The sequence below is a fragment of the Sinobacterium norvegicum genome, from assembly GCF_923077115.1.
Lineage (GTDB): Bacteria > Pseudomonadota > Gammaproteobacteria > Pseudomonadales > Sinobacteriaceae > Sinobacterium > Sinobacterium norvegicum.
On the sequence record NZ_CAKLPX010000004.1, the window covers coordinates 1 to 57,671 of the forward strand.

52 protein-coding genes (1 of these 52 running past the window's edge) are annotated in these 57,671 nt (G+C 50.7%); 22 read left to right on the forward strand and 30 right to left on the reverse strand.

Annotated features, from left to right (window positions below):
- Positions 1 to 148: 148 nt before the first annotated feature.
- Positions 149 to 1,456 carry a tyrosine--tRNA ligase gene (gene tyrS, locus L9P87_RS14540; RefSeq protein WP_237445484.1) on the reverse strand — a complete coding sequence of 436 codons (1,308 nt, stop codon included), beginning with the start codon at positions 1,454 to 1,456 and terminating at the stop codon, positions 149 to 151.
- Positions 1,457 to 1,688: 232 nt separating this feature from the next.
- On the opposite strand from tyrS, the gene L9P87_RS14545 reads away from it, so the two are divergent.
- Both L9P87_RS14545 and L9P87_RS14550 read left to right on the forward strand, forming a co-directional pair.
- A complete protein-coding gene (locus L9P87_RS14545; protein ID WP_237445485.1) occupies positions 1,689 to 3,095 on the forward strand; it encodes a peptidoglycan DD-metalloendopeptidase family protein in 1,407 nt (468 codons plus the stop codon).
- Complete coding sequence (locus L9P87_RS14550) at positions 3,073 to 4,206, forward strand: anhydro-N-acetylmuramic acid kinase (protein ID WP_237445486.1); 1,134 nt, start codon at positions 3,073 to 3,075, stop codon at positions 4,204 to 4,206. Before L9P87_RS14545 ends, L9P87_RS14550 begins: the two co-directional genes overlap by 23 nt.
- Here L9P87_RS14550 and L9P87_RS14555 read toward each other — a convergent pair whose 3' ends face one another.
- From L9P87_RS14555 to argC, 5 genes are all read right to left on the reverse strand, one after another.
- Positions 4,207 to 4,653: a hypothetical protein gene (locus L9P87_RS14555; RefSeq protein WP_237445487.1), complete on the reverse strand. Its 447-nt coding sequence runs from the start codon at positions 4,651 to 4,653 to the stop codon at positions 4,207 to 4,209. It lies immediately after the preceding gene.
- An 18-nt stretch (positions 4,654 to 4,671) separates the two neighbouring features.
- Entirely contained in the window at positions 4,672 to 5,028 is a 357-nt protein-coding gene (erpA, locus tag L9P87_RS14560) for an iron-sulfur cluster insertion protein ErpA (protein WP_237445488.1), read from the reverse strand.
- A gap of 129 nt (positions 5,029 to 5,157) precedes the next feature.
- A complete protein-coding gene (locus L9P87_RS14565) occupies positions 5,158 to 5,565 on the reverse strand; it encodes a bactofilin family protein (protein ID WP_237445489.1) in 408 nt (135 codons plus the stop codon).
- The gene (locus L9P87_RS14570) at positions 5,565 to 6,296 is read right to left on the reverse strand and encodes a DUF6776 family protein (RefSeq protein WP_237445490.1); all 732 of its coding nucleotides are present in this window, start codon (positions 6,294 to 6,296) and stop codon (positions 5,565 to 5,567) included. The genes L9P87_RS14565 and L9P87_RS14570 overlap by 1 nt, the downstream gene beginning before the upstream one ends.
- Complete coding sequence (argC, locus tag L9P87_RS14575) at positions 6,297 to 7,328, reverse strand: N-acetyl-gamma-glutamyl-phosphate reductase (RefSeq protein WP_237445491.1); 1,032 nt, start codon at positions 7,326 to 7,328, stop codon at positions 6,297 to 6,299.
- Between the two features lie 140 nt (positions 7,329 to 7,468).
- Between argC and L9P87_RS14580 the strand changes: the two genes are divergently transcribed.
- From L9P87_RS14580 to L9P87_RS14600, 5 genes are all read left to right on the forward strand, one after another.
- Positions 7,469 to 9,193 (forward strand): chloride channel protein, encoded by a 1,725-nt coding sequence (locus L9P87_RS14580; protein WP_237445492.1) that lies wholly within the window; start codon positions 7,469 to 7,471, stop codon positions 9,191 to 9,193.
- Entirely contained in the window at positions 9,194 to 9,613 is a 420-nt protein-coding gene (gene hemJ, locus L9P87_RS14585; protein ID WP_237445493.1) for a protoporphyrinogen oxidase HemJ, read from the forward strand.
- A gap of 135 nt (positions 9,614 to 9,748) precedes the next feature.
- On the forward strand, positions 9,749 to 10,537 hold the full coding sequence (gene thiD, locus L9P87_RS14590) for a bifunctional hydroxymethylpyrimidine kinase/phosphomethylpyrimidine kinase (protein ID WP_237445494.1): 789 nt from the start codon (positions 9,749 to 9,751) through the stop codon (positions 10,535 to 10,537).
- 172 nt (positions 10,538 to 10,709) lie between these two features.
- Positions 10,710 to 11,990, forward strand: a complete 1,281-nt coding sequence (gene hemL, locus L9P87_RS14595; protein ID WP_237445495.1) for a glutamate-1-semialdehyde 2,1-aminomutase — start codon at positions 10,710 to 10,712, stop codon at positions 11,988 to 11,990.
- 64 nt (positions 11,991 to 12,054) lie between these two features.
- Positions 12,055 to 12,714, forward strand: a complete 660-nt coding sequence (locus L9P87_RS14600; RefSeq protein WP_237445496.1) for a TIGR04219 family outer membrane beta-barrel protein — start codon at positions 12,055 to 12,057, stop codon at positions 12,712 to 12,714.
- Between the two features lie 63 nt (positions 12,715 to 12,777).
- On the opposite strand, the gene L9P87_RS14605 is transcribed toward L9P87_RS14600, so the two are convergent.
- The 4 genes from L9P87_RS14605 to mrcB form a co-directional block, all read right to left on the reverse strand.
- Positions 12,778 to 13,860 carry a PLP-dependent cysteine synthase family protein gene (locus L9P87_RS14605; protein WP_237445497.1) on the reverse strand — a complete coding sequence of 361 codons (1,083 nt, stop codon included), beginning with the start codon at positions 13,858 to 13,860 and terminating at the stop codon, positions 12,778 to 12,780.
- A gap of 48 nt (positions 13,861 to 13,908) precedes the next feature.
- Positions 13,909 to 14,493, reverse strand: coding sequence for an NUDIX hydrolase (locus tag L9P87_RS14610; protein WP_237445498.1), 585 nt, complete (start codon positions 14,491 to 14,493; stop codon positions 13,909 to 13,911).
- A gap of 88 nt (positions 14,494 to 14,581) precedes the next feature.
- Entirely contained in the window at positions 14,582 to 15,019 is a 438-nt protein-coding gene (locus tag L9P87_RS14615; protein WP_237445499.1) for a tetratricopeptide repeat protein, read from the reverse strand.
- 79 nt (positions 15,020 to 15,098) lie between these two features.
- Positions 15,099 to 17,459 carry a penicillin-binding protein 1B gene (gene mrcB / locus L9P87_RS14620; protein WP_237445500.1) on the reverse strand — a complete coding sequence of 787 codons (2,361 nt, stop codon included), beginning with the start codon at positions 17,457 to 17,459 and terminating at the stop codon, positions 15,099 to 15,101.
- Between the two features lie 186 nt (positions 17,460 to 17,645).
- Between mrcB and L9P87_RS14625 the strand changes: the two genes are divergently transcribed.
- From L9P87_RS14625 to L9P87_RS14635, 3 genes are all read left to right on the forward strand, one after another.
- The gene (locus tag L9P87_RS14625) at positions 17,646 to 18,629 is read left to right on the forward strand and encodes an adenosine kinase (protein WP_237445501.1); all 984 of its coding nucleotides are present in this window, start codon (positions 17,646 to 17,648) and stop codon (positions 18,627 to 18,629) included.
- An 80-nt stretch (positions 18,630 to 18,709) separates the two neighbouring features.
- A complete protein-coding gene (locus tag L9P87_RS14630) occupies positions 18,710 to 19,531 on the forward strand; it encodes a putative RNA methyltransferase (RefSeq protein WP_237445502.1) in 822 nt (273 codons plus the stop codon).
- A 277-nt stretch (positions 19,532 to 19,808) separates the two neighbouring features.
- The gene (locus L9P87_RS14635) at positions 19,809 to 20,042 is read left to right on the forward strand and encodes a hypothetical protein (protein WP_237445503.1); all 234 of its coding nucleotides are present in this window, start codon (positions 19,809 to 19,811) and stop codon (positions 20,040 to 20,042) included.
- A gap of 1 nt (position 20,043) precedes the next feature.
- Here the strand turns inward: L9P87_RS14635 and L9P87_RS14640 are convergent, their stop codons facing one another.
- The gene (locus tag L9P87_RS14640; protein ID WP_237445504.1) at positions 20,044 to 20,991 is read right to left on the reverse strand and encodes a hydrogen peroxide-inducible genes activator; all 948 of its coding nucleotides are present in this window, start codon (positions 20,989 to 20,991) and stop codon (positions 20,044 to 20,046) included.
- Positions 20,992 to 21,134: 143 nt separating this feature from the next.
- On the opposite strand from L9P87_RS14640, the gene L9P87_RS14645 reads away from it, so the two are divergent.
- Positions 21,135 to 21,746, forward strand: coding sequence for a carbonic anhydrase (locus L9P87_RS14645; RefSeq protein ID WP_237445505.1), 612 nt, complete (start codon positions 21,135 to 21,137; stop codon positions 21,744 to 21,746).
- Between the two features lie 82 nt (positions 21,747 to 21,828).
- Here L9P87_RS14645 and parE read toward each other — a convergent pair whose 3' ends face one another.
- The 4 genes from parE to L9P87_RS14665 form a co-directional block, all read right to left on the reverse strand.
- Positions 21,829 to 23,715, reverse strand: coding sequence for a DNA topoisomerase IV subunit B (gene parE / locus L9P87_RS14650; protein ID WP_237445506.1), 1,887 nt, complete (start codon positions 23,713 to 23,715; stop codon positions 21,829 to 21,831).
- A gap of 83 nt (positions 23,716 to 23,798) precedes the next feature.
- Positions 23,799 to 24,380, reverse strand: coding sequence for a YqiA/YcfP family alpha/beta fold hydrolase (locus tag L9P87_RS14655; protein ID WP_237445507.1), 582 nt, complete (start codon positions 24,378 to 24,380; stop codon positions 23,799 to 23,801).
- Positions 24,381 to 24,397: 17 nt separating this feature from the next.
- Positions 24,398 to 25,186: a 3',5'-cyclic-AMP phosphodiesterase gene (cpdA, locus tag L9P87_RS14660; RefSeq protein WP_237445508.1), complete on the reverse strand. Its 789-nt coding sequence runs from the start codon at positions 25,184 to 25,186 to the stop codon at positions 24,398 to 24,400.
- A gap of 93 nt (positions 25,187 to 25,279) precedes the next feature.
- Positions 25,280 to 25,768, reverse strand: coding sequence for a DUF1249 domain-containing protein (locus tag L9P87_RS14665; protein ID WP_237445509.1), 489 nt, complete (start codon positions 25,766 to 25,768; stop codon positions 25,280 to 25,282).
- 157 nt (positions 25,769 to 25,925) lie between these two features.
- On the opposite strand from L9P87_RS14665, the gene L9P87_RS14670 reads away from it, so the two are divergent.
- Positions 25,926 to 27,296, forward strand: a complete 1,371-nt coding sequence (locus L9P87_RS14670) for a TolC family outer membrane protein (protein WP_237445510.1) — start codon at positions 25,926 to 25,928, stop codon at positions 27,294 to 27,296.
- Between the two features lie 68 nt (positions 27,297 to 27,364).
- On the opposite strand, the gene waaA is transcribed toward L9P87_RS14670, so the two are convergent.
- Positions 27,365 to 28,699, reverse strand: a complete 1,335-nt coding sequence (waaA, locus tag L9P87_RS14675) for a lipid IV(A) 3-deoxy-D-manno-octulosonic acid transferase (RefSeq protein ID WP_290368518.1) — start codon at positions 28,697 to 28,699, stop codon at positions 27,365 to 27,367.
- 49 nt (positions 28,700 to 28,748) lie between these two features.
- Here waaA and L9P87_RS14680 point away from each other — a divergent pair, with 49 nt between their 5' ends.
- Genes L9P87_RS14680 through L9P87_RS14690 form a run of 3 tightly spaced genes read left to right on the forward strand, consistent with a single transcriptional unit; the run spans position 28,749 to position 31,682 of the window.
- Positions 28,749 to 29,969, forward strand: a complete 1,221-nt coding sequence (locus tag L9P87_RS14680; protein ID WP_237445512.1) for an FAD-dependent oxidoreductase — start codon at positions 28,749 to 28,751, stop codon at positions 29,967 to 29,969.
- Complete coding sequence (locus L9P87_RS14685; protein WP_237445513.1) at positions 29,959 to 30,801, forward strand: aldo/keto reductase; 843 nt, start codon at positions 29,959 to 29,961, stop codon at positions 30,799 to 30,801. Before L9P87_RS14680 ends, L9P87_RS14685 begins: the two co-directional genes overlap by 11 nt.
- Positions 30,798 to 31,682, forward strand: coding sequence for a glycosyltransferase family 2 protein (locus tag L9P87_RS14690; RefSeq protein ID WP_237445514.1), 885 nt, complete (start codon positions 30,798 to 30,800; stop codon positions 31,680 to 31,682). Before L9P87_RS14685 ends, L9P87_RS14690 begins: the two co-directional genes overlap by 4 nt.
- 35 nt (positions 31,683 to 31,717) lie before the next feature.
- Here the strand turns inward: L9P87_RS14690 and L9P87_RS14695 are convergent, their stop codons facing one another.
- The 3 genes from L9P87_RS14695 to hldE form a co-directional block, all read right to left on the reverse strand.
- Complete coding sequence (locus tag L9P87_RS14695) at positions 31,718 to 32,830, reverse strand: polysaccharide pyruvyl transferase family protein (protein ID WP_237445515.1); 1,113 nt, start codon at positions 32,828 to 32,830, stop codon at positions 31,718 to 31,720.
- Positions 32,831 to 32,835: 5 nt separating this feature from the next.
- Complete coding sequence (locus L9P87_RS14700; RefSeq protein ID WP_237445516.1) at positions 32,836 to 33,828, reverse strand: nitroreductase family protein; 993 nt, start codon at positions 33,826 to 33,828, stop codon at positions 32,836 to 32,838.
- Between the two features lie 136 nt (positions 33,829 to 33,964).
- Positions 33,965 to 35,392, reverse strand: coding sequence for a bifunctional D-glycero-beta-D-manno-heptose-7-phosphate kinase/D-glycero-beta-D-manno-heptose 1-phosphate adenylyltransferase HldE (gene hldE, locus L9P87_RS14705; protein ID WP_237445517.1), 1,428 nt, complete (start codon positions 35,390 to 35,392; stop codon positions 33,965 to 33,967).
- Positions 35,393 to 35,583: 191 nt separating this feature from the next.
- Between hldE and L9P87_RS14710 the strand changes: the two genes are divergently transcribed.
- A complete protein-coding gene (locus L9P87_RS14710; RefSeq protein ID WP_237445518.1) occupies positions 35,584 to 36,201 on the forward strand; it encodes a class I SAM-dependent methyltransferase in 618 nt (205 codons plus the stop codon).
- Here L9P87_RS14710 and L9P87_RS14715 read toward each other — a convergent pair.
- Genes L9P87_RS14715 through L9P87_RS14725 form a run of 3 tightly spaced genes read right to left on the reverse strand, consistent with a single transcriptional unit; the run spans position 36,178 to position 39,254 of the window.
- Complete coding sequence (locus L9P87_RS14715) at positions 36,178 to 37,248, reverse strand: prenyltransferase/squalene oxidase repeat-containing protein (RefSeq protein WP_237445519.1); 1,071 nt, start codon at positions 37,246 to 37,248, stop codon at positions 36,178 to 36,180. The two genes, L9P87_RS14710 and L9P87_RS14715, sit on opposite strands and share 24 nt — an antisense overlap.
- Position 37,249: 1 nt before the next feature.
- Positions 37,250 to 37,960: a class I SAM-dependent methyltransferase gene (locus L9P87_RS14720; protein WP_237445520.1), complete on the reverse strand. Its 711-nt coding sequence runs from the start codon at positions 37,958 to 37,960 to the stop codon at positions 37,250 to 37,252.
- Entirely contained in the window at positions 37,947 to 39,254 is a 1,308-nt protein-coding gene (locus tag L9P87_RS14725; RefSeq protein ID WP_237445521.1) for a glycosyltransferase family 4 protein, read from the reverse strand. Before L9P87_RS14725 ends, L9P87_RS14720 begins: the two co-directional genes overlap by 14 nt.
- 231 nt (positions 39,255 to 39,485) lie before the next feature.
- Here L9P87_RS14725 and L9P87_RS14730 point away from each other — a divergent pair, with 231 nt between their 5' ends.
- Complete coding sequence (locus tag L9P87_RS14730; RefSeq protein ID WP_237445522.1) at positions 39,486 to 40,922, forward strand: hypothetical protein; 1,437 nt, start codon at positions 39,486 to 39,488, stop codon at positions 40,920 to 40,922.
- Between the two features lie 5 nt (positions 40,923 to 40,927).
- Here the strand turns inward: L9P87_RS14730 and rfaP are convergent, their stop codons facing one another.
- The 8 genes from rfaP to tfpB form a co-directional block, all read right to left on the reverse strand.
- Complete coding sequence (rfaP, locus tag L9P87_RS14735) at positions 40,928 to 41,716, reverse strand: lipopolysaccharide core heptose(I) kinase RfaP (protein WP_237445523.1); 789 nt, start codon at positions 41,714 to 41,716, stop codon at positions 40,928 to 40,930.
- Positions 41,713 to 42,819, reverse strand: a complete 1,107-nt coding sequence (locus tag L9P87_RS14740) for a glycosyltransferase family 4 protein (RefSeq protein ID WP_237445524.1) — start codon at positions 42,817 to 42,819, stop codon at positions 41,713 to 41,715. Before L9P87_RS14740 ends, rfaP begins: the two co-directional genes overlap by 4 nt.
- Positions 42,820 to 42,825: 6 nt before the next feature.
- The gene (locus L9P87_RS14745) at positions 42,826 to 43,536 is read right to left on the reverse strand and encodes a lipopolysaccharide kinase InaA family protein (protein ID WP_237445525.1); all 711 of its coding nucleotides are present in this window, start codon (positions 43,534 to 43,536) and stop codon (positions 42,826 to 42,828) included.
- Positions 43,537 to 43,571: 35 nt separating this feature from the next.
- Positions 43,572 to 44,573, reverse strand: a complete 1,002-nt coding sequence (gene waaC / locus L9P87_RS14750) for a lipopolysaccharide heptosyltransferase I (RefSeq protein WP_237445526.1) — start codon at positions 44,571 to 44,573, stop codon at positions 43,572 to 43,574.
- A gap of 3 nt (positions 44,574 to 44,576) precedes the next feature.
- Complete coding sequence (waaF, locus tag L9P87_RS14755) at positions 44,577 to 45,623, reverse strand: lipopolysaccharide heptosyltransferase II (RefSeq protein ID WP_237445527.1); 1,047 nt, start codon at positions 45,621 to 45,623, stop codon at positions 44,577 to 44,579.
- Positions 45,624 to 45,701: 78 nt separating this feature from the next.
- Positions 45,702 to 46,631, reverse strand: a complete 930-nt coding sequence (locus L9P87_RS14760) for a branched-chain amino acid transaminase (RefSeq protein ID WP_237445528.1) — start codon at positions 46,629 to 46,631, stop codon at positions 45,702 to 45,704.
- A 128-nt stretch (positions 46,632 to 46,759) separates the two neighbouring features.
- A complete protein-coding gene (gene glnE / locus L9P87_RS14765) occupies positions 46,760 to 49,678 on the reverse strand; it encodes a bifunctional [glutamate--ammonia ligase]-adenylyl-L-tyrosine phosphorylase/[glutamate--ammonia-ligase] adenylyltransferase (protein ID WP_237445529.1) in 2,919 nt (972 codons plus the stop codon).
- A 62-nt stretch (positions 49,679 to 49,740) separates the two neighbouring features.
- Positions 49,741 to 51,525 (reverse strand): type IV pilus assembly ATPase TfpB, encoded by a 1,785-nt coding sequence (gene tfpB, locus L9P87_RS14770; RefSeq protein WP_237445530.1) that lies wholly within the window; start codon positions 51,523 to 51,525, stop codon positions 49,741 to 49,743.
- Between the two features lie 218 nt (positions 51,526 to 51,743).
- Between tfpB and L9P87_RS14775 the strand changes: the two genes are divergently transcribed.
- From L9P87_RS14775 to L9P87_RS14795, 5 genes are all read left to right on the forward strand, one after another.
- Positions 51,744 to 52,421 (forward strand): TIGR00153 family protein, encoded by a 678-nt coding sequence (locus tag L9P87_RS14775; RefSeq protein ID WP_237445531.1) that lies wholly within the window; start codon positions 51,744 to 51,746, stop codon positions 52,419 to 52,421.
- An 18-nt stretch (positions 52,422 to 52,439) separates the two neighbouring features.
- Positions 52,440 to 53,714 (forward strand): inorganic phosphate transporter, encoded by a 1,275-nt coding sequence (locus L9P87_RS14780; protein ID WP_237445532.1) that lies wholly within the window; start codon positions 52,440 to 52,442, stop codon positions 53,712 to 53,714.
- Positions 53,715 to 53,850: 136 nt separating this feature from the next.
- Positions 53,851 to 55,152: an amino-acid N-acetyltransferase gene (gene argA, locus L9P87_RS14785; protein WP_237445533.1), complete on the forward strand. Its 1,302-nt coding sequence runs from the start codon at positions 53,851 to 53,853 to the stop codon at positions 55,150 to 55,152.
- Positions 55,153 to 55,253: 101 nt separating this feature from the next.
- Positions 55,254 to 57,098 carry a dihydroxy-acid dehydratase gene (gene ilvD, locus L9P87_RS14790; protein WP_237445534.1) on the forward strand — a complete coding sequence of 615 codons (1,845 nt, stop codon included), beginning with the start codon at positions 55,254 to 55,256 and terminating at the stop codon, positions 57,096 to 57,098.
- Positions 57,099 to 57,184: 86 nt separating this feature from the next.
- Positions 57,185 to 57,671, forward strand: the 5' portion of a protein-coding gene (locus L9P87_RS14795; protein ID WP_237445535.1) for an acyltransferase family protein. Its footprint extends 1,445 nt past the window's final position; the window shows 487 of its 1,932 coding nt (coding positions 1-487); the start codon lies at positions 57,185 to 57,187; its stop codon lies off the right edge, out of view.

Below are 57,671 nucleotides of genomic sequence, written 5' to 3' on the forward strand. Positions count from 1 at the left end.
CAAGCTAAAAAGCCGTCGCAGATAGGGGATTACCCGTAGCCCACACCCTACAAGCCTCGATACAGACCCAAACCAAACACCGGCCGCCAAATCTCAGACATAAAAAAACCGGCTGACGCCGGTTTTTTTATGTCTTAAAACAGAGGTATTAAGCAACTTCCATCAGATGGTATTTCTTTTTACCCAGCTTAACGATGTAGAACCGACCAAAGAGAGCTGCAGACTCGGCAAAACATTCATCCGCCTTCATATTATCTTCAGCACCCTTGGCGACTCCGTTAACCAAGACGGCATTGCGACCGAGAGCATCCTTCACCTCTCGCCCCGCCTTAGCCATGCCACAATCAGTCAGCAGTGTTGTCAGTGGCTTATCCGCTAATCCGCTACGCACTAAATCACTGGATGGCAGACCGTCGAGTTTCAATTGCTCAAGATCCTCTTCTGACAACGTTGCTATATCGCCACTGAACATGGCCTCGGTAATACGCTGGGCCGCAACCAAACCCTCCTCACCGTGCACCAGCTTTGTCACCTCTGAGGCTAAAATTGACTGCCCCTGAGGCCGGCCATCTGCCGCCATATCTGCCGCCTCAATTTCTGTCACGCGCTCTGGTGTTAAGAAGGTGAAATACGACAGGAACTTGTATACATCTGCGTCGGCAGTATTTAACCAGAACTGATAGAAGGCATATTGCGATGTTTTTTTCGCATCTAACCAAATGGTGCCGCTTTCGGTTTTGCCAAATTTAGTGCCATCTGATTTCGTCACCAACGGCAATGTCACACCGTAGGCCTGGTTACCATTCATCCGACGGGTCAACTCCGTACCGCCGGTGATGTTACCCCACTGGTCGCTGCCGCCAATTTGGATGGTGCAACCATGTCGCTTATTAAGCTCGGCGAAGTCATATGACTGCAACAGCATATAGCTGAATTCCGTATAGGAAATACCGGCATCGTCTCGATCGATACGCTGTTTGACCGACTCCTTTTTAATCATCTGATTGACCGAGAAATACTTACCCACATCCCGGAGGAACTCCAGCACGTTCATGTCGCCAACCCAATCGAGGTTGTTTACCACTACCGCACTGTTGTCTCCGCAGTCAAAGTCTACGAATCGCGACACTTGGGCACGCAGCTTGTTGACCCAGTCAGCTACTACATCACCAGTATTGAGCTTGCGCTCCTGCGCCTTAAACGATGGATCACCAATCAAACCGGTTGCACCACCTACTAATAGCAACGGTTTATGTCCAGCCATCTGAAAACGCTTCATTGCAAGCAATGGTACCAATGACCCGATATGAAGACTGTCAGCAGTGGGATCAAAGCCGCAATAAACGGTCTGAGACTGCTCGTTTAAATGCTGATGCAACTCTTCTTGAGCCGTTGTCTGAGCAATTAAGCCTCGCGCTTCGAGGTCAACGAGTAAAGGGGACTGAGCTTCTGACATAAAGGTAATTTCTCTCGCATTATTTCTACGAACTCTTGACCTCTATCCCTTGCCCTGAGTAATTGATCAAGGCAGAATTAAAGGTTATGTATCTTTCGCACAAAGATTGATCATGATTATTAACCGGCACAATACAATATACGTTGCCAATTACAAGTGTTATTCACCGCCACTTCATTTCATCTTGGCGACTGGATTCTACTCGATATAGCTGTATGAGATTGACCACATTATGACGAACATACAACGGGGCGCGACCCGCACCCCCAACCCGCCTATTCACACACCTAGAAGCAAAAAGCCCTACCTTCTTTTCGGCTGCCTGCTTGCGCTAGGTATCGGCGTTACAACAATTTTAACCAATTTTGAACAGAGCCAACCTGGGCGTTCACAGATTACGTTGGACCTCAACAAAACCCCAGACAGTAATATCGCCGAACCTGCAGCAGCACGCCAAGACAGCGACAGCCATGCCTTACCGAAGCCCGCCGCTATTGCTGCCGAGCAATGGACTGACGTCACTGTCGCCAGCGGGGATAATTTATCACTGATATTTTCCCGCGCCGGTCTCAGCGCGACAGAAGTTCATCGCTTTGTCACCGGTAATGACGACGCTAAACTATTGCGCAATATTTACCCTGGCGAGATTCTATCCTTTCAAATTGATAATGAAAAAAAGCTCCAGAAACTCAAGTACCAAAAAAACAAGCTTGAGACTGTACAATTCTTTAATGTCGACAACAGCTTTACCAGCGATACGATTACTCGAACACCTGACGTCATTGTGAAGCAAGCCCACGCGACCATCAATAACAGCCTGTTTCTAGCAGGGATTGACGCGGGTCTATCGCAAAATACTATTATGGAATTGGCCAATGTGTTTGGCGGCGTAATGGACTTTGCCCTAGATCCCCGCAAAGGCGATAGCTTCACCGTGCTATATGAGCAACTGTATCTCGATGGCGAACCATTTTCCACCGGAAAAATCCTTGCCGCTCAATACACTAATGTCGGTGAAGTGTTCCAGGCTTATTATTTCAAGGACAGCAAGGGAGACACGGGCTACTTTAACGAGAAAGGCGTTAGTATGCGCAAAGCCTTTCTGCGATCCCCAGTTGACTTCACACGAATTAGTTCCAATTTCAACCCCAACAGACTACACCCGGTGTTCAAGACTAAACGCCCCCACCGCGGCATCGATTATGCCGCCGCCACTGGCACCCCCGTCTACGCGTCAGGAGCCGGGCGCGTAACAGCCTCAGGGTACACTAAAGCCAATGGTAATTATGTGGTCATCCAACACGGCGAAGCTTATGTCACCAAATACCTTCACCTCAATAAGCGTAACGTCAAAAAGGGTCAACGGGTTAAACAGAAGCAGATTATTGGCACTGTCGGCTCGACAGGCTATGCCACCGGCCCTCACCTGCATTATGAATTTCTTGTCAACGGCGTGCACCGCAACCCTCGCACAATTGTGAACAAACTGCCAAAGGCTAAATCTATCGCCAAAGGCGAGATGGAGAACTTCACCTTACAAACCGCTCAGATTGTTCGTCAACTCGACATGATTGCAGCCCAATATCATGGCGACACCTTTGCGGATCGCAGTCTCGATGAGAACAACACCGGTGGCTGACCTCTATATTGGCCTGATGTCTGGCACCAGCCTCGATTGCATCGATGCTGTTATCATCCAAATTGATCAGGGCTGCATCAAATTGCTTAACAGCATTAGCCACCCTCTGGACGCCCCATTACGCAGGAATATTGAGCAGTTGATGCAACCCGGCGACAATGAGATTGAGTTGATGGGCAGGGTCGATAGAAGCTTTTCCTATTGCCAGGCTGCCGCCATTAAAAAGCTACTGATCGAAAGCGAGATTGATTCCAGCGATATCTGCGCCATAGGCAGTCATGGGCAAACTATTCGGCATCGCCCCAACAGCCAAACAACACTCCGCCAGCATGCATTCACCTTGCAAATCGGCTGCCCCAGCACCTTGGCCTTCGAAACCGGCATTACCACTGTGGCAGACTTTCGTCGCAAAGATATTGCTGCCGGTGGCCAGGGCGCACCACTGGCACCGATGTTTCACCGCAGAATGCTCGGAACAAACGGTGACGGCGCCGCCATCTGCAACATTGGCGGCATCAGCAACCCTACCATCATTACAGATAAGACGATTCTTGGCTTCGATAGCGGACCCGGGAATACGCTGATGGACGCGTGGATTGAACAGTGCCTTGGACACCGTTATGACCAAAACGGCGATTGGGCCAATACCGGCATAGTCATTGATCAACTACTGAAGCAAATGCTGGCTGAGGATTACTTCCAGCAGTCCGCCCCCAAGAGCACCGGCCGCGAATTGTTCAACCGGCCCTGGCTGCAATCGCAGCTTGATCTGTGCGCCAAAAACTACCGACCAGAAGACGTTCAGCGAACCCTGCTCGAGCTGACCGCCCAGTCGATAAGCGACTCATTAAAACCGTATAAAAAGAAAATCAAAAGCCTCTATCTTTGCGGCGGCGGCGCGCATAACACACTGTTAAAACAGAGGCTTACAGAAATAAACCCGATTTTTCATGTCGCCACAACGGCAGAGCTGGGTATTGACCCCGATTGGGTTGAGGCCTGCGCCTTCGGCTGGTTGGCCCATCAGACTATCAACCACAGAACAGCTAATGCTTGTAGCATAACTGGGGCCAGCAGAGAAACAATACTCGGCGGAATTTACTACAGTTGATCAGAAGAAACGGTAGGGCTGCTGTTTAAACTCAGAGACTGCTCTCGGGCCATTTTCAACCGTGCCGACAAATGGTACCAGTTGCTCAGGCATCAAGCCCTGGCTGCCCAACCATGTTTTACACACTCTAATCTGCACGATATTGAGCGCGGTTAGCTTCGCTGCCAAGTCAACCAACATATGATGTTGCTGGTAATTATTCTGCAGAAAGGCTCGCCCTTCTTCGCCATGAAGAATAAAGGTTATGGGTGCTGCGGCGTCATCGGCTAACTGACCTTGGCTGTATAATACATCAGCTCGCTGCAGTAACTGAGACAATTCAACCGCAGTATGAAGGCGTATATCAGCAAGATAAGGCGGTGGCGTTTGCGCTTGCACGACGACAGCGTTAAAGCTCAGCAATAGAGCCAATACCAATGGATTATGCCGGCAAAGCCATCGAGACATCCTGTCGGCAAACACAATTTACACCGAGAAAGAAGAGCCGCAACCACAGGTTGCCGAGGCATTGGGATTGGTAACAATAAACTTAGAACCTTCCAGGCCCTCGGTATAATCCACTTGCGAGCCTGCAAGGTATTGAAAACTCAGCGCATCGATAAGCATCGATATACCGTCTTTACTGACACAGGTATCGTCTTCGGCCTGGAGCTCATCAAAGGTAAAGCCATACTGGAAGCCAGAGCAGCCGCCACCGGTGACAAAAACACGGAGTTTTAGATCAGTATTGCCCTCGTCTTCAACCAGTGCTTTCACCTTACCGGCTGCAGCATCACTGATTAGCATCGCGTCGGACATTTCAAATTGCTCTACGGTGGACATCGAAAAACCTCATTAAATCGCAAACATATCCGGCAATAACTGCCAGACAGGTTAATTATCCACTAACCCGAGTAAAACAGTCAACTATATTCACTGCCAAGCAACGAATACAGCTGTCGCGAACAAGAGTTACTCTCCCTTTGCTTCTTCCAAATGCTCTATAGCTTTAATTTCTACTGCGCCTGAGTGCAGCAAATTACCGTTAACCTGGGCTCCCTTGGCCATTTCTATCACATTATAATGAACAGAACCGTCGATAATCGCCTGACTGGCAAGCTCGAGATGTTGGTTACTGTAGAGGTTGCCTATGACCTTACCGTTCACTATAGCGGATGGCACGTTGAGATCACCGGTCACCACCCCCTGTTCTAATATTCGAACCGAGGCACCAGAATCTGGGTCGGCGGTGATGTTACCTTTAATCGTACCCTCTATTTCAAGTGTACCTTCAAAATGAATATCACCTTGCAACGATGTGCCCCTGGCGATCAGCGTGGTGGCATTTGCAAAGTTTGTCTTTTTCTTATTTCCGAACATTAAGTGCTCTCTTTAATTTCCCAAGCATAAGTCATATCGATTGTTTTAGAGGCACGCCCAATCGACCTTGCTGTTAAGTGTAATTCTTTCGGCTCAAAGCCTTCAGGCAGCGTCAACTCACCGACAATGTTCTGAAAATACTTAAAGCGAAGTTTAATGTCTGTACTGTCGACAGTATCGCTCACCTCTTTAAGCTCGAGCTCTACAACACGGCCATTTTGCGAGCCAACGATCTTCAACTGCAAGACGCCATTCAATAAACTGTGACGCATCACTCGTTGCACAAAGACAATATTGTAATGGAAGCTCAGTGGATCTTCAGTGCCCACTACCTCGAGATCATAAACGGAGAGGCCGTTGTCATCACCGGGATCAATCGCGCTGCGGTAAAACTGTAGGTCTTGCTGCAGCATATCGATAGTCTGGCGATAGCTGTTTAAGTCTTCTCTGATCGACTGCTGAGCCAACTGCAACACATTATTATCGGCCCGCGCATTGGCCAACAACTGCTGACTATCGCTCAGCTCTTTTGTCGTGTTCTGAAATTCACTGCGCAATGCCACCAGAGAGGCTGTGGTCTCATCCTTGGTATCAAAGCCAATGTTGTAGCCAGCCCAGTAACTAGCGCCCACTATCAGACCGAGCAACACAACAATACCGATCACCAACAGAATCAACTGCTGGCGCTGGTAGTGAATGACCAGTGGTATATCTTGCGATAGCTTCGACATTTAAGGTGCTACTGCAATGTTGTTAAGGCCTGTTTTCTCATCAAAGCCAAACATAATGTTGAGGCATTGCACAGCTTGGCCAGAAGCTCCCTTGCAGAGGTTATCAATTGCCGACAGGACAACCGCTGTGTTACCGCCCTGAGGCTGATGAACAGCAATGCTACAGGTATTGGTACCCTTGACAGACCGTGTCTGCGGATGACTGCCGGCAGGCAGCACATCGACAAAGGGCTCGTCGCGGTAGCGCTCTTCAAACAACCCTTGTAAATCAACATTCTCTACCGTTAACTCGCTATATAGTGTGGCATGTATACCGCGCGTCATAGGGAGTAGATGGGGCACAAATGTCAGGCCAACCGGCTCTCCCGCCGCCTCTGTTAGCCCCTGTTTTATTTCGGGCAAATGGCGATGGCCGGGGGCGGCGTAGGCCTTAAAGCTATCGCTGGTTTCGGCGAATAAATTCGCCACGCTGGCGCCGCGGCCGGCGCCGCTAACACCGGAGGCAGCGTTGGCAATCAACCGACTTGGATCAACCAAGCCCTGCTCTAACAGCGGAATCAAACCCAATTGGACAGAAGTAGGGTAACAGCCGGCGCAGGCAACCAAACGAGCACTCTTGATAGCCTCACGATTCACCTCAGGTAAGCCATAAACCGCCTCCGCGACCAGTTCAGGGCAGCCATGTGGCTGGTTATACCACTGTTCCCACAACTCGATATCCTTGATCCGAAAATCGGCCGACAAGTCAATCACCCGCGTATCAAAGGCAAGGAGTTCAGCCATCATTGCCTGAGCAACACCGTGGGGTGTGGCGAAGAAGACCACGTCGCACTCTGCTAACTGCTGTGCATCAGGGGTAGTAAATTCAATGCCATAGTGACCGCGCAAGCTGGGATAGAGTTCATCGACACGAACACCTTTTTCGGCGCGCGACGTAATAACAGCGACCTCAACCTCAGGGTGCGCCGCCAATAAACGCAGCAATTCAACACCGGTGTAGCCCGTCCCACCCACGATTCCAACCCTAATCACGACATTATCTCCTCTGCCAAATTTTGCAGACAGTTAAAACATTTAAATAGTATTCTTGCGATGTAGTTCGATAAGTAACCTAACTGCGGGTATCCTATCGAATTCACCATAATAATTCACCGTTTATAGTGGCCAATTACGTGTTCAAACTGCCCGCCGTCAATTTATCATCGATTCTACCTGCTCGATCAACCCATCGACTGCTGGCCAACGAACGGGCGCTGATCCCCTATGCCGTACTCGGCATTATCACCGGCCTTGCCACCGGCCTCATCATCGTACTTTTTCGTTCCGCTATTGAATGGTCCTCGGCACTTTGGTTACTCGACAGCAGCAATGTCGACTTCTCTGAATTCACTAATTTTAGACTGTTTTTAATTCCTGCCATCGGCGCTCTAATCATCGGGCTGATGATGCACCGACTACCAACAGAACACCGCGCCTCTGGGCTGAGCTATATTGTTGCCCGGCTGCATAACTACAACTGCCATATCCCGTTGAAAAACACCCTGACCCAGTTCTTTCTCGGTAGCCTGGCCTTGATCACCGGGCAGTCAGGTGGCCGCGAAGGCCCTGCGGTCCATCTTGGCGCTGCCAGCGGTGTTGGGGTCGGTCGCAGCCTTAACCTACCAGACAATAGCCTGCGAATTCTGATTGGTTGCGGCACCGCCGCAGCCATCGCGGCGTCGTTCAACACTCCGATAGCTGGTGTCATCTTTGCGATGGAGGTCGTCATCATGGATTACACCATCGCCGGCTTTAGTCCGGTCATTCTCTCAGCTGTTGCCGGTACCGTTGTCAGCCGTTTCTTCTTTGGTGCAGAGCAGTTCATTGAAACCCCTGACATCTCGGTTATCAATCTCTTTGAGCTGAGTTGGATCATCCTACTTGGCCTCACGATCGCAACAGCTAGCAGCTTATTTCTGCTGATTCAAAAATATACGGCAACATTGAATTATTTGCCCATTTGGCTGCGCTTTTTCGTTGCCGGCTGTTTCACCGGCGGTTGTGCCTTGTTGGTGCCAGAAATTCTCGGCATCAGCTACGACAGCCTAAATAATGCTATCAACGGCCATCTTGTCTGGCAGAGCTTAGTAATGATTGCACTATTCAAACTCGCCACCGCTGCCGTCACCACCGCCGTTGGCATGCCGGTCGGCATCATCGGCCCCAGCCTGGTCATCGGCGGCTGTATCGGCAGTCTGTTTGGGTTGGCTGTTGAGGCCTTGTACCCTGGCGAACATGCCATCGAACTCTATGCCATTCTTGGCATGGGCGCGATGATGGCTGCCTTATTAAATGCCCCCCTCGCGGCATTGATGGCACTATTAGAATTGACCTTTAACGCCCACATTTTATTCCCGGCAATGCTGGTTATTGTTATCGCCAACATTTGCCACCGAGAGATATTTAAACAGCCATCGGCACCCTACAATGCACTCAATCAGCACGGGGTGGTTTTACGCCGCGACCCGATCAGTAAATCGCTGGCCAGAGTCGGCGTCAGCGCCTATATGTCGGAATCTATTATTGTGCTCGATAAAAGCATATCCTGCGCCAGGTTTAATCAGGTGATAACCGATTACCAATACATCATCTTCGATGACAGCCATGTGCTATCAACCGCCGCCCTTCAGCCGGTTGTCGCCGACAACGGCCTCTGCATCAATCTCGACCGTTTACACCAGCGACAAAAGGCCTCTCAGCTCGATGACCGTGCCAGCTTACTCAGAGCGCGTGATGGCATGACTCAAAGCACTACCAATGCCACAGTCATTATCAGCGAAGGTCTTGCCATTGGCGTGTTAACACTGGCACATATCGAAACTTTTCTTCTCACCCCTCCATCACAGGATTACCGCTAAATGTTATGGGTCAAAGCCTTTCATATCTTCTTCATGGTCGCTTGGTTTGCCGGTATTTTTTACCTGCCACGGCTGTTCGTTAACCACGCGATGGTAGAAGCACAGGACACCAAGAACCAACTCAAATTAATGGAGCGAAAGCTGTATCGTTTCATCACTCCGTTCATGATTCTCACTATTGTCTTCGGCTTGTGGTTGCTTAGTTTCAACCTCGATTATTATCTACACTCGACATGGATGCACGCCAAGCTGACACTGATTGTGCTTTTAGTGATTTATCATTTTTGGTGCGGCAGGATTGTGCAACAGTTTGCTGAGGAGCAAAACCAGCGCAGCCATGTGTTCTTTAGGGTCTTTAATGAACTGCCGGTATTTATTTTATTGGGGGCAATTATTCTCGTCGTTGTCAGACCGTTTTAGCCAAAAAGTTGACACATTGACTAGTTCTTCAATCGCACCTATAACTAATAAGGCCAGCAACATTGCTGGCCTTATTAGTTTTGCAATATGATTACCGCTCGAATCAGGGCGTGCCGCTTGGACAAGGAACGCCCCATGCCATCACTGGACACCCAAACACCTGTCGTTGTGAGCTTCTCTCAATTAGACCCCTCGGGTGCAGATGGCCTGCAGGCTGACATCGAGACCCTGGCCAGCCTCGGCGTTCATTGCTGTCCGATCAATACCTCAGCATCTATCCAGGACAGCAAGGCACTGCAACATAATGAGGCCGCCGAGACCACTGTTATTATTGAGCAGGCCCGCGCCATACTCGAAGACATGCCGGTTAAGGCGTTTAAAATAGGCTGGTGTGGCAGCATTAAAAATATGGAGGCCATCCATACCATTCTCATCGACTACCCCGAGATTCCGGTGATTCTCGACCCCGGCTTAAATATCGCCAAGCTGGCCGGCGGCGATAAGTTTATTACCGCTATTCGTGCCCTGCTCTTACCCTTGGCTGACATTATTGTGCTCAATAGTTCAGAGGCAAGACAACTTGCCCCGGATGCCGATGGGTTAAAGGCCTGCGCCTGTGAAATTCTCACCTTCGGTGGAGAGCATGTATTGATCACCGATGGAAAAAATCAAAAAGACACTGTGACCGGGCATCTTTTCAACATTCACGGCCTGCTCAAAGAGTATCCCCAGGAGCGTATCAATCAAGATTTCCACGGTGCTGGCAGCACTTTGTCCGCCAGTATCTCTGCCTATATCAGCCATGACTTCTCTCTGTTTGAAACATTGCAACAGGCGCATAAATATACCCGTGAGTGCCTGACTCACGGCCGCCGTATTGGTATGGGCAAATGGCAGCCCAACCGACTTTATTGGGCGGAGTAGGCCTGCGCTGACAGTCATTTTCAAGACGCAGAACTAAAACGTGATAACAATGCTATTTTGACCCTAGCGTTTTTGCCCGGTTATAGCGATAATCCTACCTCTATCAACCGCCTGTACGATGCAATACTACCGCCGGTTTATCACTATTTTGCCTATTGATCCGAGAGCTTCCATGTCTAAATCAGAGCAACTATTTCAGCGCGCCCAGCAACATATCCCTGGCGGCGTCAATTCACCGGTTCGCGCTTTTAAGGCCGTTGGCGGCAGCCCAGTTTTCTTTGAACGGGCGGAAGGTGCTTTTCTTTTCGACTCTGACGGCAAGCGCTATATCGATTACGTGCAATCTTGGGGGCCGATGATTGCCGGCCACTCGAACGCCGAAGTACTCAAGGCCGTGGTCGACACCGCACAGTCTGGCCTCAGTTTCGGTGCCCCCACTGAACTTGAAATCGACATGGCCGAACGACTCTGTAACCTGATGCCCGGCATGGATATGGTGCGCATGGTCAACTCTGGCACCGAGGCGACAATGAGCGCCATCCGATTGGCCCGGGGCTATACTGGTCGCGATAAAATCGTCAAGTTCGAAGGCTGCTACCACGGCCACTCAGACTCACTGCTGGTCAAAGCCGGGTCTGGCGCGCTGACCATGGGCGTCCCCAGCTCTCCGGGTGTGCCGGCAGCACTGGCCGACCATACCGTGACACTGACTTACAATGACATCGAAGGTGTGCGCCAGGCCTTTGCCGAGATAGGCGATCAAGTGGCCTGTATTATTGTCGAACCTGTCGCCGGCAACATGAATTGCATTCCACCCATCCCTGGCTTTTTGCAATGCCTGCGTGAGGTCTGCGATCAATATGGCAGTGTCTTCATCATCGACGAGGTAATGACCGGTTTCCGTGTCAGCCATACTGGCGCCCAGGGACACTATGGTGTTGAGGCCGACTTAACCACACTCGGCAAAGTTATCGGTGGTGGCATGCCGGTTGGCGCCTTCGGTGGTAAACGCGCCATCATGGAACATATTGCACCGCTGGGCCCGGTCTATCAGGCAGGCACTCTATCGGGTAACCCGGTTGCCATGGCCGCTGGTTTAGCGATGCTGGATATTATCAGTGCCGACAATTTCTACCCGCCAATTATTGAGGCCACTACTCGCCTTGTCGAAGGCATCAGAGCCGAGGCTAAGAAAGCAGGCATTGCTCTGACCACCAATCACGTCGGCACCATGTTCGGCATCTTCTTCACCGAAGAAGAAACTATTACTAATTACCAGCAGGTGATGAACTGCGATATCGAGCGTTTTAATCGCTTCTTCCACCTGATGCTTGAACAAGGGGTTTACCTGGCCCCGGCAAGCTACGAGGCAGGTTTTGTCAGCGCCTGTCACTGTGATAATTTAATTGATAAAACAATTGCCGCTGCCGCCAAGGCTTTCGCACAACTATAACGACAACAATAAAAACGCGCCCGGCTGCAGCTGGGCAACCTCATTAATAGCAATGGAATAACTCATGAAAAAAATTGCAATCGCCAGTCTGCTCGCCGCCGCGGCCAGCAGCCAAGTTCAAGCCGATACCATCGGTATTTATGCCGGCGCATACGCCTGGCAGCCCTCGGTTTCAGACAGCACTGAAGTTGGAGATCTTGGCTTCGACTTTGATGCCGACGACAACGCCACCTCATACTACATTGCTCTCGAGCACCCGATTCCCATTATTCCAAACGCCCGCATTCAACGTACAGATGTCACCGCCGATAACAAATACAGCGTTGGCGAACTGGATTTAAGCCACACCGATGCAACACTTTACTATGAAGTGCTGGATAACTGGGTGCACTTGGATTTGGGTTTAACCGCCCGCGTTTTCGATGGCCAGATTAAGAACGGCATCAGCAACGTTGCCATCGATGACACCGTGCCGATGGTATACGGTAATGTGATGATCGAGTTACCGCTGGATTTCTATGCCGGCGTCTACGGTAATGCCACCAACCTCAATGACTATCAAGTATACGACTTCACCGCCCGTGTCGGCTGGGAAGCAATTCTTGGTCTCGGTATCGAAGCAGGCTACCGTACCTTCAATGCCCAAATCGATGGTCTGAGCAAAAACGCCAGTGTCGATACAACCTTCAAAGGCCCTTTTGCGGGTCTGTCGTACCACTTCTAAAGCCTTTGCGCTTTTGCTAGCCAGCACGCCGCCGTTACCGCGGCGTGCTTACAGCCCGTCTTGTTAACAGAGCCTGCCAGTGGCGATAAAATGCTCTAACTTGCTGATAGACGGCGCCAAATCAAAGCCATTTGAAGCCAGCCAAGCACTGTCATAATAAGTATTGGCATAACGGTTACCGGCATCACAAATCAACGTCACAATAGAACCCGACTCGCCGTTAACAATCATCCGCTCAATAATCTCAAACACCGCATACATATTGGTGCCGGTGGAGGCGCCCACGCGTTTGCCCAGATAGCGTTCAAGAAAATGTATCGTCGCCAAGCTATCCGCATCGCTCACTCGCTTCATTTCATCGATAATACTGGCCATAAAACTGGCCTCGACCCGCGGTCTGCCAATACCCTCGATACGGGAACCAACCTCACTGGTTAGACTGGCATCGCCACTTTGGTAGTAGTCGTAGAAGACAGAGTTTTCGGGATCGGCGACGATGAGCTGAGTGGTTTCGTCACTTTCGCCATGCGAGGAATAACGGATATAACGACCAATCGTCGCACTGGTTCCACCGGTGCCTGCCGACATGACGATATAGCGAGGCACCGGATACTTCTCCAGCGTCATCTGTTTAAAAATGCTCTCGGCAATATTATTGTTACCGCGCCAGTCCGTTGCACGTTCAGCAAAGGTAAACTGATCCATATAATGGCCGTTGAGTTGGCGGGCTAATGCCTCGGCGTGACTATAAATCTTCTGGCTCGGCACCAACTCAATTTGGCCACCCCAAAAACGAATCTCATCGAGCTTTGATACCGCCGTTGTATCGGGCACCACCGCGATAAAATCCAGCCCCAACAGTTTGGCAAAATAGGCCTCTGATACCGCCGTACTCCCGGAGGAAGACTCAATAATCGGGGTGTTTTTTAAAATCCAGCCATTGCACAGGCCATAGAGGAATAGTGATCGGGCCAGGCGATGCTTAAGGCTTTGTGTCGGATGAGTGGACTCATCTTTGAGATAGACATCGATGTCATTGCGCGCCAAAATCGGCAGTTCAAGCTTGATCAGATGGGTGTCTGAGGAGCGATTAAAGTCTCTCTCAATCTGCTCAACAGCCCAGCGTAGCCAGTTGGTTTTTTTCATCCGCCCTGTCCCTGCGTCTATTTTTTATCTGACAATCATAGTATTAACTCAAACAACCACAGATACCAACTCATCCAGCATTAATAAACTCAAACCCCAGACTTGTTTCTGTTGGTAGTAATAGCAGGGCAAAACCATCGCTTCCTCCCCCTCGCGCTGCCACTCCATCGTCGTGCGGTTAGACTGATCAGCTAAATAACTCAGCGGAAGCCAAATCGTATCGGCAACCTCGTAGTTTGGGTAAATAGCCGGTGTCTTGTCGAGATAAAACAGGTAGGCCGACACCGTCATCGCCGCTGGACCAGCTTTCATATGGGTGTGGACATCCGACATGCGGCCAATAGTCACCGCATCAGTGAGCAGGTCGATACCCACCTCTTCTTGGCACTCACGCACAGCGGCATCATAGCTATGACGATCCTGTGGGTCCATTCTGCCGCCGGGAAAGCTCATCTGCCCCGACCACGGATCACCGTCACGCTGTGCCCGCTGCATCATCAATACTTCAAGGTCACCGCGGTGTTCACGAAGCGACAGCGTCACCGCCGAGCGCCTGTTGGTGTGTCGATGCTGATCGAGTACTGGCTCGAAATCCTGCCATTTATCCTGTAAAAGCGCCTGTGTCTTGACCACTACAACCTCTGTTTTCCCAGTTTTTCGATGGCCGTTACTCAAGCCCTTTCGCGTTGTTATTGTATGTTTCTATAAGCCTCTGCGACGATTAAATGCTATCCAATAAACTGCGCATTTCTCGCCGAGTTGAAGCCGGTGGCTGCAGCGACAAGGCCTTGTTAGCCAATTGCCGGGCACTATTATTGTCGCCCATGTGCTGTTTGAGCTTGGCCAGCTGCGCATAGGGCACTGGATTGGATGGGGCAATGCGTATCGCCCGCTCAATACTCGATGATGCAGACGAATAGCGCCCCTGCTGTTGCTGTTGCTGTGCTTGATCGAGCAACCGCTCGACTGCCGACTGCGAACCATTATTAGCCGACTTTGTCGTCGGCTCAATGTTGCGGCTGGAGGCGGGTTGCGTCGACGTAGCTGGCACCACCTGCTTCGACGAATCATCACTCGGCGCCGAGACAGGCACCGTCGTGGTACTGCTACAACCTGTCATCACTAACAGAGCTGCTATGGATAATAACTTGGCCTTCATTTTACCGCCTACTTCGTTCGTTTCAGCGTTTATCATAAACGATATGCCTGCCAACTAATAACCCTCAAGGGCAACGGCGTTAATTGAGCCAGTTACCAAACCAGTTTTTAATTTGTGTTGCCCGCCCGCAACCGCTACTGCCCTCTGGTTCGCTGCTCTCGATAAAGGGCAGATAGCGAGCGCCATCGCAGTATTTTGCCGACAGTCTACCGCTGCTTTCATCGACCCACAGATACGACATTCCCTCCAGCTTTTGGTAGTGAATATCACGGCTGCTGGTCTGATCGATAATCGCCGTCCATACCGGCAGCGCACCGGTGGCACCCGTTAAAGGTGTCGGGGCATTGTCATCTCTCCCCAGCCAAACGACAGCGAGTCGATCGCCGCTAAAGCCGGCAAACCAACTATCGCGTAAATCATTGGTGGTACCTGTCTTCCCGGCGACCTTAAAATCTTTCCCCAGTGTTCGATAGGCGCTTTTACCGGTACCCTCTCGCATCACCTCTTGTAGGTTGTATTGCATCAGCTGCATCACCCGTTCATCGAAGCGCTGTTCCAATTCTAAGGGATAACGATTTAATGGCTCACCGCTGTTGCTGGTAACATTGCGAATCGTTTTTAGCGGCGAATAGAAACCGCCGGAACTAATGGTTTGGTACATCTGAGTCACTTCGATAGGCGATAACTCTCCGCTGCCGAGGACCACCGACGGCACTCTTGGCAGGGCCGATTCCACCCCCAGTCTTTTGGCGGCATCGAGCACCTCGCCAATACCCAGTTCCATACCCAGCTGTGCCGTCGCCTGGTTATAAGAGTGAGTCAATGCCTGATGCAGCGGCACCGGACCATGACTCTTCTTGCTGTAATTTCGCGGCTGCCAGATCGAGCCGTCACGCCCCTCTACGGTAATAGGCTCATCGAGCACCGGGGTGATCAAATTATAATCATCCTGCTGTTCGAGGGCGGCAAGGTAGACGGCGGGTTTCATCAGTGAGCCGACAGGACGCTTGGCGTTGATAGCACGGTTGAAACCGGCATAGCGGGCATTCTTGCCGCCGACAACGGCCAACACCTCGCCGGTTTGTGGATGGCTTACCACCACCCCACCGTTGAGCTGATCGGCTGACATTTTATCGAGCTTATAGCGCTTGCTGATGGAGACAATTTGCTCAGCCAACGCCTGCTCGGCGGCGGTTTGCACCTGCGGGTCGAAACTGGTGAAAATATTCAAACCCTTAGACGATAAATCGTCAGGGTGATAATCACGACGCAACTGTTCCCGCACTAAATCGAGATAGGCGGGGTAACGCAGTCGATGCTTCTCTTTGCCGGTGGCCACACCAATTGGCTCACGCTTGGCCCAGGCCAATACCTCGCCATCGATGTAACCCGCCTCGGCATACTTATCGAGCACCAAATTACGGCGTTTCTTTGCCCGCTCGCCATGGCGCCAAGGGTCGTAATAAGAGGGGCCTCGCACCAAGGCAACCAGCAATGCCTGCTCAGGCAGGCGTAAGTTTTCGATCGGCTTATTGAAATAATACTGCGCCGCCAAACCGAAGCCATGAATCGCTCGGGGACCATCCTGGGCCAGGAATACCTCGTTGAAATAGCCCTGTAATATTTCCTCTTTGGAGTAGTGCAACTCCAACAGTAGCGACATTACCGCCTCTGTTGCCTTGCGGTAAAAACTCCGGCCCGAGTGCAGATAATAGTTTTTTACCAACTGCTGCGTCAGCGTACTGCCGCCCTGCACCACCCGACCGGCCTTAATATTAGCGACACTGGCGCGGGCAATCGCCTTAACAGAGATACCCCAGTGCTGATAAAAGTCACCATCTTCCACCTCAACCAACATCTGCTGCAGCGACAGTGGGATTTGGTCGAGTTTAAGCAGTAGCCGATCTTCATTGTGGCTCGGGTAAATACCACCAATCTGTAGCGGCTCCAGCCTGATCAAGTCGGCATCACGGTAATCGGCCGATAGGCGCTCTAGCTTACCGTTGTGCCATTGCAGTGATAAACGCTGAGCCGGCTCCACCCCATCCCAAAACGAGAATTCGCGACTGTAAATGTCCAAGCGTTGACCGCTGGCCGCCATATGACCGGGCCGTGAAACCTTGCTTACCGGCCTGTAACCGGCATTGCGCAGCTCGGTTATCACCTGTTGCTGACTAATCCCCTTGCCCTGATAAAGTTCCAAAGGACGGGCATAAACCTTGGCGGGTATTTCCCATTTCTTACCACTGAAGGTTGAGCGAATCTGAGCATCGAGGAAAATAATAAAGGCAAAGCCAACAACGGCCAACACCAGCGTTAACTTGAAAACAAAGACCTTAAAACCGCCACCTTTGGCCTTTTTGCTGGCTGGCTTGCGTTTTTTAGCCGCTGTTTTTTTGGCTGGTCGCTTCTTTGCCGGGGGTTTACGTGCTGCTGGCATTGGACTCGCTATCTCATTGAAATGGTGGTGGGCAGTATACCGCGTTGATCTTTGGCGTTGTTTTTTTATCGTCACATTATCAACACATAATGGCTGAATTTAGCCACGACTACAGGCATAATCTTCGCTTTAAAATATTGGCGCTGCAATGTTGGCGCAGCCTGGGTCATAAAAATAGGAATCAACATGAGCAAATATCATATCTACGGCCTCGGCGCCGGCCTTGTCGACACAGAAATAGAGGTCGACGATGCGTTTTTGGCTGCTGCCAAGATTGAAAAAGGCCTGATGACGCTGGTCGACGAGGCTCGTCAAAACGAGCTCATGGTGCATCTCAGTGACCACCTTGTCGCCAGCAAGCGCGCCAGCGGTGGTTCTGCCGCCAACACCGTCATCGGTGCCGCCCACTTTGGTGCCAACACCTATTATTCCTGTAAGTTGGCCAACGATGAGAATGGCGATTTTTACCTCGCCGACCTCAACGCCGCCAACGTCGACAGCCAACAGCAACAGCGTGGCGAGGGCATTACCGGTAAGTGTTTGGTGATGATTACCCCCGATGCCGAGCGCACCATGAATACCTTTCTCGGCATGAGCGAGACGCTGGCCACCGACAACCTCGACTTAGAGGCGCTGGCCGACTCTGAATACTTTTACGTGGAAGGCTATGTGGTCACCTCACCCACTGGTCGTGCTGCTGCCATTGCAGCCCGCCAGCACGCTGAAGCCAACGGTGTAAAAACCGCCATCAGCCTATCCGACCCCGGTATGGTGCAGTTCTTCAAAGACGGCCTGAAAGAAATGATTGGCGACGGTGTCGACTTACTGTTCTGCAACAAAGAAGAAGCCCTGGGCTTTACCGCCACTGACAATGTCGAGGATGCTGCCGAGGCACTGAAAGCTGACGCCAAGGCCTTTGTCATCACCCTCGGTGCCGACGGCGCCTTGATCTTTGATGGCCAAAAATTGATCAGCGTTGCCGGCTGCGAAGTCACCGCCGTCGACACCAACGGCGCTGGCGATATGTTTGCCGGCGCCTTTCTTTACGCCATCACTGCAGGGCAGAGCTATGAGCAGGCCGGGTTGCTTGCCAGCCGCAGTGCGGCTCAAGTCGTCAGCCAATTTGGCCCCCGTCTTCGCCCTGAGCAATACCTGCCACTGAAAGACTAAGTGGCTGTCGCCAAGCCTGATATACTCAGGCTTGGCGCTATTCAACACCTCTTCCGTCTCACCAAATTGCAGGTTTATTTATGCTTTGGATGTGCCCCATCTGCCACAGCCCACTTCAACATCAAAGCCAGCATAAAAATTTTCGCTGCAGCAACAATCATTGTTTCGATATTGCCAAAGAAGGCTATTGCAACCTGGTGCCCGCCAACCAAAAAAACAGCAAGAACCCCGGAGACAGCAAGGCCATGATTCAGGCCCGTCGTTTGTTTCTCGGCGCCGGTCATTATCAACACTTGGCCGACGCGCTCAGCGCCATGATCATCCGGCATCACCCAACCGCCAACAACATCCTCGAAGTTGGTTGTGGTGAGGGATATTACCTGCGACAGATAGATGCCGCCAGCCAGCCAAATCAGGACACTCGCCAATATCACGGCCTCGACATCAGCAAGGAGGCAGTCAAGCTCGCTGCTAGAGCCAACAAGAGTCACAGCTACAGCGTCGCCAGCAGTTTCAATATGCCGGTGCTCGCCGATGGCGGCGATATTATTATTCGCAACTTCGCCCCGGCACCCAGCGAGCAAATCCAGCGCGCGCTGAGCGACGACGGCCTGTTTATTGTCGTCACCCCCGGTCAGCACCACCTGTTTCAATTACGGGAACTGATTTATCGATCGGCAAAACCCCACGAAAGCGACATCACCGGCGTCGAGGGCTTCAACCTGATCGATCAGCAGCATCTCAGTAAAACCATTCATATCAATGTCGCCAGTGAGGTCAGCGCACTACTGCAAATGACTCCCTATTACTGGCAAACCTCGGCCGAGGACCAACTGAAGTTGGATCAGCTCAAGCAACTCGAATGCCAGACAGATTTTGTCATCAGTGTCTTCAAGCAATAATGAGGTTTACCGGTGGATATCTATGCGCGCCGTTTCTAGCCACTACGGTAGTCCAGCCAAGGCGATATTAATCATCCCACTTCTGGCTCGTTTTTTCTCGATATCGCCAATGCCTTGGCACCGCAATACTTTATCCAGTCTCGCTTATCCGTAACCACAACGGCAATCCACCGGCGTTACCGCTATTGACCTCGGTACAATTACCCATTTCAGAATTCTGCCATCAGTTTAAGATAATTAGTAAGGAATACATCGTAAACTGCGAAAGGAGTTCACCATGGACTATAACCAATATAACCGCGATTTAGCCCAGAAGCGCCAGCTACATTCGGCGATTGAAGCGCTGCATTTACTGCAGAGTAATATCGATGTCAGCCCTGCCGAATACGCCACAATCAACCTACTCATTCAACGGGCTCAGCTGCTCAGCAGCGAGATCAATCAACAGATTAACGCCTTGCAGCGTGAGGTATTGGCGACAAAGAATCAGCAGGGCGCAGCACTGCAATAACTCAACTACCGTGGCCGGGAAATGCCAGGCCGGCCTCGGTCAAGTTATGGCGAACCAATTGCCGGATCAGCTTTGCCACTCGAAGGTAAAACCCTCTATTGGGTGAGTTTTTCCGCCACGCCAAGACATGACTACGACTCAAGCTCACACCGTCAATATCCAACACCGCAATAGATTCCGGCCGGTGAATTTCAGAATATATATACAACGATGGCAAAAACGCCATGCCCATGCCCATGACGACCATCTGTCGCAATGCATCCAGGCTGGTACCCTCGTAGTCACGCAGTATATTAGCCCCCAACGCCTCATAACACTGACGCACCTGCTGATAATGGCTGTATCCGGCCTCCAGCGTCAGCACATTCTGCCCATGTAAATCAGAGGCTTGTAGCCTTCCTTGATCGGCAAAGCTGTGGTCACGACTACAGACCAGTTTCAACGGCTCGTCAAACAGCACCTCGGTGGTGATTTGCGGATGCTGAAAGGGCAGTGGAATTAACACCAGATCCAAACGCCCCTCCACTAAGTCGAGTTCCAGTGTCTTCGGCTTTTTCTCTCGGACATAGAGCTTTAACTCACCGTATTGGCGATGCAAATCCGATAGGATGTGCGGCAGCAAATAAGGCCCCAGTGTCGGCGACACCCCCAGCCTTAGCAGACCGCCGACACCGCCACTGAGCAGCGATGCCCGATCGGTAAAGGCTCGCATTTGCTCAAGGGTCTGACGGGCAGTGTCGAGCAAATCACGTCCTGCCGGGGTTAACATCGCACCACTGCGGCTGCGCTCGAACAGCGGTAGTTTGAGTAACTGCTCTAGGCTATAAATCTGTGCACTGAGCGTCGGCTGACTGATAGACAGGGCGCTGGCCGCTCCGCGAAACGTCTTTGCCTCGGCCAGGGCAATAAAATACTCCAGCTGTCTGATGGTAGGGGCAGGTGTCGGCATAAGCGTCCTTGGCGGCGGTATAAAATTAGGCAAACAGCATTGATAGCCTCATGCTATCAATAAAACTCAAGGACTACTATTGAGCTATCACCGATTTAACGACATAGTATCGGCAAATAAAGGCAACAAGGTATCGCAGTTCAATGAAAAAGTTATTAGCAGGTGTCGCTGAGTTTCAGCAAAACGTCTTCCCCGAGCACAAAGCACTGTTCGGCGAACTCGCCAACAGCCAAAACCCAGAAACACTGTTTATCACCTGTTCCGACTCCCGCATCGACCCCAACCTGCTGACCCAAAGCAAGCCGGGCGACCTTTTCATTTGCCGCAACGCCGGTAATATCATCCCACCCCACAGCCAAAGCACCGGCGGTATGACCGCATCGATTGAGTATGCAGTCGCCGTTCTAGGCGTCAGACAAATCGTCATCTGTGGCCACACTGACTGCGGCGCAATGAAGGGCGCGCTTGACCTTGCCAGCCTCGATGACTTGCCCCATGTTAAAGAATGGCTGGGGCATACCCGCTCAGCCATCGAAGTGGTAAAGGCACAGCATGGCAGCCTTGACCAAAGCCTACTGCGACGAGTGACGGAAGAAAATGTGCTGCAGCAGCTGCAAAACCTCAAGACCCATCCCGCAGTCGCAGCCAAAGTCGCCTGCGGCGAGCTGACCTTACATGCCTGGCTGTATGAAATAGAGACCGGTGGTGTCTGCTGCGGCAATAGTGATGAACACAAAGAATTCCAGCCAATTTAATCACTTTAAACATCGTGATTTGTCGCAGTAAAAAAAAGCCCTGGTAACATGTTACCAGGGCTTTTTTATCGGGGTAAGCGCTTTAGAAATCCGCCAAATCGCCCTTGCTCTCAAGCCAAGTTTTCCTGTCGCCGGAGCGCTTCTTGGCCAATAACATATCCATTAACTCATCGGTGTCTTCTTCCTCTTCCTCGATTGCCAGGCGAACCAGTCGTCGTGTATCGGGGTTCATCACCGTGTCCCGGAGCTGACCGGGGTTCATCTCACCCAAGCCCTTGAAGCGAGTGACCTGTATCTTACCGCGTTTCTTATCATTCTCGAGACGCTCGATGATACTGTCTTTTTCAGGTTCATCCAGCGCGTAATATACCTCCTTGCCCAAATCGACACGGTATAACGGCGGCATCGATACGAAGACATGACCGGCCTCGACCAGTGCCCGAAAATGCTTGACGAATAAGGCCACCAGCAGCGTCGCAATATGCAAGCCATCGGAGTCGGCATCGGCGAGAATACAGACCTTGCCATAACGCAGCTCTTCGAGGTTATCGGAGTCCGGGTCGACACCGAGGGCCACGGCGATATTGTGAACTTCTGCCGAGGCCATAATCTCCTGCGAGTCTACCTCCCAGGTATTCAGTATTTTACCGCGCAGCGGCAGGATTGCCTGAAACTCACGGTCACGCGCCTGCTTGGCCGAGCCACCGGCAGAGTCGCCCTCGACCAAAAATAGCTCGCCACGCATGGCATCATTACCGGCACAGTCTGCCAGCTTACCCGGCAGAGCGGGGCCCTGGGTGATTTTCTTACGAGCGACTTTCTTGCTCTTACGCAACCGGCTCTGCGCATTGCTGATACAGAGTTCGGCCAGCTTATCGGCATCTTCGGTATGCTGGTTTAACCACAGAGCAAAAGCATCCTTTGCCACACCGCTGACAAAACCTGCACACTCGCGGGAGCTTAAACGCTCCTTGGTCTGGCCACTAAACTGTGGGTCGGCCAGCTTGGCTGACAGTACATAGGAGCAACGATCCCAGACATCATCCGGTGCCAGTTTGACACCGCGGGGCAATAGATTGCGGAACTCACAATACTCACGCATCGCCTCTAACAAACCCGTGCGCAGGCCGTTGACATGGGTGCCGCCCTGGGCGGTGGGTATCAGGTTTACATAAGATTCGGCGGTAACTTCGCCCCCCTCCGGCAGCCATTGTACCGCCCAATCGACGCCTTCAACCTTGTTGGTCATGCCGCCGATAAATGGCTTGGCCGGCAGCACCTCATAGCCCTCGGTTTGGCTCGATAGGTAGTCGGGTAGACCATCTTCATAATACCAATCGGCGCTATTGTCTTTATTGGCCTCATCGATAAACACCACCTTCAAACCCGGGCATAACACCGCCTTGGCTCGCAGTACGTGTTTCATTCGCGGCACAGAAAACTTATCGGTATCGAAATACTTAGCGTCGGGTTTGAAACGGATGGCAGTACCGGTGTTGCGCTTGCCGACATCGCCAATCACTGCCAAATCGGAGGCCTTATCCCCGTTTTCAAACGACATGCGGTGAACCTTGCCATCGCGCTTAATAGTGACCTCAAGAATCGTCGACAAGGCATTGACAACACTGACACCGACACCGTGTAAGCCACCGGAGAACTGGTAGTTGTCGTTAGTAAATTTACCACCAGCATGCAGTGTACAGAGAATGACCTCCACCCCTGGCAGCCCCTGCTCGGGATGTATATCCACCGGCATACCACGGCCATCGTCGGCACAGCTCAGCGACCCATCAGCGTGTAGGGTAACGGTGATTTGTTGGCAGTGACCAGCCAGCGCCTCATCGACACTGTTATCGATAATTTCCTGCGCCAAGTGATTGGGGCGGGTGGTGTCGGTGTACATCCCGGGGCGCTTGCGCACCGGATCTAAACCGGTAAGAACTTCAATACTCTCTGCGGTATAACTCATACTGTCTCAGCTAACGGATAAACCGTGCAAATAAAAATGTTGGATTGTCACTACTGTAATAGATTGTTGCCAGCGCTGTCACGTTAGAGCTGTAGAAAGCGGATAATTTGCACCATTTTCTCGTCGTACCCGACAAAGCGATGATTGCCACCGGCTTCGATCACCAGCCGACAATCATTATACTTAGCCTCCGCCAGGCGATAATCGAGAGTTTCATCCCCCTGCTGCACCATGACCAGTAAATCATCCGGCCGTGGCAGCGGCTCAACCAACATCGCTTCAAAATCGTCAATATGGCTGGCTGTTAAGGTAAATATATTATCGGTATAGGGGTTTTTGTTGCGCCCTAAATAGCCCCTGATCAAAAGGTGTGGCGTCACTGCCGGATTGATCAGCACTGCCTTGAGACCCAGGCGCTGACTCAAATAAGTGGCATAAAAGCCGCCAAGCGAGCTGCCAATCAAGCCAACCTCGCCGTCACAGCTGGCAATCAACTGTTCCAGCATCTCGATGGCTGGCCGGGGATAATCCGGTAAATTCGGCACGATACAATCGATGTCGGGGCGGTGTTTGCGAAGGTAGTCCGCCGTCTCCGTCGCCTTTAATGACTGCGCCGAGCTCTGAAAACCATGGATATATAACAACTGCTTTTTAGGAGGGTTCACTGGTCAACTCTTATCTATCAATAACCGCTACTGTTTAAATCAGCGGCGAAACGGTTGCCGTCTAAACGCACCACGCCAGTTTCTATCTGACCAGTGTGGTGCAGCCGAATCCGGCGGTAACCCGGCGCCAAATCAATCAATGCGAAGTCATCACTGTTGGCTTTAAACTGGATGCAGGTCGAGGGCGTTGAGATAACCCGTACCCCCTGATGAATAATGTCACTGGCCTGATGCACATGACCACAAATCACCGCCTTGACCTTTGGGTGATCGATGACCGACCAAAACGACGCACCGTCTTCCAGCTTTTGTCGATCTATCCACTGGCAGCCAATATCGAGGGTATGATGATGGATAAATAACAATATAAACTCCGCCTCAGTCTCGGCAATGGTATTCTGCAGCCGCTGTAATTGCTCACCACCCAGCCTACCTCCTACCTGGCCCTGCTGTTTACTGTCCAGCTGAATAACCAACCAATTATTGAATTCGGCCTCAAAGATCAGCGGCTTATGAGCCGACATAATCGCTGGCTCATCGTGATTTCCCGGCAACCACAGCACCGGTGACGACAAATTATTGGTGGCTGTTATAAAACGCTGATAGGCCTCGTGTGAGCCACCACTGGCAATATCGCCGGTGGCAAAGATAGCGTCAGCAGTCTCGCTAGCAACCTGATCGAGTACTGCCAGAAAGCTGTCGTTGGTATTGACCGACGCCAGTGTCGTCAAACTATCGTGCTCAAGATGACAATCGGTAATCTGAATTAAATCGACATATTGTTGATGCTTGCTTGTTATTCGCAACAGCCTATATCCAAGGAATCAATGAGATAGAAATACGGTAACTGTTTTTTTACGATCATGCTATTACCGGTTTCACTTTATCAGCCATGCCGATTAAGCTTGCTTGTCGCCGGACAGAAGGCCTTGTTTCTGCTGACAATAAACGTTGTCACTGCGGCCGTGAAGCGCGCAGGATTTTAACCACTCTGCGAGCAATTGATTGAGTTGGTACTTCTCATTCGACTGGTACATCTGTGGATTAGGGTATTGGTAGAATAACTTGAAGTGCTTATATTTATTACAACTGACAACCTCTGCCATGTGTACATCATGATAACTACGCACCTGCAGCTCAATAATATTATTTTGGTCGGCCTCTTGGCGAAGTATAACATTTAGTAATGTTGTATAAGGCGTTGTTTGTAAAGTTGTTAGCTCCAGCTGACTGCCACCTATGCGGCTGGCGGCGGGAGAGACGCCATAACTAAAGCCCTGCTGGCCGTCAGGCAATAGGCGACAGAGCCGTAAATAATTTGTACTGCACAGTGTTTGCAGGCCTTTCAGGTCCAACTTTGCTGAATTATTATTTGATTTACTTGTCATAATTTTCAGCTATTTCCCATATTTTGTGACAAAATCCACTATTGACTGCAAAAATTGATTTAACCGTATGGCGTACTGTCCATACAACAACTTATAATTGACTATAAGTTAATCAAGTAACTCGGACACTATCCAAACCAACGAGGCAAGTATCTTCATGGGTCTTCAATTTAAGCGATCTGTTATCGCCGCCAGCCTAGCAATTTTTACCGGCTCGGCCTTTGCCGATAATTTAGCAGAAATTTACGAGTTAGCGGTAAAAAATGATCCTGTGATCCGAGCTGCCGAAGCCACCTTCCTCGCCGACAGTGAAGCGGAGAGCCTCGGCTTATCTGCCCTGCTTCCCCAGGTAGGCGCCAACGCCAACATCACCAAAACCGATGGCAGCATTGATGGTACTCAAGCCTTGAGCACTGTCGATGCCGACACCGAAGGCGAAAGCAAGGGTTGGGGCGTGCAGTTGGAGCAGCAGTTATTCAATATGAATGCCTGGTTTAACTTCAAGGCCGGCAAGATGGAAGGCAACCGCGCTCAGGCGCAATTTGGTGCCGACCAGCAAGAGCTGATTGTCCGTGTTGCCCAGGCTTATTTCGACATTCTTCAGGCCGAGGACAACCTCGCCGCCTCTGAGGCACAGGAAAAAGCCAACAAACGCCGTCTAGAGCAGACGCAACAGCGCTTCGATGTTGGCCTCATCGCCATCACCGACGTACACGAGGCGCGTGCCGCCTATGACTCGTCGTATGCCTTACGCCTTGGCGACGAAGGTTTGTTAGCCGTCAACATGGAAAAACTCACCGTGCTCACCGGTATGACCCACCAGGACATTTGGCAACTGGTCGAAGACTACCCTGTCACCAATCCCGAACCGATGGATGTGCAGGAATGGGTAGGCTATGCCCGCGGCAACAACTACAGCATCAAGGCTTCTGAGGCACAGCGCGACGGCGCTCATCAGAATGCTAAAGCGAAAAAGGCCAACCACTACCCAACGCTGTCAGCCACTTTGGGTTATCAAGATACCGATGTTACCAATGATTTCAACGACACCAGTTTCGATGACTATAACAATAATGGCAGCTCAGTCGGCCTGAATTTAAACGTGCCTATCTTTACCGGTGGCGCCGTCAGTTCGCAGAGACGTCAAGCTTATCAGCAATACAATGCCGCTCTGGAAGGCTATTCCGGCACCGTCCGCAATGTCACCCAGGCGACACGAGCGTTCTATGTCAACGTGACCACTGGTGTGGCTCAGACTCAGGCGCGTAAACAGTCCATCACCTCGAACAAGAGCGCCCTGGATGCAACCCAGGCCGGTTATGAGGTGGGTACGCGTAACATTGTTGACGTGTTAAACGTCGAACAGGGGTTGTTCAGCGCTATTCGTGACTACTCTACCGCCCGTTATGGCTATGTGATCAACAGCCTCAAGCTCAAGCAGCAGGCCGGTACGCTCAGCCCTCAGGACATCTATGACCTGAACCAATGGCTGGCTGCGCCAAAGTTAAGTGATAAAAATCTGATGTAGAGATTTACAGCAGACAAAAAAAGGCCTGACCCACGTAACTGGATCAGGCCTTTTTTATTGCCGGGAATTTAACTTAACTGGTGGTCTATTGTCGCCAGAAGTGTACCTAGTGCGCCTCGGTTTTGTTCAACAACGGCATAGGCTTTTTCACCCTGCTGCTGCCTCAGGGTGTCATCATCCAGCAATCTCGCCAATACCGGCTCTAATGATTGCTGCTCGGATAACATCGTCAAGCCGCCAGCATCGACCAGCAATTCGGTAATTTGCATAAAGTTAAACATGTGAGGGCCAGTCACCACAGGCAGTCGCCACAGCGCTGGCTCCAGCACATTGTGGCCGCCGTGCTCCACCAAACTGCCGCCGACAATGGCGATATCAGACGCTCCCATCATCAACAACATCTCGCCCATGGTATCGCCAACAATCACTTCTGTTTGTGATGTCGGGGCAATGCCACTGCTGCGCCGCAGCACCCGAAAACCTTGTTGATCGGCCAAGCTGGCAACGCTGTTAAAACGCTCAGGGTGGCGCGGTACAATGACCAACAGCAGCTGCGGATGTTTGATCTGCAACGCTTTAAAGGCCGCCAAGATCTGTTCATCTTCCCCTGCATGGGTGCTGGCAGCGATAATCACGCGGCTATGGTGGGCATGCCACAGATTATTAAGATCCTCTGCCGTTGCCTGCAACGCTGCAGGGAGGTCAACATCAAATTTAACGCTGCCACTGACCACCAGCTTTGCCGGTGCCAGCCCCAACTCAACAAAGCGCTGACCATCGACGGCGTTCTGCGCCACCACACAGGTTAAACGCCTGATCATCGGCAGGGTTATACGATGAAAGCGCTGATACCCCCCCGCCGATCGCGCCGATAATCGCGCATTGGCAACAATCACCGGGATATTACGACGACTACAGGCGGCCACCATATTCGGCCACAGTTCGGTCTCTACCACTATCGCTAATTGCGGCTTGTAACGACGCAGAAAACGGCTAAGCGATGTCGGTAGGTCATAGGGCGCATATACATGTTCGACACTGCCGCGAAACAACTGATAAACCTGCTCCGACCCCGTCGGGGTGGTCGTCGTCACCAGCAGACTGTGGTTGGGGTATTTCTGCTGCAGTGCCCTAACCATCGGCGCACAGGCTATCGACTCACCGACGGAAACCGCGTGCACCCAAATTGTTGGTTTATTATTCAGCCGCTTTTTTAGATAGACACCATACCGCTCCAGCATCCGCTGACGATAGGCCGGGGCTTTTAAAGAGCGCCACAACAACCGCAGCATCACCAACGGCTGTATCAAATAAAATATCCCTGTGTATAAAATCCTTGCCAAAAAACTACCCACCGCTAATTCTTTACAGTAATTGATTTGCCAACAGTACTCGCCAGCCATGAGGGAGGTTATACTATGCCTTGTTTCTATTTTACCTACGGTTAATGCTATGCGTCACGAAGTTAAAGTCGATATTTCAATTATTGGTGGAGGCATCGCCGGTTTATGGCTATTAAACCGACTCCAACAAGCGGGCTATAGCGCCGTCTTGTTTGAGCAGGCTGATCTTGGCAGCGACCAGACCATCGCCTCTCAGGGCATGATACATGGCGGCCTAAAATACGCCCTCAGCGGTATTATTAACGGTTCCTCCGAGGCCGTTGCCGAAATGCCAGCACTGTGGCAACGCTGTATTGACGGCGAGGGCGAAGTAGACCTGAGCAAAACAAAACTACTGAGCAAAGAGTTTAATATGTGGTCTACCGGTTCTGCCGGCTCTAAACTGACCTCTTTTTTCGCCACCAAGGCAATGCGCGGACGCATCAATAAACTGAAACGCCCCGACTATCCTCAGGTATTTCAAAATAAAGCCTTTGCCGGCAACGTCTATCGCCTGGTTGATATCGTGCTGGACGTGCCCTCGCTGCTTAATAATTTGAAGAGCAACTGCCCTGGCCGTATCTTTTCCATCGATTGGCAGCAGGCTCAATTTCAGCAACAGCAAGATGGCAGCGTCTCCGCCTTAGAAATTAAGCACGGCGATGACATTATCGCCATTGCTGCCCAGCAGCATGTCTTCACCGCGGGTAAAGGCAACGGTGACCTAATGGCAATGCTCAATTTACAACAGCCAAAGATGCAAATCAGACCGCTGCAGCAGGTTATGGTCAAGCACAGCAACGACTTTGACCTCTATGCCCACTGTGTCGATTTCAGCCTCAGCACCTCACCGAGGCTAACGGTTTCAAGCCATCGCAGCGACGACGGCAGCCTCACCTGGTATCTGGGTGGCGACCTTGCCACCAATGGGTTGAACGACTCCCCTGAGCAACTGATCAATAAAGCAAAGCGGGAAATGAACACGCTATTCCCCTGGCTCGATTTCAGCGACGCCCAATGGACAACCATCAGCGTCGACCGCGCCGAACCCAAGCAGAGCTCATTATCCAAACCTGACCAAGCATTCGCACAGGTCAGCGATGCTGCCGCCAACGTCATCGTGGCATGGCCTACCAAACTCACTCTGGCACCCGACCTCGCCGATAAAGTCATCGCGTCGCTACAAGATGCCGCTCTATCACCTCAGCCGACGGCGAATATCGAAGCTCTTGAGGTGCTCGGCTGCCCCACCGTTGCCAACAAAGTTTGGGACAAAAATTTTGAATACTAAATCACCGGCTCTCGACCCCAGCGTTCGTCGCCCTATTGCAGACACCGACATTTTTGTCAGCCCCATCGGTTTAGGCACGGTTAAACTTGGCCGAGATCAGGGCGTTAAATACCCTAACGGTTTTACTATTCCTGACGATCAACAGGCCCTGTCTTTGATCAATCTAGCGCGAGAACTCGGTATCAACTTGATCGACACCGCACCGGCCTATGGCAATAGCGAAGAGCGCCTCGGCAAGCTGCTTAAGGGACAGCGACGAGACTGGGTTATCTGCTCAAAGGTTGGGGAAGAGTTTGTCGAAGGACAGTCCTCTTTTCACTTTGACGAAGCCTCGGTGAAAGCCAGTATTGATAGAAGCCTCAAGCGTCTAAACACAGACTATATTGATATGGTGCTGGTTCACTCCGATGGTAACGACGTCGCTATCATCGAGCAGTACGGCATATTAGAAGTGCTTAGTAACATTAAGAAACAGGGGAAAATCCGCGCCACGGGTATGTCGACCAAAACAGTTGAAGGCGGCATATTGGCCGCCCAACAGTCTGACTGTGTGATGGCGACTTACAACCTAGCTTACACCGACGAGAAGCCGGTGCTGGATTACTGCGCTGAACATAACAAGGCGGTACTGATCAAGAAGGCGCTGGCCTCCGGGCATCTGTGTTTAGAACCCGGCGAAGACCCTGTGTCGAAAAGTTTCGAGCTTATCTTTCAGCCGTCGAGTGTGGCCAGTGCAATTATTGGTACGATTAATGAAAAACATTTGAGGGCGAATGTTTTGACCTTGTTACGCGGTATAGTCTGCAATCAGAGTAGAGGGCCAGCCTCTTGAAACTATCGATAATCATTCCATGTTTTAATTATGGCCACCTGGTAGAAAAGGCCATCGCCTCTGCGGCAACCAATCACCCTGAGGTAGAAGTTATTGCTCTTAATGATGGCTCAACAGACAACAGCCTAGAGGTTTTAAAAGGCCTTGCTGAAAAATATAACTTCAACCTTATCGATAAGAAAAACAGCGGCGTATCCAGTACTCGAAACATGGGCATCGACATCGCCAGCGGCGAATACCTGATGTTTTTAGATGCCGATGACTATCTTACCGATGATGCTATTGCACTATGCCTAAACAGCATTGTTGACACCCAAGCGAAATTCATCATCGCTGAACATATTAATATCAGCGATAACAAACGGAGTTTATCTAAAAAAATCAGCATCCAGGAAAGTCATTATGACAATGTCAGAAGGTACATAACCAAGGAGCTAAGCATTGTTAACGGTGGCTGCCTGATGCACAAAGATATATTCGCCTCGCGTCGCTACAACCCTTCACTTCGCAACAGCGAAGACATCCCGATGTTTATTCATGCCTTAGCAAATTTTAAGACCAGCTCGATCAACTTCCCTATTGTCAATATAATCAAGCACAACGACTCTCGTCGCCATGATATTTCAGCAATCCTAGAAACAGGGACAACCATTGTCGACGACAGTTTTGACGAGCAATATATCACCGGAAAAGTCGCCACACTAAAATGCACGGCCCTTGCCTACAGACACCATTCCATTGCCAAAGCCTGCTTTAAGGCCAATAAATATCAATTAGCCAAACAACACTACTCAAAGGCATTTCGCCTTCACCCTAGATTCATACTAAACATATCATTCCTGAAAAGAATGATCGGCGCCAGCTTGAAAAAAAACCATTAATACAGCAAAAAAATAAGATAGCAACTAGGAAAATTTTATTTTATCGACTCTCTTAGAAAGTCGATACCCTCCTCTCTCAGGCTAGAAAGATCTGTCTCGCTGGTTTTTTTTACTTTTTTCTGCAAAATCAACTCAAGATCGCTGTATCTGGTCACAATCCTACTGGATAAATCCAGCCTGCCTAACAAGGTATAGAATCTATCGTTTTTAGGGTTACTAAAGTCGAATGACAAATCAATAGCCTTGAACCCCAGCGCTTTAACTAGAGAGAATATTCGTCTTTTAAATTTATTGACCTTGTTTCTGCTTTCTAACGGAATAACAGCAAAATCTTTTTTATAAATAACAGAAAATGCAGAACCATGAAACGAGTTGGTCACGAAGAACTTAGACCTTTTGATAATCCAAACCCACTCCGAGGGATCTATTTCGTTAAGATCATAATCTGCCGAGATACAATGATCAAAACTCATGTTAACAATGGGTAAACCATAATGTTCTTTGACTCGTTTTATGCACTCATCAGCAAACGGAGTGATCTGCAACAAATAGATCGCGATATAATCGCCGGAGAACGGTAAGTTGACCTCTTTTTCAGGATAACTTTCACACAGCAATGTGGGATCAGGAACCAAGGTAGAATCAAGTTCTAGCTCTGAAAGGTTAGCCTTAAGACTGTTTTCTCTTACTGACAGCGAGTCAAAGCGACTGAGACTATCAACCAGGTTTCCCCGCTCAAGCCGCGTACCCCCAGTACTTGCCGCATACGAGATTCGCCTGCTGCCGGGGCCAGCAAAATTCAAAAAATATGCATCAACATTTTTTCTGACAAAGCTGATCCTCTCATTCCAAACTTGATCACTGCCTGCAACAAAAACATCAGACTCAACGTCTGCCAGATCATCACCAGTAAACTCTCTGTCCGTAATATTTAAAAAGTCCTTTCTGTATTTTTCGAATGAATTAAACTGAACTAAGTCGCTGCCTTCCAGCTCGCTCCTATCAACATAAAAAGGTACATAGTCGATTACCTGGACCCTATAGCCTAAGCTCGCTACCGCTTGCTGCAAGGCATAACACTGCAGCACCGCACCGAAATTTATCGCCCGATGAAATGTTATTAAACTAACTAACTTTTCAGAGTTCATGGTCACTACCTTGTCGTTAGTATGTCATCGACGCTCAAGCGCTCTGAATAAGCGACATTAAATTCATCTGGCATATAGCCAACACCAATCATGCAGGAGACATTATGGGCATCTTTTATTGACAGCAATTTTCTTAGTTTTTTATCCACCTTAGTACTCACAGCCCAGTGCAAAATGCAGGCACCCAATCCATTATATTGCAATGAGTACAGTAAATTCATGGCAAAAATCCCGCTATCGACATAAACCTGATTTAGATCCTTGATACCTTGAGTTGCCCTTAAATCACCACAAACAACAAGCAGGCAACTGATATTTTCGTTAAAACCTCTTGTCCCATTGTGTATCGTCAAAGCCTTATCAATCAGTTGTTTGTCTTTTATATGGTATATTCTAGGCGTTTGTCGGTTGCACGTTGACGGGCAGCGCTGAGCTAATTTAACCGCCCTCTTAACAACCTCAGAATCAACCTCTTTATCGATAAAGTTTCTAATAGTGGACCGGGCATGACATATAGCGGCAAAATCACCTCTGGATTGCTCAGTATATTCCTTCAAGAAAACCTGTTTAGAGCCACCACCCACGCCATCATTACCTGTTAATAGCGCTGTGTTTCTAACAAGAAAGGAATCAATTTTTTCGAACAGCCCTTTTATCTTGCCATCGTCTGGCAGCGGCCTATCGAGATGTAAATCTTTATATCTCGACAACACAATAACGGCAGAAACATATTGTGTATTCAATTTATTAAAACCCAGCGAATCATATTCCAGCATTTCATCTATCAGCTTTAAGATGTTTTCTGCGCCAAAGAAATACCGAACTTTCGGCATAGCCAGACCTTTCTCAACTATATGAAACTTAGTTGATATCCCAGCAAGCATGCCCATCTCTGTTTTCTGAAACGCATTCGAATGCTTGGTAAACCGAACAAAGAAATAAAGCCAAAGCTTCGCACTTTCTTTATATCGTCTGTAAGGTTTCATGCTGAATTTCATTTATACCGCCACAAGGATTTTAATAAATGTAATTGACCGAGCCGCTTTATTGCTGACCGAAGACTACATCCAGATAATTTATGCTCGACTAAGGCCTCGCCATCAACGTTAGCCATAAGACACGAATGAGTAAAACTTAGTTACCCATCTTGATCTTCTCAACAATCGACGTCGTCGAACAATCATCGACAAAGTTCATCACATAGACTGAGCCACCATAGGCCTCAACTATCTGCCATCCGACGACACCTTCTTTATCGTAATCACCACCTTTGACTAGCACATCAGGCTTTAATAATGCCAACAGACGCTCTGGGGTATCCTCACTAAAAGACACCACCCAGTCGACAGAACCCAAACCTGCCAGCACCGCCATTCTTCTATCCAACGGATTAACGGGTCGACCCGGGCCTTTTAATTTAGTAATGGAAGCATCATCGTTAACACCAACAACCAAGCGATGCCCTAACGCCTTTGCCTGTTCGAGATAACCAACATGGCCGGCATGAATAATATCGAAACAACCATTGGTAAAGACGACTTTCTCGCCATGCGCTCTCGCATCCTGCAAAACGACGGCTAATTGCTCATCGGTCATCACGCCACGGCCACTGCCGACCTCTTTGTGGATGGCGCGCCGTAACTCGGGGCCACTGATAGCAGCGGTACCGAGCTTGCCAACAACAATACTGGCGGCAATGTTTGCTAAAGCCACCGATTGCGGCAGAGGTTCACCTGCGGCAAGGCTTGCCGCCAATACGGAAATAACCGTATCGCCGGCACCGGTGACATCGAAGACCTCCTTCGCCTTGGCCGGTAAATGCAGCTCAGGCTCGCCCTTGCGCAATAACGTCATGCCATGCTCACCACGGGTCACTAACAGGGCGTCCAGCTCGAGTGTTTCAAGCAGGGCGACACCTTTTTCCACCAACTCTTGCTCTGTTTCGCAGGTGCCGACTACCAGCTCAAACTCACTGTAGTTTGGCGTTAACAGCGTGGCGCCGCGATATCGCTCAAAATCACTGCCCTTGGGGTCGACCAACACAGGAATGCTTAACGCTCTCGCCTGTTTGATCAATGGTTGCGGGTCTGCCAATACGCCCTTGGCGTAATCAGACAGGATCAATGCCCCCACATGAGGGCTGAGCTCGATGGTTTTCTGCACCACAAGGTCAGCATCAGCGACGGCAAAACCCTCCTCAAAATCGAGGCGTAGTAACTGCTGCTGACGACTAATAACCCGTAGCTTGGTAATGGTCGGCTTGTCTTTAACCGCCACAAAATCACAGTGGACCTTTGCCGCGGCAAGAGTGGTCGACAATGAATCTGCAGCCTCGTCCTGCCCGACCAAGCCAATAACAGATGCGCCAGCGCCAAGAGCCGCGATATTCAACGCCACGTTGGCCGCTCCGCCGGGGCGGTCTTCCATACCATCCACCTTTACCACCGGCACCGGGGCCTCAGGCGAGATACGCGAGGTGGGGCCATGATAATAACGATCCAGCATAATATCGCCGACCACTAAGACCTGCGCCTGGTTGAATAGAGGCATTGTTAGCTTCATACATAAGCCTGTTCTGTAAAAAATATTGCCAATAATATCACAGCCTAAAGTGAGAATGGTGATCAACTATTTAGATTGATAATCTAACCCGAAGGTGACTACACCTTAACCGCCACACAGGCTATGATACCGGCGATAAAATACTGCCTTTCTCACTATAGGCCAAGACCAACACAACAAGGTAAATCTTCATGTCTGTCTCACTACCCATCGACATCACTGAAATCAAAGGCTTTTTAGCCGACGACGAGGCCGAGGCACTGTATCTTCACGCGCAGCAATGTAGCAGCCTAGGGCCAATATTCGAAATCGGTAGTTACTGCGGTAAATCAACTATCTATCTTGGTGCTGCCGTCAAAGCCTTGGGTGGCACTGTTTATGCGCTGGATCATCATCGCGGCAGTGAAGAGCACCAATTAGGCGAGGAGTATCACGACGGCGATCTTTATGATGCCTCTGTCGAGTTGATGGACACCTTTAAAGAGTTCCGCAAGAATATGCGTGCCGCGGAGCTAGAGGAGACCGTCGTCCCTGTCGTCTCATCTTCCAAGGCTGCATCACGTCACTGGGGTACACCGCTGGGCATGTTGTTTATCGATGGCGGCCACAGCCTAGAAGCAGCAATGACTGACTACCAAAGCTGGGTAACACATATCAAATCCGGTGGCATCCTGGCCATACATGATATCTTTCCCAACCCTGAGGAAGGTGGCCAAGCCCCTTACACCATTTATAAGTTGGCGGAGGCTTCAGGTTTGTTTGACAAGCTGCCGATGGTCAATACCTTAGGCTTGTTCCGCAGAAAGTAGATCGCTCTCTAACTCCAGCAGTCTAACTTCTTTAAACAGGTAAGCTGCCGGGGTATGGTCCGTCAGCGCATCTGCCGCCAGCAAAATCGCACCGGCCGTCCAGGTCGGTTTTTCGTCAGGCCACAGTAAATCTTGTTTGAACTGATAACCCGTCCAATAGGAGCCATCTTCCAAACGCCACTGGTGCAGCCAACTATAGACCTCGGTTGCTTTTTCACGCTCACCCGCGGCAAGTAAGGCCATGGTCAATTCACAGGATTCGGCAATGGTTACCCAGGGCTCATCACTGACACAGCGACAGCCCATGCCATCCATCACAAACTCATCCCAGCGCTCTGCTAAACGCTGTTTAGACGCCTGTTGATCAAGCGCGCCGGTCAACACAGGGTAGAACCAGTCCATCGAATAACGCGCCTTCGATTCCCACGTACGATCGAATCGCTCAGGGTGATTGGCCAGCGTGTTACCCAGCTTAGAGCGGGCAGCGAACCAGTCAGTTCGGTTTTCGCCGAGAGTAACCGATATATTAAATGCGCATTCGAGACTCTTATAAATCGAGCTATTGCCTGTTACCAATGCATCTTCTTTCGCCTTACCCTCCGCATCCACCGCCCAATGGATATCTCCATGCTCCGTTTGTAGCGCCAACACAAAGGTAATGGCCTGCTCGACCATGGGGTACATTTCCACTAAAAACTCTCTGTCGTCAGAGATCAAGAAATGATGCCAAATGCCCGTGGCAATATAGGCAACAAAATTGGTTTCACGGCGCTCATGGTTATGTATTTCGCCATTCTTATAGGCCGCCCACCAACTGCCGTCCTCGAGCTGTATGTTTTTCAACCAACGATAGGCATTCACAGCGTGTTCAAACTCGCCGCCAATAGAAAGTCCCATTGCCGCCTCGACATGGTCCCACGGGTCTGCATACGAGCCCTCAAACCATGGCACAGAGCCACAGGGCAGCTGAGTGTCACGAATAAATTCGACTGTCTTACGCAGGAAATCCTCTGGATACAACCCTTTCGTCAGATACAAACCACTCACCCTATAAACCCTTCCTAAAATACATCACAACGCTTTTGCCAAGTACCGGGTTTAATAACTTCTCAAGGTTGACGGTAAACCATGGCTTGTCCATCAAATCCCAGACTAAAAAGCGATGATACAGCTTAATCAGCGGATTTGTATCTCGGGTATCGTGGAACATGCATTTTAACCACCAAAAGGGTGAGTGTAGCGCATGCGCAAAATGCTTGGCATAGATATGAAAGCCGCGAATCTCGATGGCGCAGCGAAATTCGTCCTCATCGAAGATTCGCAGGTGTCCGCCCTCAACTTGGTGATACTCATCACTGAAATACCAACAAATTTTCTCCGGCCATGCCCGGGGAACACTGGCGCAGAAGGTGCCGCCAGGCTTTAATACCCGCTCAACCTCGTCGAGCGCCCCCTGCCAATCGGGGATATGTTCCAAGACCTCCGAGCAGATGACCTTGTCGAAGGTGTTGTCGGCAAAGGGCAACTGTAGCGCATTGGCAGCAGACAAACCAAACGACTTGGCATCATTATCAGCATCGGCAAAATCTTGATATTTATCCGCCGTTGTTTTCAAGTCCTTATGGCTTAGATCAACACCGACAGCCTGTATATCGCCCTCGATATAAGCCGAGATAACATGGCGTCCCTCACCGCAACCTAAGTCTAAAACCACATCACCGGCGCTGAGACCAAATTTCTTATAATTAACGGTTTTCATTTTTCTTCAATACTTCTCTATAGAATTCAGTCATTTGTTCGGCGGCCAGGTGCCAGCAAAATTTTTCTTCAATACGCTTTCGACCGGCAATAGCCAGTTGCTGACGACGCTCGGGGCTTTGCAGTAGTTCGTCGACTGCCTCAGCAATGGCGGCACTATTTTTAACAGGAACGATGACACCGGCCTCTCCTACCACCTCGGGCAAGGCGCCACCATCGGTCGATACCAGCGGCACACCGCAGCTCATTGCCTCGCCGGCTGGCAAACCAAAGCCCTCATAGACCGAGGGCACAACGGCAACCTCAGCCTGGGCGTAATAATCCACCATCTTTTGCGTGCTAATACCGTGAACAAAAGTTATTCGCTGACCAATGCCCAATCTCTGAATTAACTGCTCTGTATCGCCGCCGGGCTGGGGCTTGCCGACTAATAATAAACTTATATCGGGGTGACTTTCTGCCAGCTTGGCGATCGCCTCTAATAAGTAACGCAAGCCTTTCAACGGGGCGTCGGCTGAAGCTGTTGCCATGATACGCCCCTTGATCTTTGGCACATCAGGCTGCGGGTAAAACTCTTCCGTATCGATACCGTTTGTCACCAAGGTGATATGGTCGTCATCAATGCCAAAGGCCGTGCCAATATCAACCAACGACTTCTCAGATACCGTCTGTAGGTGATCCAATCGCTTGACAACAAAGCGCTGCATGTCCAAAAAGGAGTGCCAGCGGCGTGTTAAAAGTTTCTGCCACCAACCATTAGCTGCACCTAACGCAATCTCTAAATCGCGAGTAATGGGGTGGTGGATAGTGCTAACTAACGGGAAACCTTGTTTTTGCAGTTTTAACATCCCAAAGGATAATGACTGGTTATCGTGGATAATATCGTAATCACGCCCCTTCTTATTCAAGTGAGCCACGGCACGGCGGCCAAATGCCTGCATCTCGGCAAAGCCACCGGTTAGCTTACTCACCCATTCAATGATATTGGCGCGAGACTTAAGGTGATGAAGGCGCAGCGACAGCAAACCATGCTCATACAAATTCATGCCTGGCATTTTAATCAACCTCACCCGCTCATCCAGATGGGGATAAGGTTCGCCGGATATCACATCAACGGTATGCCCTGCATCGACCAAAGCCTTGCTTAGATATTTTAAATAGATGCCCTGACCACCCCCATAAGGGTGGGAGCGATAGCCTAACAAACAAATATTAAGAGGGGGCGGTGAAGCTTCAGCAGGTATGAGGCTGGCTTCATCCGGCGTAATGACGTGCTCTGACTTTGGTTTTAACAATTTTTCATTTCTTCGATTATAATATTCAACGGCAAATCATTGATTATAAAGTAATATTTTAGACGGCTGCGATATAAAAAAATAGTCGCATAGACGCCCCTTCATGCCTTTAAGCCGGTCTCAATTTTACGCGTGAGAGGGTGAAAAATCCACAGCTGAAGTAATGCTAAGTTTTTTAATGTATTGTGTAAGCAATACACTCACACCTACATCTGCAGCTACCTAATTATTATGTTTTTGTCACCGACGATTGACCCAAACTATTGCCCTCGTAACATTTATACTCTTAGAAGCTATGCCGCCTTTATTAGCATTGCCATTAGTTTTTGGCTTATTTTCAATAATATCACCCTCAACCGCGACGGCATGCTGTATGACGAGACGGCAAACATTTTCCTTCAACACGGCCTCGAAGCAGCCAGGGCTAATTACAACTGGCCCTTTCTATCCGTTCTGGCTGCCGTTATTTCGCAGGTTTTTTATATTGATACATCCACTGCCTTGCAAGTCATCACGACGGCTAGCTTCTTATTGATTACTGACTTTTTTATTCGCATTAACTTTCTCACCACTAACAATATAAAAATCGCGACGATATCCGCGCTGCTAATTTTGAGCCTACCTGCCATCAATGGCTATAGGGGCATGGTCATCAGAGACCCAGGGGCATGGGCCTCTATGTTGGCCGCCATCTATTACGCCTGCCTTTACTGGCAGCAAAAAACACGCCCCACCCTACTGCTTTCTTCTCTATTATTGATTTTTGTTGCCTGTTTTTTCAGAGCTGAGTTCATTATTTTTAGCCTCGCATTTCCCGCTGCTTTTTTGTTTAGTCGCCGCGACAACAGCAGCCGAAAATCAGCCATAATCGCTGCAGTAGGAGCACTGCTACTCGCCATACTGCTGTTACTCATATTCCGCTTCCCTGAATACAAGATTGCAAAACAACTTTCGACCACCTTCAACCTCTCTCACTTACTAGCCGACATACACCGCAACAGCGACATCATTGCCAACAAGATCCTGAACGAATTCAGCGCCGAGTACGCCACCAGCTTCTATCTTTTTGGCTTGCTGGGCTCTTTCATCACCATTGTTGTGTTCGCACTGCAACCTGCTTTCACCCTGATTGCTGCTATTAGATTTAAGCTGTATTTAAAAACCTTTTTACAGTCAAAGGCTCTTTTAGTACTTACCGGGCTCATGCTTATACCGCTGTTTATGCAGTTCGTTTCCACTCAAATATTGGTCGCCCGATATACCGGATTTCTGGCCATATTATTATTATTCCCCCTCGTCCATGTTGTCGACCATATCTATTCTGAGCGCTCTAAGCTCAAATATTTTGTTGGTGTTATTATTGCCATCGCCTTTTTAGACAACGTTATTTCAACCAAGCCTAATGACAAAAGCTATCTAGTGAAATCTGGCGAGTGGGTTAAAACAAATCACCCCGGCATGAGTATTGGCAGCAATGACAAGCAAACTATTTACCTGGCCACAGGCGTCTACAATAAATCACGCCCGACATCCTTGGAGCGATCGAAGAAAGACTTTTACATACTGATAGCCAGAGAGGCTCCAGCCAATAAGAAGCATTGGCGGCTGGTCGAAATCATTGATACAAAAGCGAAAAAGTCAGCTTATATTTATCAGCGCAAGCAATAGCAGGATTACTTCGGTAAAACTGCCGCCCGGCCATGGTCCTTTAAATAGAGCTTCATAGCTTTGCGCTCTATTTGTTGTCGGCATTTCTTATCTAAATCGAGTGAGTAACTGCCAAGAAATAACGCTACATCCTCTTTGCTTAAGCCAATATCCAGCGCCGAGTAATACAAACCCGCCAAGTCTTTTACCTGCCACCGATAAGGCACCTTGGCGCGGATTTGAGCCCGGTGCAAATCGATAATATGAAGCTTTGGCCACTCATCGCTGTCGGCGGCAATCGTCTCGTCGAGCAAAAAGTGGCAGAGATAAAAATCGCGATGATTCATGCCGCTGCCGTGCATCTTACCTGACATCTCAGCCACTTTTTTAATCAATCGAACTTTCAACTTGGTATCTGGCGGTGACGTCACCCAATCTTTGCAGTAATCCTCAAGACTGATGGTATCGATTAAATCTTCAGTGACAATAAACGACAACTGTTTGGCGGGGTTGCAGCCTCGCTCGCCATAAGCTGCCGCCGTCATCGTCCCCACATCCACTGACTTCAAGTGCTCAATGGCCAGCCATTCATTGCGCGCCCCTAATATTGGCAGCCTCAGCTGTACTAGATTTTTTATAATCTCGCCCCAGCCGATACCCTGATGCAGCTTCAAGAAGTAACTCTGCCCCTGGGCCTCAAATTGCAGCGTCCGACGCCCTTCCTTGCTCCTATATATTTCACCTTGCTGGGCTATAGCGGCGTCGAAAGGGGTGGACCACAGGCTGTCAAAGGGTTTTTCGAGATGCAAGGTCATTGGGCGCTTCCTGTGATGAGTTCGGCGGCTCGTACCGGCATAGAAAAAATATCCGCGGTATTGGCAAAGTGGCGACCATTCGCCTGCCAGTCTATCTGACTGTTAAAAAGCAGCACTGACAATTGCTGGCTAAGCAGCGACAGCTGTAAGGGTGAAGGCACGACAAACCCCATTGAATAATCTCGGATGTAATGGCTATAACCACAGACCTCACTGGCCAGTACTGGCGTGCCGGCAACCATCGCCTCGAGCAGCACCGTGCCGGTATTTTCCCGGTAGGCGGGATGGATTAACAGGTCCGCGGCAAGCAGCAGGCTGGGCACGTCATCTCTGCCCCCTAAAAATTCTACCTGACTGGCAACACCTAATTTTTTAGCCAAGGCAAGGTAACGCTCAGGGCTATCCTGTCCGGCGATTTTCAGCTGCACCCGCTGTCGTTGCTCTGATGGCAGTTCAGCCAGCGCTCTTATCGACCGATCTACACCCTTGGTCTTAAAGCCAGAACCGACCATCAGCAGTAGCTTTTGCTCATCTTCTATGCCCAGCATCTGTCGCGTTGCCGTTGCGATCTCGTCGCTATTTTTCGGTGCGATTCTATCGGGCGAAATACCGGGGGGAAGCAGGTAAAATCGCTCACTCTGTGTCTGATAGCACTGCTGGTAACTGGCCATCTCAGCCTGGGATATCATCAACAGCTGCGTCGAAGACTGTCGACCAAACACCGATGCTTCGACGCGGAGAAAATGCCGGACCCTCGGCGTCAACGCATACCAAGGACTGATCTTCTTGGCCTTGAAACAGCTATCGGCGGCATAGTACCAATCCAGCCCCGGTAGGCGATCAAACCCTATCACTTGGTCAAAGTTTTTTTCCGCAATAGCGGCGGCAAAGCGCTCACTGAAACGGCGATTTTTTGTGTGATTTGACCAACCTTTTTTGCCCAGCTCATACACCGGCATCTGAATCGGTTTTTCGCCCTGCCAAACACCGCAGAATATCTCTACTTGGTGGCCGAGATCCGCACACGCGTGGGCAATCCGCCACATGTCTTTTTGCAGGCCGCCGTAGGGGAAATACTTAAACAAGGTAAAGGCTAGTTTCAATAGATATCACTTCTTTCGCTTTGTTATTGACACTTCAAGCTTATTGACAGCCTTCAAATCACCGTGGCAATAAGACAATAAAAACTCTTTCCTATAAGACTTAAATCTTTCGCTAGAGCGCCGAAATAGAACCTCTAAATCTCTCTGCCAGAAATGCCGCAACGAAAAATGTGGCCGCACAGTCTCTAGATCAATAAACCGTATATTACCATCGGTAAAGAATATATGCTTTGGGTATAAGCAGGGATGACGCAAACCCGTCGCATGCAGTTGGGCGACTTTACTCCCCAGCTCTCGCACCAGTTGAATAAAGCTATCGTCGTCATAGTCCAGCTCTTGGATTTTGTCTAACGAGGTGTATTGTTCTAAGGCCTCGGTAACCAACACCGCTTTCCACCCCCTCGAGGTTTTTACCTCTTGATAATAAGCCACATCCAGAGTTTTTATCCCCTTTTCATAGAGACGTTGAATATTATAGTGCTCCCGGCGAAAGCTGGGCTCGCCTGTCAGTGGGTGCCGCAGCGTCCGCATGTGATAATTGTGCTGCCTTTTGACATAGAATAGCTTACCATCGAGGCGCATAGAACCCACCTCGCTGTAGCCCCCGTGGCCGAAGTTTGGCTCGTCGACTAACTGCAAACCCAGAGCCAACCAATCCGTTATATCTTTCAAGCCCGTGCGATAAAAAAGCTGTTGGTTTTTATCTACGCTATCCATAGAAGCTCATCTTATTAATTGATTCTGATAAAGAATTATTCGAGCACCAGTCTTAGCCTCTGCCAAACCAAGTCAGGCGTCATCGGCGCAAAATTTGCCGGTTCAATGTCCGCATCATATTCCGTACCAGTATCTTCGATTTCATTGGTCGAATAGTGAAACTGTTGCTCGCCACTGGTACCAATAATTTTTGGGTCGGTTGGGCTGTACAAGGACAGCGTTGGCACACCGATGGCTGCCGATAAATGCCCCAAGCCAGTATCAACAGAGACAACAGCCGTCGCCTGGGCCAGCGCCGTCGCCACACCTTTGATATTTAACCGCGGTAACACCTCGACGGCATCGTTGCCCTCGGCGATAAACTTCGCTCGCTCTCGCTCAGTCTCACTACCCCAAGGCAACAACACGCGATAGCCCTCTGCCGTCAGCTTGGCCGCCAACTGCTGCCAATACTGCTGTGGCCAGTGCTTGGTCGGCCACGTCGTGCCGTGCAGCAGTACAACGTTGGGCTCAACCACGGTAGAGCCGGCAAACTGTTTGCGGGTTAATCCATATTGAGCCACAGTAGTCGGCTGCTGGTAACCCAGCGCCTTGGCGAACAGCTCTCTAACACGCTCCACCGCATGCTGGTTCTTATCGACACTGACTTTGTGCTTATACGCCAACGATGCCAGCGGCTCACGAATAGAGCTGCTATCTAGACCGTAACAGGGGGCCTTTACCAGCCGGGTTAAGGCCGCACTCTTGAGCAAGCCCTGTGCATCGATGACACAATCATAATGACACTTGCGCATCTCACGCTTAAAGCTGCGCCATTCCTCACCTGCCAGGGTTTGGATAATACTTCTGCGCCAGCGACGAATGGCCACAGGAATCACCTTATTAACCGCCGGATGCCAGCTGGGTATTTCAGTGAAACCCTCTTCAACCACCCAGTCAAAGGTAATGCCGGGTATCGCGGCCTTGGCGTCAGCGAGTGCTGGCAGGGTATGGATTACATCCCCCATGGACGATGTCTTAATAACCAATACGCGCATAATCTATGCCGGCTCTTCGTTCGCCAACAGGCGCTGCAAACCAGCAAACACAGTTGCTGGCTCCAATTTATTTAAACAATCCATATGCGTCAACGGGCACTCGCGCTTAAAACACGGGCGACAGCTAATATCGGAGGCGATCACTGCCACCGCATCGGACAGTGGCGGGGTAAACTCTGGCGAGGTCGAACCATACACCGACACCAGTGGCACCGACACTGCGGCAGCAATATGCATCAACCCCGAATCATTACTCACCACCGCGTTAGACAGGGCCAGCAAATCGACAGAATCGCCCAGCGCTGTTTCACCGGCCATATTGACTATGTTAGCCGAGGACTTGGACGCCATTAACGTCACGATTTCATCGGTTACAGCACGATCTTTGGCAGAGCCAAACAGCCAAATTTGCATGCCTTCAGCCGCCGCCATGTCGGCCAGAGCGGCGTAATGACGCGATGGCCAACGCTTGGCTGGGCCGAACTCTGCACCGGGGCAGAGCGAAAGCACAGGCTGCGCCAAATCGAGCCGGTGACGTTCAATCAGCTGCTGCTGATTATCGCCATCGGCGCGTAATTGTGGGTTGGGTATAGCAGGCAGTGGTTGACCCACAGGGAGGGCCAGTGCGACGAAGCGCTCGACCATCAACGGATAGGTCTTTTTATTGAGCAGGCGAATATCATTGAGCAGACCATAGCGGTATTCGCCACGCCAACCGACCCGTTTGGGGATTTCAGCGAAGGCCGGAATCAATGCTGACTTCAGCGAGTTTGGTAATACGTAAGCCTGGCTATAACCCTCTTCGCGCAACTGTTTACCGAGGCGATAGCGCCTCTTAAGCTGCAGACTGCCATGGCCTACAGGCATAACAATTGTCGCCGCCACCTCCGGCATCCGCTCTAATACAGGCCGACTCCAATCCGGCGCCAGCACATGTATCTCGCAGTTCGGGTAGCGCTGGCACAACACCTTAAACAGCGATTGTGCCATCACCATATCGCCGACCCATGAAGGACCGACAATAAAGATTTTTTCCGCTTTACTCACCATGTCTACTCAAGCTATTTGGCCACAAGGGCCAGCCAATCGTAACGGTTTTTTCCACCTTGCTCATCGTTGTCACGCGAATTATTTGGCCACCGGAGCCAGCCAATCATAATGTGTTTCAAGCTTGCCCTGTACCGAGTCGAAGTAGGCGGTTTGCAGCTCTTCGGTAATCGGCCCGCGACGGCCGCTGCCAATGACTCGGCCATCGAGCTCACGGATTGGCAACACTTCTGCGGCAGTGCCGGTGAAGAAGGCCTCATCAGCCACATAGACCTCATCGCGGGTAATACGCTTCTCGCGAATCTCATAACCTCGTTCCTGGGCCAACTGAAAGATGGTTGCACGGGTAATACCATCTAAGCACGACGTAAGCTCAGGGGTATAAATAATACCGTTGTAAACCATGAAGAAGTTTTCGCCGCTGCCCTCGGCAACATAGCCTTCGTTATCCAGCAATAATGCCTCGTCACATCCACTCTGCAAGGCTTCACGCAGTGCCAGAATCGAGTTGATGTAGTTACCGTTCGCCTTTGCCTTACACATGGTGATATTGACATGATGGCGGGTATAACTAGAGGTGCGAATTTTAATACCGATCTCTTTCGCCTCAGGGTCCATATAAGATGGCCAATCCCAGCTGGCAACCATCACATGGGTGTTGAGGTTGTCAGCACGAAGCCCCATACCCTCAGAACCCAAGAAACACATTGGGCGCAAATAGGCCTCATCGAGATTATTCTCACGAACAACCGATTTTTGCGCCTCATTTAACACATCTTTACTGAACGGCATATCCATGCCGAGGATGTGAGCCGAGCGGAAAAGACGGTCAGTATGCTCCTGCAGGCGAAAAATGCTGGTGCCGTGATTGGCCGTCTTGTAGGCGCGCACACCCTCAAAAACACCTAAACCATAGTGAAACGTGTGGGTTAACACGTGCACTTTTGCTTCGCGCCAAGGCACCATTTCACCATCTAACCAGATCACACCGTCTCTATCGGCCATCGACATAACTCATACTCCCAACCTGTTGTCGCGCAAGTGCCTTTAGCAAATTGCTGCGATATACTCTAAATTCTTTGTTTAATGTTGCTAACGTCGTCGTACTACAACGAAAACCTCTTCGGCTTTTTGTCGTATTAAGATAAATACTGCTGCCACATATCGGTGACAAGCTTTCTCTCTTCAACATATTGGTCGGTGCTCACTGTATTCTCTCGCTGTTGTACAGCAAGGCGGTGAGAGCTCGCTCTATAGGCTTTATAAGCCTCGGCGATTGCCTCTGTCTTGTCGCCAAATAATAGCTGCGACTGAGACAACGTCTCCAAAATTCGGATGTTATCCGACCACTCAGCCAACTCATTATGCCGATGTGCCAATGCTAAAACCGCAAATTGAACCATAAATTCGATGTCAACGATACCACCAGAGCCATGCTTGAGATGAAAAACCTCTGTCGAGTGATCTTTTGCCCCCTTCGGCAACAGGTGCTCACTCATTTTATGACGCATTGCGGTAACTTCCGAGCGCAGCTTCGCTGGGTCGCGACTCTGACATAGCAACTCTCGACGCAACGACTCAAACCGAGCCATTAATTGTTGATCACCGGCCACAGCCCTGGAACGCACCAATGCCTGATGCTCCCAGGTCCAGGCATCGTTCTTCTCGTAGCGCTCGAAGGCGGCCAGCGAACTCACCAATAGACCAGAATTGCCCGAGGGCCGAAGGCGCATATCGACTTCGTATAATTCACCCTGGGTCGTCGTGGTCGTGAGGAAGTGAATAATTTTTTGCCCGAGGCGGGTAAAAAACACCTGACCAGAGATCGGCTTATCGCCATCCGTATCCGCCATAATGTCGCCGTCATGCAAAAACACCAGATCCAAGTCTGAGGCGTGCCCCATCTCGAGGCCGCCAAGTTTGCCGTAGCCGACAATAATAAAGCCAGGGTCACACGCACCGCCGCCTTGACGCTGCGGCCGACCATGCTTCAGCGTCATTGCCGCCCAAGCTAAATCAATCACCTGCTGCAGAATGACCTCGGCAATAAAGGTCAGGTAATCGCTGACCTTCATCAGCGGTAACCTGCCGGTCACCTCCGACGCCATCACATGCAATACATGTGCTGAGCGGAAATAACGCAACACATCCATTTGCCCTTCCAAGTCATCCTCTGGTAGACGCAATAGCTGTGTACGTAACTCATCGGCCAGAGTTTGCTTGTCGGGGACAGTGTAGAGACTCTCAACATTGAGTAGCTCATCGAGCAGCGCCGGCCTATCCGCCAACTGTTTAGCTATCCAGCGGCTGGCGGCACAGAGAATGACCAGCTGCTCCAGTGCCTGAGGATTTTCCATCAGCAAGACCATATAGGCACTGCGACGGAGTACCGCCTCGACAAAAGGAATCATTCTTAACAGCAAGGCCGAGGCATTTTCTTGCTCTGACACCGCCGCCAGCAAACGAGGCATAAACGCATCCAAACGTTTACGACCGGCCTCCTGCATCATCTGCACACGCTTACTATCCCGCAGCAGGCACAACTGCCGCCAGGCGTCATCCACCTCGTCGAACCCGTGTCGATGTAACCACTCAACGGCCTGTTGTTGCTCGGCTATACCCAGCCAAATATCACCCCACTCCTTGCCGACCTCGTCATTTTGCTGATCCTCGTCGGGGTCGGCGATTAAGTATTTGAAATGCATGGCGACAGCGCTGCGGTGTATATCCAAGGCCTCGCTATAACTTTGCCAATCACTGAAACCCATGACAACGGCATGGCGCAGACGGTGAATCTCCTCCATCGGCAAGGCCTGGGTTTGCTTATCTTGGTAGCCCTGAATGACGTGCTCGCTGTTACGCAAAAACCGATAGGCGGCGTCGAGTTCATCAACCGCCTCTGCCGGTAAATATTCATATTCTTTCAGAAGCTTAAGGTTTCTAAGCAGCCGCCTATCCTGCAATTCCACATCACGGCCACCACGAATCAGTTGAAACACCTGAGCGATGAATTCAATCTCACGAATACCGCCACTGCCGAGTTTGACGTCGTTATTCAAGCCGCGACGGGCAACCTCACGGGTAATCATTTGCTTCATCGAGCGCAGCGCATCAATAACGCTGTAATCGACATATTTACGATAGACAAAGGGGCGCAGCATCCCCATTAACTGCTCACCATTGAGCATGTCTCCGGCGACAATCCTCGCCTTGATCATTGCATAGCGCTCCCATTCGCGCCCGTGATCTCGGTAGTAAGCCTCAAATGCATCAAAGTTTAATGCCAGGGCACCGCTTTGCCCCCAGGGCCGCAACCGCATATCGACACGAAAGACAAAACCGTCAGCGGTATGCTGATCCAAGGCCTTGATGAGTTGCTGGCCGAGTTTAAGAAAAAAGGTCTGATTATCGATTTCTTTCTTGCCGCCACGGGTCTGACCACGCTCGGGAAAGGCAAATATCAGATCGATGTCCGAGGACAGGTTTAACTCCCCTGCACCCAGTTTGCCCATGCCAACCACCACCATCCGCTGGGGCATGCCTGCCTCATTGACCGGTGTCCCCATATCCGCGCACTGGCGCTGATAAAGCCACTGCAATGACAAGTCGATGCAACAGTCAGCCAACGCAGAGAGTTCCGCCGTCGTGTCCTGCATCGACGCCAGGCGGTTAAAGTCGCGAAATATAATCCGGCACATTTGGCGGTTGCGAAATTGTCTGATAGCACGACAGAGCTGATCGAAGTCCTCCACCTCGGCAAGAAACTTAGCCAAGCTGCCCCGCAGTTCAACAGCGTTGACCTTACGATGGAGCAGGTCGCGCTGTAATAGCGTCATTAACATAGCGGGATTTCGCCGACACTGATCAATAAAGAACTCGCTGCCCACCATTGCCATCGCCAACTGCTTACCCAACTCACCCTGTTCGACGGCCCGCAATTGTATCGCCGCGTCCAAGGCCAAACCTTGCTCCTCAGCCGCCAGCCTGATCGACGTCCAGTGGGACGCCAATTGTTCGGCTAACTCAACCGGCAAAAAATCTAGACTTAATTGGTCCATATCACTGTTTCCTGGGGCTACTATTTATCACTGTGGTTGCAAGACGCTGGCGGGCAGCGGTGTTATTGCGCTCGCGCAGGCACGACACGCAGCACTTCTTCAACGGTGGTTAAACCCGCCGCGACCTTTTGCGCACCGCTGAGCCGTAAGGTTCGCATGCCCTCTCTCATTGCCTGCTCACTCAGCTTTTTTAAATCAGTATCATTGGTTATATGCTGTTTTACATCGTCTGACAGGACGAGGATTTCATAGATACCCTGACGACCGCGGAAGCCGGTATAGCGGCATTCATCACAGCCCTTGGCCTGGAACACTTGCTGTGGCGCCGTCACCCGCCAGGGTGCGGTTAGCTCTGACCAGACACCGGTATCCATTGACACCGGCTCCTTACAATCGGGGCACAGTGTCCGCACCAAGCGCTGCGCCATCACGCCGCTGAGAGTAGCCCGCAACAGATAGGCAGGCACACCGATTTCGAGCAGCCGAGTAATGGCGCTTGGCGCATCATTGGTATGTAGTGTCGACAGCATCAGGTGGCCGGTCAAGGCTGCCTGTGTCGCCATGTCGGCGGTCTCTGCATCGCGGATCTCTCCGACCATAATCACATCCGGGTCCTGGCGTAACAACGCTTTTACCCCGGTGGCAAAATCTAGATCGATATTAGGCTGCACCTGCATTTGATTAAACATCGGTTCGATCATTTCGATCGGGTCTTCGATAGTGCACAGATTGACCTCATCGGTCGCCAACTGACGCAGGCTGCTATACAGCGTGGTCGTCTTACCCGAGCCGGTAGGCCCCGTCACCAAAATGACTCCGTGCGGGCTCTTGAGCAAACCCTGCCAACGGCGCAGATCTTCCTTCAACAAACCAAGTTCATCGAAGCCTTGAGTAAACACCGTCGGATCGAAGATACGCATCACCAGTTTTTCGCCAAACGCCGTAGGCAAGGTCGATAGACGAAGTTCAATTTCACTGGCGTCGGCACGGCGGGTTTTTAAACGGCCATCCTGAGGGCGACGTTTCTCGGCGACATCGAGACGCCCCAATATTTTGATCCGACTGACCACCGCCGTTGTCACCTGCGCGGGAAACTCATAAATGGTGTGTAACACCCCGTCGATACGAAACCGAACACGGCCCATATCACGACGGGGCTCAATATGAATATCGCTGGCACGCTGAGCGAAGGCATAGCCCAGCAGCCAATCGACGATATTCACAATATGCTCGTCGTTGGCATCCGGATCTTTCATCTGCCCAAGGTCGAGCATCGCCTCTAGATTTGACAGCCCCGTAGAACTGCCAACCCCCTCATTATTTGCGCCACTGATCGACTTTGCCAGCGTGTAAAATTCGACTTGGTATTTCTTAATCTCGACAGGGTCGACGATAACCCGGCGGATTTGCTTACGTGTAATGTGGCGTAGATCTTCCTCCCAAATATCAACCATCGGCTGCGCCGAGGCGATCACCACCTCATCGCTGTCAACCGCCAACGCCAAAATTTGATGACGGCGGGCAAAGGCATAACTCATTACCCCACTGACCGCTGCAACATCGATTTTCAGCGGATCAATACGCATATAGGGTTGAGATACGCGGTCGGCCAGCCATTTTAATAAGCTCTCAGTATCGAGTTTCTTATTCTTTTTTAGTTGATCATCAAGCTGTTGCGATGCGATAAAGTTAATAGGGTGCAGCGCCGCTTGTTCTGGCGTACGAGAAACACTGACAATACGATCATGATCTTTTTGACTTAATCGATCGTCGGCTAACAAATCATCCAGCAGCGTGCGAAGTTCAATAAGCTGGCCGCTAGACCTGTTTTGTAATGTTTCTGTCATATAAATTTCACTCAACTAAATAACACGCTAATTTTAATATTATTAACAACTTGTATGGCTTTTACAAAGTCTTAACACGCTTTTATTAACGCCACCCTCGACGCTTTATGACAGTTCGATGACAAACTGTCATAAAGCTGTAACATTAATAAATGACAATGCTCGAATTAATATCTAGCATCGTGTGTTTTTGCTTCACAACTACCGGAGCCCTTAAAATGGTTAGCATCCCGTTTGGTAACATGTTCGGCCAATCGCCAATTAAGCCGATTCAGCGCCATATGATTAAAGCACAGGCTTGTGCTGCTCAACTACATGATTTCTTTGCCGCCGTATTAATCAGCGACTGGGAACAGGCCGAAAGCCAACAGCGTCAAATCGGTATTTTAGAGAACGAAGCCGATGACATGAAGCGCTCAATTCGCCTTCATCTACCGAAAAACCTCTTTTTACCGGTTCCACGTTCAGATTTGCTTGAACTGGTTACCATGCAGGACAAAATTGCCAATAAAGCCAAAGATGTTGCCGGCCTGATGCTGGGCCGTCAGATGGAAATTCCTCAGGCGATGAAGGCCTCGATGGAAAGCTACGTCAATAAGGCCATCGCCACATCGGCTCAGGCTGTCGAGGCCATTAACGAACTAGATAAGTTACTCGACACCGGCTTTAGCGGCCGTGAGTTAGAGACTGTAGAAGCCCTTATCGGCGAGCTCGATCGCCTCGAAACAGACACCGACGAGCTAGAGGTGGCCATCCGCGCCACGCTGTTCAAGATTGAAAACGATCTGCCGCCTATCGAGGTGATGTTTCTCTACAAAATTATCGAGTGGATAGGCGATTTAGCCGACTCTTCTCAGCGCGTTGGCGCCCGCCTCCAAATCTTAATCGCACGTTAATCAATAGAGTTTATCACTATGGATATTATTGCTGAATACGGCACCATTCTCCTTATCATGGCCTGTGCTTTTGGCTTTTTCATGGCCTGGGGTGTCGGCGCCAACGACGTTGCCAACGCCATGGGTACCTCTGTAGGTTCCAAGGCGCTTACCGTAAAACAAGCGATTCTCATCGCCATGATCTTCGAGTTTGCCGGTGCCTATTTGGCCGGTGGAGAGGTCACAGGAACCATACGCAAAGGCATCATAGACCCGACCATTCTTAGCGGCCAACCCGAGCTGCTGGTTTACGGCATGCTGGCAGCCCTGCTTGCTGCCGGCTGTTGGTTGTTCATCGCCTCAATGATGGGCTGGCCGGTATCGACCACCCACAGTATTGTCGGCGCCATTGTCGGCTTTGCCGCCGCGGGTATCGGTGTCGACGCGGTGAACTGGGGTAAGGTCGGCCATGTCGTTGCCAGCTGGGTGGTATCACCCATGCTGGCCGGCGTGATCTCCTTTGCACTGTTTAAATCGGTTCAGCGTCTAATTCTTAACACCAAAAGCCCCTTCCAAAACGCACAAAAATACGTACCGGTTTACATGTTTTTTGTTGGCTTTATGATTGCCATGGTTACCATGCTCAAAGGCCTGAAACACGTCCTCAAGGATGCCGGCATTCAGTTGAGCTTTGTGCAGGATGCTGGCATTGCCATCATCGCCGGTATCATCGTGGCAATGATCGGCAAATATTTCCTCAGTCGCATCAAGTTTATTGAGAACTCCAATAACCAAAACCGCTTCGAAAGCGTCGAAAAAGTATTCGCCGTTCTGATGATTTTCACCGCCTGTGCCATGGCCTTTGCCCACGGCTCTAATGATGTCGCCAACGCTGTCGGCCCTATTGCCGCTATTTGGGGTGTTCTAGAAACCGGTGGCGTACAAGCTAAGAGCGTTATGCCCAGCTGGATTTTGCTCCTTGGTGGTGCTGGTATTGTCGTCGGCTTGGCCACTTACGGGTTCAAGGTGATGGCTACCATCGGCAAGAAAATCACCGAATTGACGCCCAGTCGCGGCTTTGCCGCGGAACTCGCCGCCGCGACGACCGTGGTCTTGGCTTCCGCCACCGGCCTGCCTATCTCCACCACCCACACGCTGGTAGGTGCGGTACTCGGCGTGGGCCTAGCCCGTGGTATTGGCGCCCTTAACCTGCGGGTTATTTCATCGATTTTTATGTCGTGGATTATTACTCTACCGGCCGGCGCTGGCCTGGCAATTGTCTTCTTCTTCATGTTTAAAGGCATGTTTGGCTAGCAGGACATTGCGTCGATAAAAGCGGCCTCGGCCGCTTTTTTTATGCCCGCCTGAAACCCCCAACAGATCAAACATTGTCAGCCAGCACGGCACTGATATACTGGGAGTTTAATGACTCTACTATGGCGCTAATCCGGTGAATAATACCCAGGCCTTTGTCGATTGGTTTCGGCAATCATCCCCCTATATCCATGCCCATCATGGCAAGACCATTGTGATCACCCTGACTGGTGAAGTGGTTGAGTCGGATAACTTTCGTCATATTATTCATGACATAGCCCTGCTGAACAGCCTGGGTATCCGTCTGGTGTTGATTCATGGTGCCCGACCTCAGATTCAACAACGGCTCAATTTACGTGGCCTCGAGAGCCATATACACAACAATGTTCGCATAACCGACGTCGACGCCTTAGAGGCGGTCAAGGATGCCAGCGGATCCATCCGTTGCTCTATCGAAGCCATGCTGTCACTGGGGTTACCCAACTCGCCGATGCACGGCGCCACCATTCGTGTCACCGGCGGCAACTACGTGACGGCCAAACCTATGGGTGTACACCAAGGTGTCGACTTTCAGCATACCGGCAGCGTTCGCAGCATCAATGCTGAGGCGATCACTCAGCAGCTCAACTGTGGCGACATCGTATTAATCTCCCCTCTGGGTTACTCTCCAACCGGCGAAATTTTCAACATGCCGGCAGAGGATTTGGCGATGCAGACAGCGCTGGCGATCAAAGCCGATAAACTGATCTATCTCGACAACAGCGAGGGAATCTTCGATGCTGGCAATCAACTCGTGGCTCAGTTATCCATCGCCGAGGCAAAACAGCTCACCGCGCTCAGCGACCATCAACAACACGTGATCAACGCCGCCATCGAGGCCTCCAGCCAAGGCATTGAGCGAGTCCATATCATCAGCAATCAAATAGACGGTACGTTGTTACGGGAGCTGTTCACCCGTGATGGCTGCGGCACCATGGTTTATGCCGACAGCTATGACGTCACCCGCAAGGCCTCGATCAACGATGTCGGCGGTATTCTCAACCTGATACGCCCCCTGGAGCAGAAGGGTATTCTCGTGCGGCGCTCGAGAGAACACCTAGAAACCGAGATTGAACAATTTGTCGTCATCGAGCGGGACGGTATGGTCATCGGCTGCGCCGCGCTTTATCACTACCCTCAGGATAGCCTGGCCGAGCTAGCCTGCGTTGTTACTCACCCGGAATACCGTGGCGGTGAACGCGGCGAACGCCTGCTGCACTGGGTTGAGAGTGAGGCTAAAAAACTCGGTATGACACAGCTGTTTGTACTCACCACACAGACCGCGCACTGGTTTCGGGAGCAGGGTTTCGAACCCGCCGATACCGCCCAGCTGCCGACACAGAAACAGCAGCTCTATAACTATCAACGTAATTCCAAAGTATTCATCAAGCCGCTTTGAACAGACATCGCCGGAGCGCTTATGATAAGCTAGCCGGCAAATTTAGCTTGCCATACCGCGCCTAAGAGCGCGGGCTCATAACCAAAGATCAAAGGTGTCACATGCCAGACTATCGTTCCAAGACCTCAACTGCCGGCCGTAATATGGCAGGCGCTCGTGCACTTTGGCGGGCAACAGGAATGAAAGACGATGACTTTCACAAGCCTATCATCGCCATCGCTAACTCATTCACCCAATTTGTACCCGGTCACGTCCACCTCAAAGATCTCGGCCAATTGGTTGCCCGCGAGATTGAAAAAGCCGGTGGCGTAGCAAAAGAATTTAACACCATTGCCGTCGATGACGGTATCGCCATGGGTCACGATGGCATGCTTTACTCGCTGCCTTCACGCGACATTATCGCCGACTCGGTCGAGTATATGGTCAACGCTCACTGCGCCGACGCCATTGTCTGTATTTCTAACTGCGACAAAATCACCCCAGGCATGCTTAACGCCGCTATGCGCCTTAACATTCCAGTCATCTTCGTCTCCGGCGGCCCGATGGAAGCCGGTAAGACCAAGCTGTCTGAGCATAAGCTCGACCTTGTCGACGCCATGGTCATGGCAGCCACCGACGATGCCAGCGACGAGGAAGTACTCGAAGTCGAACGTAGCGCCTGCCCGACCTGCGGCTCATGTTCAGGTATGTTTACCGCCAATTCAATGAACTGTTTAACTGAGGCGCTGGGTCTCAGCCTACCCGGTAACGGCTCAACCCTGGCCACACACAGCGATCGCGAGCACCTTTTCCTTGAAGCTGGCCGTCAAATCGTCAAGCTCTGCCACCAGTATTATGACCAGGACGACGAATCCATTCTGCCGCGCAATATTGCCAACGTCAAAGCCTTTGAAAACGCCATGAGCCTCGACATTGCCATGGGCGGTTCAACCAATACCATTTTGCACCTGCTAGCCGCAGCTCAGGAAGGTGGTATCGATTTCGACCTCGAAGACATCAACGAGCTCAGCCGCAAGATTCCACAGCTGTGTAAGGTCGCACCGAATACACCGAAATACCACATGGAAGATGTTCACCGCGCCGGTGGTGTCTTTGCCATCCTCGGTGAACTCGACCGCGCCGGCCTGCTGCACAACGACATACCAACAGTGCACAGCCCGACGATGAAAGAGGCCCTCGACAAATGGGATATCATCCGCAGTGAAGACGAAGCCGTCCTGGAATTCTTTAAGGCCGGCCCTGCGGGCATTCCAACACAGACGGCATTCAGCCAGAGTACGCGTTGGTCCAGTCTCGATGGCGACCGTGAAAATGGCTGCATTCGTAACATCGAGAATGCCTTCAGCCTAGAAGGCGGCCTTGCCGTACTCACCGGCAATATCGCCCTCGACGGCTGTGTGGTAAAAACCTCGGGCGTCGATGAGAGTATCTGGGTATTCGAAGGCCCCGCATATATTTGCGAGAGCCAAGACCAAGCTGTTGCCGACATCCTTGAAGGTAAGGTTAAAGCCGGAGACGTGGTCATCATTCGCTATGAAGGCCCACGAGGCGGACCAGGCATGCAGGAAATGCTCTACCCCACCTCTTACCTCAAGTCGAAAGGCTTGGGTAAAGAGTGTGCACTACTGACCGATGGTCGCTTCTCCGGCGGCACCTCTGGCCTGTCTATTGGTCACTGCTCACCGGAGGCAGCCGCAGGCGGTGCCATTGGTTTGGTTGAGCCGGGCGATCTTATCAAGATCAATATCCCAGAGCGCTCTATCGATGTCGACCTCAGCGATCAGCAATTGGCCGACCGTCGCGCCGCGATGGATGCCAAGGGTAAAGACGGCTGGAAGCCGGTCGAGCATCGTCCACGCAAGGTCTCTGCAGCGCTGAAGGTTTACGCCAAGATGACCACCAGTGCCGACAAAGGCGCGGTACGCGATATTAGTCTGCTCGACTAATTATCCACCAACAGGGGTGAACTCTCACCCCTGTGCTTTAATTTCCTTTAGTAATAATCCCCTTTATGCAGTGAAACGGTTGTTCGATGTCCAAACTTAATTATCGCCCTGATATCGATGGACTACGCGCCCTTGCAATTCTGCCTGTCCTATTGTTCCACGCGGGGATACCTGGTTTCAGTGGCGGCTACATTGGCGTCGATATTTTCTTTGTTATTTCTGGCTACCTTATTACCTCTATTATTATCCGCGAGGTCAATGAGCAGCAATTTAGCTATCGCGATTTCTGGGCGAGAAGGGCCCGGCGCATTCTACCCGCCTCAACGGCGATGATTATAGCGACACTGGTCACCGGCTGGTTTATTCTTTCACCCGCTGACTATGTTGAGCTTGCAGTATCCGCCAGAGAGCAGGCCTACTTTGCATCAAATTTCTTTTTCTCTTCCAACGCCGGTTATTTTGATGGACCATCAGAATTTAAACCGCTTCTTCATACTTGGTCTCTCTCCGTTGAAGAGCAATTTTATCTTTTCTTCCCATTATTTTTTATCACTGTTCACCGCTTTTTCCCCA

Coding starts and splice junctions, on each gene's coding strand:
- tyrS (WP_237445484.1), bottom strand. CDS start 1,456: ATGTCAGAAGCTCAGTCCCCTTTACTCGTTGACCTCGAAGCGCGAGGC.
- L9P87_RS14545 (WP_237445485.1), top strand. CDS start 1,689: ATGACGAACATACAACGGGGCGCGACCCGCACCCCCAACCCGCCTATT.
- L9P87_RS14550 (WP_237445486.1), top strand. CDS start 3,073: ATGAGAACAACACCGGTGGCTGACCTCTATATTGGCCTGATGTCTGGC.
- L9P87_RS14555 (WP_237445487.1), bottom strand. CDS start 4,653: ATGTCTCGATGGCTTTGCCGGCATAATCCATTGGTATTGGCTCTATTG.
- erpA (WP_237445488.1), bottom strand. CDS start 5,028: ATGTCCACCGTAGAGCAATTTGAAATGTCCGACGCGATGCTAATCAGT.
- L9P87_RS14565 (WP_237445489.1), bottom strand. CDS start 5,565: ATGTTCGGAAATAAGAAAAAGACAAACTTTGCAAATGCCACCACGCTG.
- L9P87_RS14570 (WP_237445490.1), bottom strand. CDS start 6,296: ATGTCGAAGCTATCGCAAGATATACCACTGGTCATTCACTACCAGCGC.
- hemJ (WP_237445493.1), top strand. CDS start 9,194: ATGTTATGGGTCAAAGCCTTTCATATCTTCTTCATGGTCGCTTGGTTT.
- thiD (WP_237445494.1), top strand. CDS start 9,749: ATGCCATCACTGGACACCCAAACACCTGTCGTTGTGAGCTTCTCTCAA.
- hemL (WP_237445495.1), top strand. CDS start 10,710: ATGTCTAAATCAGAGCAACTATTTCAGCGCGCCCAGCAACATATCCCT.
- L9P87_RS14600 (WP_237445496.1), top strand. CDS start 12,055: ATGAAAAAAATTGCAATCGCCAGTCTGCTCGCCGCCGCGGCCAGCAGC.
- L9P87_RS14605 (WP_237445497.1), bottom strand. CDS start 13,860: ATGAAAAAAACCAACTGGCTACGCTGGGCTGTTGAGCAGATTGAGAGA.
- L9P87_RS14615 (WP_237445499.1), bottom strand. CDS start 15,019: ATGAAGGCCAAGTTATTATCCATAGCAGCTCTGTTAGTGATGACAGGT.
- mrcB (WP_237445500.1), bottom strand. CDS start 17,459: ATGCCAGCAGCACGTAAACCCCCGGCAAAGAAGCGACCAGCCAAAAAA.
- L9P87_RS14625 (WP_237445501.1), top strand. CDS start 17,646: ATGAGCAAATATCATATCTACGGCCTCGGCGCCGGCCTTGTCGACACA.
- L9P87_RS14630 (WP_237445502.1), top strand. CDS start 18,710: ATGCTTTGGATGTGCCCCATCTGCCACAGCCCACTTCAACATCAAAGC.
- L9P87_RS14635 (WP_237445503.1), top strand. CDS start 19,809: ATGGACTATAACCAATATAACCGCGATTTAGCCCAGAAGCGCCAGCTA.
- L9P87_RS14640 (WP_237445504.1), bottom strand. CDS start 20,991: ATGCCGACACCTGCCCCTACCATCAGACAGCTGGAGTATTTTATTGCC.
- L9P87_RS14645 (WP_237445505.1), top strand. CDS start 21,135: ATGAAAAAGTTATTAGCAGGTGTCGCTGAGTTTCAGCAAAACGTCTTC.
- parE (WP_237445506.1), bottom strand. CDS start 23,715: ATGAGTTATACCGCAGAGAGTATTGAAGTTCTTACCGGTTTAGATCCG.
- L9P87_RS14665 (WP_237445509.1), bottom strand. CDS start 25,768: ATGACAAGTAAATCAAATAATAATTCAGCAAAGTTGGACCTGAAAGGC.
- L9P87_RS14670 (WP_237445510.1), top strand. CDS start 25,926: ATGGGTCTTCAATTTAAGCGATCTGTTATCGCCGCCAGCCTAGCAATT.
- waaA (WP_290368518.1), bottom strand. CDS start 28,699: ATGGCTGGCGAGTACTGTTGGCAAATCAATTACTGTAAAGAATTAGCG.
- L9P87_RS14680 (WP_237445512.1), top strand. CDS start 28,749: ATGCGTCACGAAGTTAAAGTCGATATTTCAATTATTGGTGGAGGCATC.
- L9P87_RS14695 (WP_237445515.1), bottom strand. CDS start 32,830: ATGAACTCTGAAAAGTTAGTTAGTTTAATAACATTTCATCGGGCGATA.
- L9P87_RS14700 (WP_237445516.1), bottom strand. CDS start 33,828: ATGAAATTCAGCATGAAACCTTACAGACGATATAAAGAAAGTGCGAAG.
- hldE (WP_237445517.1), bottom strand. CDS start 35,392: ATGAAGCTAACAATGCCTCTATTCAACCAGGCGCAGGTCTTAGTGGTC.
- L9P87_RS14710 (WP_237445518.1), top strand. CDS start 35,584: ATGTCTGTCTCACTACCCATCGACATCACTGAAATCAAAGGCTTTTTA.
- L9P87_RS14720 (WP_237445520.1), bottom strand. CDS start 37,960: ATGAAAACCGTTAATTATAAGAAATTTGGTCTCAGCGCCGGTGATGTG.
- L9P87_RS14730 (WP_237445522.1), top strand. CDS start 39,486: ATGTTTTTGTCACCGACGATTGACCCAAACTATTGCCCTCGTAACATT.
- rfaP (WP_237445523.1), bottom strand. CDS start 41,716: ATGACCTTGCATCTCGAAAAACCCTTTGACAGCCTGTGGTCCACCCCT.
- L9P87_RS14745 (WP_237445525.1), bottom strand. CDS start 43,536: ATGGATAGCGTAGATAAAAACCAACAGCTTTTTTATCGCACGGGCTTG.
- waaC (WP_237445526.1), bottom strand. CDS start 44,573: ATGCGCGTATTGGTTATTAAGACATCGTCCATGGGGGATGTAATCCAT.
- waaF (WP_237445527.1), bottom strand. CDS start 45,623: ATGGTGAGTAAAGCGGAAAAAATCTTTATTGTCGGTCCTTCATGGGTC.
- L9P87_RS14760 (WP_237445528.1), bottom strand. CDS start 46,631: ATGTCGATGGCCGATAGAGACGGTGTGATCTGGTTAGATGGTGAAATG.
- glnE (WP_237445529.1), bottom strand. CDS start 49,678: ATGGACCAATTAAGTCTAGATTTTTTGCCGGTTGAGTTAGCCGAACAA.
- tfpB (WP_237445530.1), bottom strand. CDS start 51,525: ATGACAGAAACATTACAAAACAGGTCTAGCGGCCAGCTTATTGAACTT.
- L9P87_RS14775 (WP_237445531.1), top strand. CDS start 51,744: ATGGTTAGCATCCCGTTTGGTAACATGTTCGGCCAATCGCCAATTAAG.
- L9P87_RS14780 (WP_237445532.1), top strand. CDS start 52,440: ATGGATATTATTGCTGAATACGGCACCATTCTCCTTATCATGGCCTGT.
- ilvD (WP_237445534.1), top strand. CDS start 55,254: ATGCCAGACTATCGTTCCAAGACCTCAACTGCCGGCCGTAATATGGCA.